Consider the following 57,671-nt stretch of genomic DNA (forward strand, 5'->3'; position numbering starts at 1 on the left):
GTCATTCTGGTGGGAAGTATCTTACTTAGTCTTCCCATTAGTCACTATGCTAATAGTCCAGAAACAAACTATCTAGACCATCTTTTCAACACGGTATCAATGGTCTGTGTGACTGGACTTTCTGTGGTTCCTGTTAGTAAAGCTTACAATGGTTTTGGTCAAATTGTCTCCATGCTTCTCATGCAGACCGGGGGTCTTGGGCTAGTCTCTTTGATTGCTATCAGTACCTATAGCCTTAAAAATAAATTGGGCTTGAGCGATCAAGATCTCCTTCAATCTGCACTCAGCAGGGACAATCAAAAAGATTTAAAATCCTATCTTTTCAAGGTATATAAAATAACTTTTTCCATTGAAGCTTTAGCGGCACTAGTGATTATGACTGATTTTATCCCTCGCTTTGGACTTGGTCACGGCATTTTTAACAGTCTATTTCTAGCGGTCTCAGCTTTTTGTAACGCTGGTTTTGATAACTTAGGAGCTAACAGTCTACAAGACTATGCGACCAATCCAACAATAAACCTTGCTGTCGCAGGTCTCATCATGTCTGGAAGTTTGGGTTTTGCAGTCTGGATTGATTTGATTCAACTATTGCGACGTTATATTAAAGATCGTCCAAGGAATTGGAAATTAGCTTGTAGACCCCTTAGTAATCAAAGCCGTCTTGTGCTTATTAGTACAACTTGTATCCTCTTGGTGGGAACCTTGTTAGCTTGGCTACTGGAAATGGATAACTCTAAGACAATCGGTACTCTCAACGTTTGGCAGCAACTTATGGTCAGTTTCTTTCAAACTGTAACCATGCGTACTGCTGGCTTCGCAACGATTTCCTATACCAAGGCCGATTTCTCCACAAATCTTCTTTTTATGATTCAGATGATTATCGGTGGTGGACCTGGAGGAACTGCGGGTGGTATCAAGGTGACAACTGCCTCCATCATGTTCCTACTTTTTAAGTCAGAGCTATCTGGTAACTCGAGCGTTGTTTTTCGAAATCGTATTATATCTAATAAGACTGTTTTGCAAGCATTCACAGTTATACTCTTTTTCCTAACAATGCTCTTTGTCGGCTATGTTATTCTGCTTGAAACCAATCCAAATCTCTCACCACTGGCCTTGCTATTTGAGAGTGTGTCAGCTATTGCCACAGTCGGTGTGTCTATGGATTTGACTCCTAGTCTTAATACCATAGGGCGCTTCGTTATCATGGCTCTCATGTTCATTGGTCGTGTCGGTCCCATCACTGTTCTCTTGAGTTTGATGACCAAAAAAGAAAAACAGGTTTCCTACTCACCAACTGACATCTCTGTTGGCTAAAGCAACCAATTCATTAACAAAATTCTGAAAGGATTCTACATGAAAACACAAATTATTGGCGTCCTCGGTTTGGGGATTTTTGGACAAACCATCGCAACCGAACTTTCCACTTTTGGCCAAGATGTCATTGCCTTAGATAACAATCCTAAAACCATTGATTCTCTAGCAGATCGGGTAACTAAGGCTGCTGTGGGGGATATTACTGACATTGATTTTCTTCGCTCAACTAGTATTGAGAGCTGTGATACCGTTATTATTGCTACAGGGGAGCATCTGGAGTCTTCAGCATTGGCTCTTTTGCACTGTAAGAAGCTAGGGATTAAACGTATCATTGCTAAAGCTAAAAGCATCAATTACGAAGAGGTTCTCTATGGTATGGGAGCCAACCTCGTCATTACACCCGAACGCAGTACGGCAAAAGAACTGGCTTCCAACATACTCCGCTATAACATTTCAAATGTCTTTCATCTAGAGGATGACGTGGCTTTAATCGAGCTTAGGATTCCTCATGAATGGGCAGGAAAATCTTTGCACACCTTGAATCTCCGAAAAACTTACAACGTCAATGTCATTGGTTTTAGAAACGATGAAAATGGAAAACTAAACACTCATTTTGACCCTACGAAACAGCTGCCTAATGAAGGAACTATCCTAGTCGTTGCTGACAATCGAACACTAGAAAAATTTGACTATTTGGGGTATTTGAAATAACAGAAAAACGTTCTAATCTTGTTCACAATGAACAGGACTAGAACGTTTTTTATTGTTGCAAAAATCCATACAATCTTTAACCCTAATATCATAACCAAGGATTGTAAAATCGACCCTGATTCAGGAAAATCAATCCTAGACTAATCCCTAACAGCAGAAACGCTAATAAGATTACAAGATAATCTTGCTTAGTCAAAGATTTATGAACATACCAGGTACGTTTTTTATAGCGACCAAAGCGGCGTAATTCCATAGCTGTCGATATGGTATCAATACGCTCTAACGAAGAAAAAATTAATGGAAGAACAATTTGTAGATTCCCACGAATGCGCTTAACCAGACCTGCCTTCTTCGACAAATCTAAGCCACGCGCTTCCTGGGCCTTGCGAATCGTAAAGAATTCTTCTTGAACATCTGGAATATAACGCAATGTCAAACTAACGGAGTAGGCAAATTTATAAGGCAATCCAATCTGATTAAGACTAGCTGCAAACTGACTCGGATGGGTAGTCATCAGAAAGAGAATGGCAAGAGGAACCGTTGAAAAATACTTAAGCAAGAGATTAGCAAGATAGAAAATCTCCTGACTGGTTAAATAAAAGCGGCCCCATCCTTCAACCAATACGGTCTTAGTACCATAAATCTCCTCACCATAGCTAGGATCGAAAAGATAAACCATGACTAAGTTAAAGAGGGCAACGGCTCCAATGATTTCAACAACAAATGAAACATCTTTCCATCGAATATTAGCTCGCTTGAAAAGATAAATAGATAGAAAACCTATTACTAATATAAATCTAGGATCGTAAGTTGCCATACAAGCAACTGATACTAAAATGAAGAAAATCATTTTACTTGCACCAGATAATCCATAAAGGAAACCTTGACCTGATTGATAACCAATTAAACGATTAGACATAAGGGCCACCTTTGTTAATTTTATCAATATAATACTCTGTCACGTCTACTGGATCACAGGACAATTTCTGACCCAAGGTATAGAGTGATGTCTGTTTCAGATTAGCTGCCTTCAACAGGTCGTGCTGATTGAGGATGGCGACAGGATTATCATCTGCAATAATCGCACCATCAACGACAACCAAACAACGATCACTGTATTCCAACATAAGTTGCATGTCGTGGGTAATCATTACAATCGTATGGCCTTGCTGCTGAAGACTGTCAAGGAAAGTCATGATATCCGTATACGTTTGGTAATCTTGACCAGCCGTTGGCTCATCTAAGATAATGATTTCAGGTTTCAAAACCAAGATAGAAGCTATAGTCACACGCTTTTTCTGACCAAATGATAGGGCAGAAATGGGCCATTTACGAAAACTATAGAGGCCACAGGTCTTCAAAACCTCATAAACACGCTCTTCAACTTCTGACTCGTCAACACCTCTCAAACGTAAACCTAAAGCTACTTCATCAAAAATCATAGCTTGACTAATCATCTGGTTAGGATTTTGTAAAACAAACCCGATACGTTCCGAACGCTCAGCGATGCTATCCTGGCTAATATCCTGACCTTTATAAATCAGCCTGCCGTGACTAGGGACAAAGCCACATAAAGCCTTGGCAAGCGTTGACTTACCAGCTCCGTTTTTACCAACAATTGCTAGACGCTCACCCTTTTTCAGACTAAAGGACATGTTCTCAATTATAGGTAGGTTATCTCCGTAGCCAACTTTAAGTTTCCCCACCTCTAAAATAGGAGTTGTTTGACTTTCAGATGGAACCTTTCTCGTTCTGTCTGGCAAGCTTAAACCAGACAGGTCCAAAGTTTCTAGTTGGCTGAGTTGCTCTGCACTTTTTGTGTTAAATCCCAACTGACGTAAAACCGTCACATAGAGGGGTTCACGAATACCATTATCCAACAAGAGAGGAGTTGATAAAAGCTCATCCGGGCTACCGTTAAAGAGGAGTTTCCCATCATTGACCAATAAAACACGGTCAACAGGACGATAAAGAACATCTTCCAGACGATGCTCAATAATAATCGTCGTGGCTCCTACTTCCTTGTGAATTTTATCAATAAGGGCAATCGTTTCTTGGCCCGATTTAGGATCCAAATTTGCCAACGGCTCATCAAATAAGAGGATCGGACTCTCATCAATCAAGACCCCAGCTAGACTGACCCGTTGTTTTTGTCCACCTGATAAATCTTGAGGACGATGACCCAAGAGAGAACTCAAATTCAAACGTTCGGCCCAGAGAGCCACCTTATCTTTCATCTCACCTTGATTGACACAATCATTTTCCAAGGAAAAGGCCAAATCTTCAGCTACCGTCAATCCAATAAACTGACCATCTGGATCCTGTAACACCGTAGATACCAATTGAGACCTATCATAGATTGATTGATTGAAAATGTCTTGGCCGCCTATAGTCACCTGCCCCTGCGCTTGACCTTTGTTAATGTTAGGAATGATACCATTAAGACACTGGGCCAGGGTTGATTTTCCACTACCAGACGGGCCTAAGATAAGTACTTTCTCACCCTTGGCAATATCAAAACTGATATTTTTGATTGTAGCTTCCGCTTGCGCATCATATTGAAATGTAAACTGATTAAAACTAATGTATTTATCCATGTTTCTACTAAAAAAGAGAGGGCTTATCAAAAAAATCTTGACAAGCCACACTCTGCTATAAATTATTTCTAGTCTTTAGTAAGACTACCTGATTGTGTACGTGAGTGGACGTAAATTGCAAGTAGAGCCGTCCCTCCAACTGCAATTGTAATAAAGTTTGCCAATCCAGCAACAAAACCTTGAGCATAGAGGTAAGACCATTCTTGCGCAAATTGGATTTTATCACCGATTGGTGTCACAACACCATACGCAATAATAAGAGATAAGAGTTGGATGAGGTTAAACCAAATCATATTTCCAAATGTCAGAACCCCTTTTGTTGCATCGTATTTTTTACGAAATAGACCAATGACAAGACCTATAACACCACTAGCAAGAACCCAAGCCCATGAAATACTTCCGTATTGGATACCATCCTTAAGCGCATGACCAATGAGGCCCATGAAGAAACCTGTGATGGGGCCAAATATTACTGAAAACAGAGCCTGAACTGCATATTGCAGTTGGATGCTAGTATTCCCAAAAATAGGAATGTTAACAAACATACCAATGATAATAAAGAGTGCTGCACCAATACCTGTCGCAACTACTGTACGAATTGAATTATTTTTCATAATTTTACTTTAATCTCCTAAACGTTTAATTTCAATGTGCCAGTTAGATCCTACACCGACATTATAGGCCTTGGCAAAAGACCCTTGGTTAATGGCTAGTCCCACACGATAGAGGGAGTTGATATAAATAATTGGTTGACCAATACGAACATCCGCAAAAGATTTTCCATAGGTAACTTGGTTTTGGTAGACCAACATATCATTGTTAAAGATGGTCACTTCGAAACGATCACCAAAGTTTGGTTCCAAAGCGTAAAAGTCATCACGTGTGATTGAGGTCCAAAGCGATCCGAAACGGACGTCTAGAATGTCAATCGCACCACGAACCAAATGATCTTCTATGATGGTTTCAACCACTGGAAGTTCTAGAATTTTCTCCACAGGTAACTCGGGTCCAACATCTTCAAAACTGATATGACCAGAGGCTAATCTGGCACCTGTATAAGCATAAACATCACGTCCGTGGAAGGTATAAGATAGCTCGGTATTACTACGGCGGTTCTCAACCTCTGAAATTTCTCGAACAGCCACGATACCAACATTCTTTTTAATATAAGAAAGTGTGCCATTGTCGGGAGTAACGATATATTGCCCAGTCTTAGTCAGAGCAACCACACTTTTTCGTGACGATCCGACACCAGGGTCAACTACGGATACAAAAGTTGTCCCTTTTGGCCAGTATTCAACGGTTTGAAAGAGACGGTAGGAAGCTTCAAATGTGTTATAGGGAGTGATGTCATGGGTTAAGTTGTGCACTCCTAGGCTTGGCTCTTCTTGTAAAGCCACACCAATCATGGCCGAAACAGCACCATCAACCAAACCAAAATCCGATTGAAGTACTAATAGATTATTAGTCATAAATATCTCACCCTTTTCTATTAGAGACGTTTATTTTACCACATTTTATGGGTATTTTAAAGATGACAAATCCTTGAGCTAGCTATAGTCTTTGCCTATGTTGACTACATAACCTCAAAAAGGTCAGCCCCAGAGGCTGACCTTTTTTATTATCTAAGCCTTATTCCAACGGCTTTTTTCTGCTACTGCTGTAAAGAGAACATCTGTTGACGAGTTGAGGGCCGTTTCACATGAGTCTTGGATGACACCGACGATAAAGCCGACACCGACAACCTGCATGGCCAGATCATTTGAAATACCAAAGAGGCTACATGCTACGGGGACCAAGAGAAGGGAACCTCCTGCAATACCTGAGGCACCGCAGGCAGAAATAGCTGAAACTACACTAAGAATAAGGGCTGTCGCAAAGTCAACCTCAATTCCCAAAGTAGTCACTGCAGCCAGTGTCAAAACATTAATTGTCACGGCTGCCCCTGCCATGTTAATTGTTGAGCCCAGAGGGATAGAAACTGAGTAAGTATCAGGATTCAAACCAAGGTCTTCACACAATTGAAGGTTGACGGGGATATTGGCAGCTGATGAGCGGGTAAAGAAGGCAGTAATCCCAGAATCTTTCAGACAACGGAAAACCAATGGGAAAGGATTCTTGCCCATCATCACAAAGGCAATGGCTGGATTGACCACCAAGGCAACAAAGGCCATAGTACCAACCAGAACAAGGATAAGAACTCCATAATCTGCCAAGACGCCAATACCATTTTCAGAAATCGTATTAAAGACAAGACCAAGAATACCAAATGGTGCTAGGTTAATAATCCAACGCACGATTTGAGAGGTCACCTCAGCCAAGGTATTAAGCAATTCTTTAGTGTGTTGACTGGCTGTTCGCATAGCAAAACCAAAGACAACAGCCCAGACCAAAACCCCAATATAGTTGGCTTGAGCCAAGGCGTTAATAGGATTATCCACCATCTTAAGCAATAAATCCTTAAACACCTCACCAACCCCCTGAGGTGCACTTGCTTTGGTAGCTGCGGCTGCTCCCAATTTCAATGAAATTGGAAAAATATAGTGGGAAATCACAGCTGTCAAAGCTGCAGCAAAGGTCCCAAATAGGTAGAGAACAATTACCGTCTTCATGTTGCTTTGTTGGCCTTCACGTGTTTGGGAAAGGGCATTGGCAACCAAGGCAAAAACCAAGAGGGGTGCAATGGCCTTCAAACCACCAACAAACATATCTCCCAAGAGACCAATAACTGTAATCTTAGGAATAAGCAAACCAAGCAAAGCACCGATTACCACACCAATGGCAATACGCTTTATCAAGCTGGTTCTATTCCACGTTGAAATAAAACGTTGCATAACTCATTAACTCCTTTTATGTGGTTAACAAAACCACAAAACATTCATTGACTTCCATATTATGATATATTTCTCAAATCGTCAAGACATGAAAAAAGCCTGTTGAAAGCAGGCTTTCCACTCTTATTTATGACTCAATTTACGAGTTAAGAAGTCACCGACAAATTGGATAAGGAAGATCAAAATCAGGATCAACAAGGTTGCCAAGATAGTGACGGAAGTATTTGAACGGTTGTATCCATAGTAGATGGCAATGTAACCAAGACCACCTGCACCGATGGCACCGGCCATAGCAGTTTCACCCACGAGTGAAATCAGGGTCACGGTTGATACACGAACCAACTCAGGTAGACCTTCACCAAGGTAAACCTTAATCGTATCCCAAAGAGTCGCACCACTAGCTTGCGCTGCTTCAATTACCCCACGGTCTAAGTCTGCAAGTACCACCTGTACTTGACGGGCAAAGAATGGGAAGGTTGCCGCTGACAATGGAACCAAGGCCGCTGTCATCCCAAGGTTAGTCCCTACGATGAAGTAAGTAAAGCCTTTCAAAATCGCTAGGAGGATGATGAAAGGAATGGCACGAAAGATAGAAGTCACCTTATCTAGGATTTGGAAAACAAATTTATTTTCAATAACCCCACGAGGTCCTGTCAATACCAAGAAGAGTCCCATGACCAGACCAAGAAGTCCCCCAATGATGAAGGAAATCACGGTCATATAAAGAGTTGCGTAGATGGCATCTGGCCAAGAGTTAACCCCTTGCATACCGATACGATAAATATCTGGAAAGTTTTGTTGAATCCAATCTGCCATTATTGGGCTCCTTTCTTAAGTACCTGCAAGTTAACACCTGCATTTTCAATCGCTTTTTGCGCTGCAATAACCTTGTCAGAATCGCCATCCAAAACAACGACCAATTCACCAACAGGTGTATCACCGAGAATTTCAACATTTCCATAAAGGATATTACTTGAAACACCGTAATCTTTGAAGATTTCAGTCAAGAGTGGCTCATCTGTGGAAGAACCAGCGTATTTAAGTTGAACAAGAAGAGCTGAACTTGGCAAGTTTTTAACCAAAGGTTGCGCATTAATCTTAGTCAAAGCATCTTCAATTCCCGCTGCAGTTTCAATAAATTCTTGTGTCAAATCTTCTTGTGGATTTGAGAAGATATCAAGGACACTGCCTTCTTCCAAAAGTTGACCATTTTGCATGACAGCCACACGGTTACAAATATCTTTAACAATTTGCATTTCGTGGGTAATCATAACCACTGTCAAACCAAGTTTCTTATTCAAATCTTGCAGAAGTGACAGAATTTGCTTAGTCGTTTTAGGGTCAAGGGCTGATGTAGACTCATCTGAAATCAAGATTTCAGGATCGTTGGCCAAGGCACGTGCAATCGCTACACGTTGTTTTTGTCCACCTGACAACTGTGCAGGATAGTTTTCTGCACGGTCAGCCAAGTCAACCAACTCCAAGAGGCCATGAACTTTTTTGTCCTTTTCTTCACTGCTTAACTTAGAGTGGCGGAGGGCAAAGGCAACATTTTCATAAGCCGTTTTCTGAGCCATTAAGTTAAAGTGTTGGAAAATCATCCCAATTGTTTGACGTTTTTGACGCAACTCTTTTGTCGTTAATTGGACCTTACCATCTGCAAAAGTCACATCCTTACCGATAGTGATTTGACCAGCTGTAGGCACTTGCAAAAGATTAATAGCACGCACCAGGGTAGACTTCCCAGCCCCTGAATAACCAACAATTCCGTAAATATCACCTTTTTCAATCTGGATAGATACATCTTTAACCGCTTGGATAGTGCGGCGTTTCTGTGTAAAGGTGATATCAATATTTTTCAAATCAATAATGACATTACTCATAACTTGCAATTAACTCCTTAATTAGTTCAATGTGGGTATAGTAGTCTGCTAGGCTAACATTTTCATCCCCACCGTGGTCACGGCTATTAGCATTTCCTATCCCAAAAGCTGCCATAGGAACACCCAAAGCCTCGTAAATCATATGCATAGGTCCAGTACCGGCAGCCGTTGGAAGTACAGCGACACCTTCCTCATAAAAGCCTTTTGCCAACTCAATAACATTGACAATAGCCGGATCAGACATATCGCTACGATAACTTTCTTCACCAAGAGTGAAGGTTACCTTAATACGGTCGAATCCTTCTTTTTTAAGATGGGCCTTGATACGCTCCAAAACATACTCAGGTGTCAAGCCAGGAACCAAACGCATCTCCATTTTAGCTTTGGCTTGCGCTGGTAAGATAGTCTTAACCCCTTGCCCCTGGTAACCTGTCGAGATTCCTTCAATAGAAAGGGCTGGCTCAAAGTAATAAGTCTTTAAGAAATCACGGCGGTCACTTTCCAAAATTGGAAGTTTTAGCCCGTAAATTTTTCGAAGGCTGTCTGCATTTTCAATAGCATAGGTCTCAATGAGATCCATCTCGCGTTCGTTAGGTTGAATCACTTTATCGTAGATACCATCAATGAGAATCCGTCCCTGATCATCACGCATACTAGAGATAGCATTGAGTAAATACCATGACGCAGATTCAATCACAGCACCAAATTTAGAATGAATATCAACATCGGCACTCTCAACAGACAAGTCAAAAGTAATAATCCCCTTGTTGCCGCCTGTGATTTCTAGTTGTCCTTTACTATTGCGGTTACCTTGTTCCCAAACCAAAAGATCTGCTGGAAGAAGGTCGTCACGGTATTTTTCCAAATACTTTTCAAGATCAGTTGAGGCAGATTCCTCAGCGCCTTCCATCATAAACGTGATATTAACAGGAAGGTCACCGACCTCTCGAATATATTTACGAAGGGCTGTCAGACGAGCTGTGATATGCCCCTTATCATCATCAACACCACGACCATACATGTAACCCTTACGAACAGTCAAACGAAAAGGTTCATCCGTCCAAGGCTGATCATTATCCGCAGGAACAGTATCATAATGCTGATAAAAGATAATGGTCTTAGCATCTGGATTTGGACTCTTAAATTTTGCCAAGACAAAAGGTGCCGTATAGGTCTCGTCAATCGTCACCTCTGCACCTATCCTTGAAAAGATTTCACCAAGGTAGGCAGCCACATCATAGAGACCAATATTTTGAGCAAAAATAGATTTTTTAGAAATCAAAGTCCGCAAAACTTCAAAATAGTGTTGAGCAGTTTCGTCATTACGGAACTTTTGTAACTGTTCTTCTTCACTAGAAAATGCCATCAAATTCGTCTCCTTCATACAAGACAAAACGGCGTGTTCTCACACGCCCTTCCGCCCTTAGCTTATTTCTTTGAATTAGCTTTCAATTGATCTTGTGTTGGTGCACCTTTCCATGCTGGAAGGTCAACCTTGTTAGAGGCATCATAAATGGTTTGGGCAACTTCATCATTTTGGTAAGCTTTAATCAAAACTTTGATTGCATCAGCCTTATTTGATTTTTCCCAATCCTTGTTAGCTGCAATGATGTTAACCCAATCTTTCAAATCTTGACTTGGATCTTCTTGGAAGAGGGTTGTATCGTAGTTAACATTTTGTTGTTGGGCATATGAGTTGTTAACAACTGCTGCATCTACAGATGAAAGAGTTTGAGCTGTTTGTTCAGCTGCGATTTCTTTGATTTCCAATTTCTTTGGATTTTCAGAAATGTTCTTGATTGTTGCCAATTCACCTTTTTTAACATCTAATTTAATCAAACCAGCTGTTTGAAGAAGAGTCAATGCACGGCTTTCATTTGTACCATCATTAGGTACTGAGATAGTAGCTCCTTCAGGAAGATCTTTAACATCTTTGTATTTAGCTTTTCCGTTTTCAGTACCTGAGAAAAGGTGGATAGGGCTAAGAAGTGTATCTGCTGCAGCAACAACATCACCCTTGTTTTCTTTATTCCAGTTATTCAAAAAGTAAATGTGTTGGAAAGCATTGACATCGATTTCACCATTTTTAAGGGCTTCGTTTGGTTGGTTGTAGTCCGTAAACTCTTTCAACTCAATCGTTACGCCTTTTTCTTTAGCCAATTCTTTGACCTTATCCCATACTGGTTCAGTTGCATCATCCAATGTCATGATACCAACTGTCAATGTTTTATCATCTTTAGCTGACTTGTTACCACCAGCACCACATGCAGCCAAGGCTACTGTTGAAGCGACTGCTAATCCTGCAATTCCAAGAATTTTTTTAAATTTCATCATAAGCTCCTTTAAATTGTTTTAAGTGTAAAACTATTATCCCATAGGATGAGAATTGTAGCAAATTGTTTATAATTGTATGAATCTATAGTTATTAGCTATAGCCTATCCTAAATTTTATTTATAAGAAAATGCTGAGAAATATCTATCCTCAGCCTAATTTCTTATTTTTTGCTTGGTACTTTCAAAGCATCTTTAGTTGGGATATAATCTTTATTTCCAAGGAATTTTTCAGCCAATTTAGCCAAAGTACCATCCTTTTGGAGTTCTTCCAAACGTTTATTTACAAATTTTTGAAGGTCTTTTTGATTATCAGCAAACAAGAAGTAAATGTATGGTTGTTGATCAGACTTAAGTTCAATGGTCTTCAATTTTGTCAACTTATTGTTTTTGATAATTGCATTAACAGTTGGTGCATCAAAGATCTTGAAGTCGTATTTACCTTCATTTAAGTTTGTCAACATTTGTGTAATGTTTTCATTAGTGTAGTTGAGTTCAACTGGCTTATCTGAATGTTTATCATTGAATTCAGTCAATTGAGTAGCTGTTGATGTTCCTTGAACTACCTGTGTAGAGTGACCAGCGATGTCATCATACTTCTTGATTTTACTATCTTTTGGAACCGTCAAGACTGCAGGTGTTGTTCCAATTGGATATGAGAAGAGGTATTTTTGGTCACGTTCTTCTGAGTAAGAGATATTGTTCCCAGCCATTTGGTATTTAGCTGAGTCAAGACCTGTAAAGACTGAAGACCATTCTGTTTTTTGGAATTTCACTTCATACTTGTCAGAGTCTTTGAAGACCGCTTTAGCCACTTCCACATCGTAACCAGTTAATTCACCGTCTTTTTCATATGAAAATGGTGCTGTTGTTCCGACCGTTGCAAAATTAACAGTTTCTTTAGCCTCAGATGATTTTGAAGAAGATGTATCTGAAGATGTATCTTTTGATTTTGAAGAACATGCAGCAAGCAAAGCTACTGAAGCAATGGCTACACCCGTAATTCCAAGAATTTTTTTAAGTTTCATAATTGTCTCCTTTGAGATTGATTGTTCTAATTGTAACAAAAATCACTAGTCTTAACTAATACTTAAACATAATCAAGGTGATAAGAAAATTCTATCACTCGGAAGTATCAATTGTTTGACAAAATAAAAAAGGGAGAAAACCAATAACGATTTTCTGCCTTTTTACTCATTAGTAATGTGATAAGCGCTCAATCACTTGCTGATTACTGAGAACCTCCCTTGCAGGGAAGAAATCAGCCTTCCCATTCTCAAAAAGAAGAACATCTGCCTTCTCATGATGAAGATGCTTAAAGTGATGAGCTGACATGATAATGGTTTTGCCGGCCGAATGAAGCTCATGTAAGAGCTCTCTAAAAAATTCTTCATATTCTTTAGAGAGATTGTTGAAGGGTTCATCAAGAATATAGACATCTGGATTGGTTACCATAATACTGGCAAAGGCTACTTTCTTCTTTTCACCACCAGACAGTTGATAGGGCACTCGGTCCCTTAAATCGTCAATTTTAAGTAGCGTTAGGGTGTCCTCAACACGTTTTGAGACTTCTTCTTCAGTCAAACCTAACTGACGAGGCCCAAAAGCAATCTCATCATAGACCGTACTATTAAAAAGCTGACTATCTACATCTTGAAAAAGAATACCTAACCGACTATAGAAATCACGTTTTTGACGTTTGTCCTTCAACCATTCCCTGACCTCTTTCCCTAGGAAAAGAATACGGCCAGACTCTTCCTGCTTGAATCCTGTCAATAAACTGATAAGACTCGACTTCCCTGTTCCGTTTTCCCCCATCAACATCACATATTGCCCTTGTCTAATCTCCAAATCAAGACCCGTGAAGACCTTTTTTTGATCATAGGCGCAGGACACCTGATTCAATTGAAACATCTCATCCTCCTAAAAGAATTTGTCCTAAAATTACTACTACTAATCCTATCAAAGCAACCCAATCCTTCCATGTGAACGACCGTGATGACTTGACATACTCACCAACAAAGCAACGGGCTTCCATGGCCTGAGTGAGTTCCTCACCATAACGTATTGCTTTAAGGTAGAGAATTCCCCAGACATTGCTCCCAATTTGGAAACGGTGGTTACCACCATAGCTACGTGCCTCAATTCCTTTAAGCAAGTCCATTAATTGTTTCCCAAAAACATCAATATATTTTATGGTAATATCCAACTGGAGTAGGATAAGGTCAGGAAAATGCAGACCCTTTAAGGCAGCTAGCATCTCACTTATCGTACTCGTCTCCGAATAATAGGCAATGGCCAAAGCAATCAAGGGAAGCCTTAAAAGAAAGAGGGTTTGTCCACCGCTAAATAAGAGATGAGGCAGATAAATAATTATAGGGAAGACCAATAATAAAATGGTCTTTTTTAAGGTACTAACTAAAACGGAATGGGGTAGGAAAGCCACACCAAATCCTAAGACTAAGCCTAGAATCCATAGGACTGTGAGGTTTTGACTAATCCCAACCGAAAAAAGAAACAAGAGGAGAAGTAAAACCTTAGTCGTTGGATGAAAGATGGATGCGACTGGCACAGGATGTGTCTCAAACTTTTGGATAAGAGCTTCCAAATGGTGACGATTTCGGATAAGAAAGCTGTTTTTCCCAACTTTAGTCACTGCTGGGCGTTTTTCTAGTATCCAATCTGGCAGAATCATTTTTCAACCTTTCTACCAAAAATCAAGCGGTAGATGACAAAGGAAATCAGAACAGCAGATGCTGCACTTAGGATATAACCCAAGACTTCAGGAATTCCTGCAATACTATAGTCAGGGAAGATGGCGTGGAATGAGAAGCCATTTAGCATACCTTTTGGTGCTTGAGCTTCCACATGATAGTGGGACAATTTTTCCACCAACTCTTGAACATCCCATTCAGCAAAGGCTGTTCCAGTGGCCAACAATCCAAGGGGAGTTAAAATAATCAAGGCCAAGATAAACAACAACAAAGGACGAAGCTTTTTGACAGTCGTTTGTTTATTATTCTCAAGATTTAAACGTTCAATGAATTGTTGAACACCGGCCGTGAAGAAACCTTCTACCAGACCAATTAAGAGGTGAGTCACACCCATAACTGGAATCGTCACCGACAATGGGTAAGGATTGTAAAGAGGGTTACCACTGCTATCTTTAAAGAAAATCGGCTGAATACCAAGTAAGACAGCAACTGTCAAGGCCGCAACCACAATACCAATGTAGCCACCAAAGAAGCTTGCGATTATCTTGTTCTTGGTCCACTTTTTCAAAAGAGTATAAACAGCGTAACCTACAAATGGCATAACAACAGCCATACAAAAAGTATTAGCACCAAAAGCCAAAATACCACCGTCACCAAAGAGTAAGGCCTGCATAGCCAGAGCAACACTAACCGCTAAACAGGAGGCCCACGGACCCAATAAAATAGCAATCAATACCGCACCAACGGCGTGAGCACTCGTTCCACCTGGCGCTGGAAGGTTAAACATCATGATAAGGAAGGACAAGGAAGTCCCAATTCCCAACATAGGAATCGTTTGCTTATCTGTATCCACCTTTACCTTCACTTCTTTGACAGCCTTATACCAAATAGGCAACATCACTGCTCCCATTGCTGCACAAGTCGTAGGACTTAGGTAATTTTCAGGAATATGCATTTTTATCTCCTCATATCATTTTTTCTCAAATTTAAAGGACTTAATCCATATATTTCTTGTCTAAAATAATCAGCACAAGCATAAATCACACGACGATTATCTTCAGCAGTCTTTCCCAAGATACGTAAAACCAGACCCGGAATATCCAAGGCTGAGATAGCAAAGTCAGACTCTAGATTCAAGTCTTCTAAGTGCTTCTGCAAAGCCTTGACAAAGGCTTCATCAATAGCTGGAGACACCATTACCAAACTATTGTAATTGCGCCATCCCTCAAAATAACCAAGCTTAAACATATCTTGTTTTTGAGGCTCCAAAAGGGTCTGATCACTGTAAACAAGCTCATTATCTTGGTAAATCTGTGTCAAATTACGAAAATAATGGTATTGAAATGGTAAATCCTCGTGTGACCAGCCCGCCGTCACACCATCTGAATAAATCAAGTGAGCAGACTTATCCATATCAATACGACTGGTTTGAAAATAGCGTGATTTTAAATAAGGAATCACTTCATCAGCCATGTACTCCAAATAACTATCTTCTTCAAGTGTGATGGACGTATTCTGTTGCGTTAACTGTCCCTTTTCACACTTGTAGACATAAGTCGGTGTTTGGGTTGTCACTAGGGCATGAGCATCTTTACTAACATCAATGGTTACTTGATACTGTTCACCCTCGACAAATCCCCCACCCATATTAATGAGAAAATAGTAAGGCACACCATTGGCATCCGAATTATCCGCTGACACTCGAGAGTTACCCTCTTGGTATTTCTTATGAGAGATTGTGCGACCATTTCGATTCGAAAAACCAAGATGGACAAAACCATCATATGTTTGCGTCATCTTATAAATCCTCTAGTAGGAAATTCTTGCGAATCCATGTTTCTACTTCCTTAACATTGTCTTCATTATTCAGATTTGTGAAAATGAAAGAATCCTCGTTACGGAAATGAAGGGTGTCTTCACGCATACGGTCGAGGTTAGCTCCAACATAAGGTGCAAGGTCAGTCTTGTTAATCAAGAAGAGGTCACTCTTAATCATCCCTTGACCAGCCTTACGAGGGATTTTTTCACCCTGAGCAACGTCAATAATGTAAATAGTGAAATCAACCAAGTCAGGGCTAAATGTCGCAGCCAAGTTGTCTCCACCACTTTCAAGGAAGATAACATCCAAATCATGGTTGAAGCGTTCTTGAAGGGTTTCAATCGCTTCAAAGTTCATAGAAGCATCCTCACGAATCGCAGTATGAGGACATCCACCAGTTTCTACACCAATGATACGGTCTTCATCTAGGCTTGAATTTTTCGCCAAGAAAAGGGCGTCTTCTTTGGTATAAATATCGTTGGTAATAACCGCTAAATTTAGGTCAGACATACGTCGTGTGAGACGTTCAAGCAAAAGAGTCTTCCCTGAACCAACAGGTCCACCAACTCCAATAATTACAGTACGTTTTGTCATTGTTTTTTCCTCTCAACCTTGTTGATATTTTAAGACATGAATAGGCGGAACACCTGAGTTTCATGTTTCATCTGAGCTAATTCAAGACCAGGTGTATTGGCCCCAAGGTAGGACGCATCCAGCTCTTGAATGGCTTGTGTTATGTGTTCTAATTGTGAAAAGCTACGTAAAACGATCTCTTGTCCAGCAAATTGTCCAAGGGGAATGGCACGAACAGCATTTTGAACCATAGTCGAGATAACGCTATAGCCATAAAGTGCTATGGCCTCACTGCAACCAATCCCCTTGTTGAAGACATAAAGCGCAAAGACAATAGCAGGATTACCATAAACCTCACCCTTACGTATTTTGGACTGATAGTCATCCAATACTGGAATAGCATGTAGCCTTTGAATCAGGCGCAACATTTGCTTAGCAATCATCTTCGTTCCTTGTCTGGTTTCACGCGCTTGCGTCGAAACAGTCAAAGTCTTATCATATTGCCAAACTTGAGCCAAATCATCAGAAGTCATGGCATCATAGACTAGCTTAATCACAAGTCCTTCACCATACTTAAATTGGCTATCTAAATAAGCCTCTTGCCATTCCTCATAGCCCTTATCATCTGTTACAGTGTCTTCACGCAGATAATTTTCCATCCCAAAAGAGTGGTTAAATGATCCAATTGGAAAGGTTGAATCAACAATTTGAACAATTTCAAGATAGTCTCGCAAAGACACGTTAGCAAAAGGATTAATGTTCATGGGCAGTCAAATTCACGTGACGAAGGGGTTTGTCAAGGACCACTTCCTCAATCGTGTAGGCAATGTCTTTTTGAGTCAATACTTGCTCTACAACAGGGTCAACTTCCAAATAAATCTTGGCATCTTTCACCTCAATTGGTTTATGAGTATTCCCAAGAATATGAGCTGTAATTCCCATTTCATCCATATCTTTAGGAGAAATGACAATCAAATCCTGTGATTCAACACCAATCGCCAAAACATGATGGTCATCAATGAAAAAGGCAGAGCCATTTTGCAATTTTTGCCCCTTATCAAGACGAATACCAAATTCATTGCCGTGGTCGCTTTTCACACGAATAATTTTTTTATTAAGATCATCACTTGAAAGAATGACTGTTTCAATATGATATTTATCAACATCAATATCTTTAACAAGAGCATCTACTTTTGTAAAAATCATACTTTTTCCTTTTCTATTACATTTAAAAACTGCATCAAAGTCATTTAGCGCTTTAAGAAAGCACTAAAAACGTTTTCGCCATAAAATACAAAAGAGGTTGGAGGAAAAATTCCAGCCTCATTTATATGACACTTTTTCTTAGAACAAGAAATAGCGTTGAGACAATGATGTCGTATGGATTGGTTCACAAGTAACTAATTCATCATCAATAAAGACATCAAAGGTCTGTGGGTCAATACGGATTGTTTTTGGAGCGTAATCATTAAGTTTCATATCACGCTTAGTCAAGTTACGTGTATTCTTAACCGGAAGAACAATCTTATTCAAACCAATTTCTTCCTTGATACCGTGATCATAGGCATATTGAGAAACAAATGTAAGATTTGTTTGGTGAACCGCTTGACCATAAGCACCATATAATTTACGCATGATACGAGGTTGAGGTGTTGGAAGACTTGAACCAGCATCACCCATAACACCGTAAGTTAACATACCACCCTTAAGCACCAATTTAGGTTTTGCACCAAATTGAGCTGGTTCCCAGATAACGAGGTCCGCAAATTTACCAACTTCTACAGAACCAATATAGTCTGCAATACCATTAGTGATAGCAGGGTTAATAGTATATTTAGCCACATAACGTTTGATACGGTTATTGTCGTTAAACTCTGAATCCCCTTCAAGTGGACCACGTTGAGCCTTCATCTTATCAGCTAGTTGCCAACAACGCATAGCAACCTCACCGACACGTCCCATTGCCATGGCATCAGAAGTCATGATACTAAGGGCACCCATATCGTGAAGAACATCTTCTGCAGCAACAGTTTGCTTACGAACACGTGATTCCGCAAAGGAAACATCTTCTGGAATTTTTGGATCCAAGTGGTGACAAACCATAACCATATCCAACAATTCACCAATAGCATTTGTGGTGTATGGATTGGTTGGGTTTGTTGATGATGGCAAAATATTTTCTTTACCAGCAAAAACCATGATATCTGGAGCGTGTCCACCACCTGAACCTTCGGTGTGGAAGGTGTGAACGGTACGACCTTGGAAAGACTCAAGAGTGTTTTCCATGAATCCACCTTCATTCAATGAGTCAGTGTGGACCGCAAAGGAAACATCATATTTATCCGCAACTTTAAGAGAATTATCAATTCCTGCGTAAGTTGCACCCCAGTCTTCGTGTGTCTTAATACCTGCTGCACCTGCCTTGATTTGTTCTTCAACCACTTCAGTTTCAGAACCAACACCTTTAGCGAGGAAACCAAAGTTAGCAGGCATATCGTCCACAGCTTGCAACATACGAGTAATGTGGAATTTACCTGGCGTACATGTTGTTGCATTACTTCCGTCAGCAGGACCAGTACCACCACCAAAGAGAGTTGTGATTCCATTATCCAAACCGAATTCAGGAAGGTCAGCAGAAATATAGTGTACGTGAAGGTCAATACCACCAGCAGTCACAATTAAACCTTCTGCTGCAATGGCTTCTGTACTAGCACCCACAACAAAGTCCACATTGTCCATTGTATCTGGATTACCACCACGACCGATAGCAACAATCTTACCATCACGAATACCGATATCCGCTTTAATAATCCCTGTATAGTCAATGATGGTAGCACCTGTAATAATCGTGTCCACAACTGATGGATTTTCACGTGTTTCCGTAGCACTGACACCCATACCATCACGCAAAACTTTACCACCACCGAACTTAGACTCCTGTCCATATACTGTGAAGTCTTTTTCAATGGCTGCAAAAAGATTGGTATCTCCAAGACGTACGCTATCTCCTACAGTTGGTCCATAGTGTTGAGCATATTCTTTACGATCCATTTTAAAACTCATCTATCTGCCCTCTTTCTAGTCTAAGAAACCATTGACTTTGTTATTGAAACCAAAAATACGACGTTTGCCTCCAAAGTCAATAAGTTGCACTGTTTTCGTTTCACCTGGTTCGAAACGAATGGCTGTACCTGCTGGAATATCTAGACGTTTGCCTCGTGCTTTCTCACGGTCAAATTGAAGACCAGCTTCGTTTGCTTCGTAAAAATGATAGTGAGACCCTACTTGGGCAGCACGGTCACCCACATTTTTCACTTCAAGACTAATGGCCTCATAACCACCATTATAATCAATTGGCTCACTCGCCACATGGTATTCACCTGGAATCATTACATTTTCTCCTTACTGAATAGGATCATGAACAGTAACCAATTTTGTACTGTCTGTAAAAGTAGCTTCAACTTGAATCATTGGAATCATTTCCGCAATTCCCTCCATAACATCTTCACGTGTTAAGAGATTACGAGCTTCATCCATCAATTGAGCAACCGTCTTACCTTCTCTTGCACCCTCAAGTACATAATCTGTAATCAAAGCGACTGCTTCTGGGTGATTCAATTTGATCCCTTTATCTTTACGTCGTTGAGCAATCATAGCCGCAAGACTAATCATCATTTTTTCCTGCTCACGCATTGTCAATTGCATCGTTTTTCCTCCTTAAATCAATGCTTACCACTTGCCCCAAAGCATCAAAAGCCCTGGAATCCAAGCTGTTACAATTCCTTCAAAAATAGCTAGGTAAGGAACAAATTTCCCTAGGTTCTTCTTAAGGTTAATTTCAATAAAGGCAGTTAGCCATAGAATACCCCACATGAACCAAATAATACCATACCAAGCATTACCACCATATCCAGATGTTAAGCAAAGAATCCCTGCTGGTATCGTATTAATTGCCACAAATAAACTAAACCAGCCGTACAAACGTTGATCAAAATCAAAAATCGTATTGATAGCTGAATAAAGATAGGTAAAAGCAAACAAAAGACCTGTGGCACTACCATAAAACCAGTCAGCACCTTTTCCTGTGCAGGCCCCATAAGCAATGACAATAATATTGAGAATCAATCCCAAACCACCTGTAAAGATATTCATGACAACATTTGATTTGTCGGGAATCCCTTCCAAGCGATGAAATCCATTACTCATTAAAACCATGCCAACATAGAGTAGGATGACACCTAACATAAGAACCTCCTAAATTCTTTTTATGTTAATATCATACTACTTTGACAACACATGTCAACGAATTTTCAGAATTTTTGCAACATCACTGTAGGCCTCAATCTCACATAAAATGTCAAAAAATAGCGTCACTTTTGACCATCATTTGACCATCAAGTAAAATGATTCCTTGTACTATTTCGGTTGAAAGTGGATAAACCATTTATAAATTAGGCAAACACTTTTTTCGAATGAGAAAGATACTGCCAATCATCAGCCAGATTCTATCATCTCGTGTGAGAAAAATTTTTATGGTGGCGTTTTATTCCTCTCTCCTTCTCTAGTCCTAAGTCCATAGACCTATTTTTAGTAATTTTACGGTTACGTAACAATTATCTTCATTTTTTATGATAAAGTCTTCTTTGGATTTAAAATCTAAAGGAGAATTATGATGGAAACAAATAACTGCAATACCGATTTACAGGTAGTCTCTCAGGAGTATCCCTACGAAGAGGAAAGTCTGCAAACCAAAACAAAAAAACTCTTGAAACATCTTTCACCAAGAGACATCTGGAAACTCAAGAGCTTGATTATCAGTTTACTTGTCGCCTGCTTCCTCTATGTTACTTACCTTACCAATTTTTCTTTCGCCTTACCGGCAATAATTGTACTCATAATGACTGTCGAACTTGGCTGTCGTTTACTGGCAGGAAAAGAAAAGAGAGGAATGCGTCTTGAATCAGGAATATTTATGACTACTAGCCTCCTACAAGGTCTGCAAATAAGTCTTTGGGGACTACACGACAGTTGGGAAAGTGCTCAAATGCTCTGCCTTCATGCCAGTTTTTTACTTTATTTAATGGCACGAACTGGACAAAGTAGCCAGGATAGACTGGGAATTATGGTTTGGATAGACCTCATCTACACTAGCTGCCTCTTTCCTCTGAAATATTTTTTCCTTGGAGTTTTTACACTCCCCTATAAAACAAGACCTAAGCAAGAACTTTCTACAGAAGAGCGACACAACCGCCAGCTCCATAAGGGGATGATTTTAGTTAGTATTTTTGTAGCCTTGATACTTACTGTATTTGCTGCCAGCCAGCTCAGTCAGGTATTACCTGCTTTCGGACAACTTTGGAAACAAGTTTTCCAGACACTTGCTACTTTGTTTAACTTCAACATTCACTTCGAAAACAGTGGCCTAATCATCTTCCGTTTGCTTTCAAGTATTCCTCTAGCTTTGGGACTTTTTGCCCAACTGGCTGCAGTCTATTTAGCCAAGGATAAGCCACTCAGTCAAACTCAACTTGAAACTAGTCTCAAAAAGACCCGTCTTTTCCCAAAACTGGCAGCTTATATTGTGATTGGAAGTCTCTGCTTCACTTATGCCCTATTTTTACTCACTGCCACAAGTCAAATGGGAGAACTCCTTTCTCTCAACCAAGTCAATATCCCAGCCCACCAAGCCTCACATATGGCTGTTCAGGGCTTCTGGCAATTGGTTCGCGTTTCTATTCTAAATTTTGGTGTCTTAGTGGGACTCTATCTTTACTCAAAAGAAAATATCTTTAACCACAAAGGACTCCGTTGGATTAGTACGCTACTCTTTACTTTTACTAGCCTCTTTGCCCTTATCGCTGGTTGGAAACTCTTTGGGGTCTATATTGCACTTTATGGCATTACACCACGTCGCTTACTGTCAGGATGGTTTGTGACCGTGCTCTTCGTTTGGTGTATTCTTACGCTTATTAGACTTTATAAACCCATTCAAACAACTCGTCTAGCCATCTTTTATGTGACTATCAGCTTTACCCTCGTTAGCCTCTTAGGTAGCTTTATTTTATAAGAAAAAGGAGTGAAACTAGATTTCCTAGTCTCACCCCTTTTTTTCATTGGAGTTATTTTGAATTTCTTGTTGGGAAGGCGTACATTACCCAGAGAGCTACCGTTAAAGGAGTTGCCTTTAAAACTATCCAAGCAACATTAAAATCAGCATCACGTAGACGACGAATCTGAATTGCAATCGTAGGAAGTGCCGTTGCTGCTATGAATAAAATGAAAGCCGTCAATGTAAAGCCAGCAGCTTTTGTTTGCCCAAGTAAGTCCATCAGTAGGAAAATCAAGCTACCGATAACGCCGTTAATCAAGACTACCCACCAATAGTCTGATCGTTTTGTACGACCATAAAAATCGAGATAGCCTAACCAAAAATTTTTATATGCCTCTAACATGTTTACACCTCTTAGTATGATGTTAACAGTATACTATAGAAACTTTATAGGTGCAAGATGTGAAATGTTAGACTTCTTAAGTTTTTTTCATATAAGTAAGGAAATTTTTTAAATAAACTGAAACGGATTGAAAATAGGACTATCTCCTTCGACCTGTCCGTTAGTCATGGTCACTATGCGACTAACATGCTGACGGACACTGGCTCGGTGAGCAATGAAAATCACTGTTCGTTTCATTTTAGCAAGATTAGTCAACACCCTGTTCTCTGTATCACTATCTAGACCGCTTGTCGCTTCATCAAAAATCAAGATAGGTTGTTTAGACAAGAGAGCCCTTGCTATCGCTAACCTCTGTTTTTGACCACCAGAGAGGCCTCCATCTTCAGATACTTGGGTCTGAAAGCCTAGTGGCATTTTTTGAATATCGTCTAAGATATCAGCTTGTTGGCAAACTTTAAGAAGTTTTCTCTCATCAACTTCTCCTTCAAATCCTAATAGCAGATTTTCTAAAATGGTTCCCGTAAACACATAGGTCTGCTGGGGGACATAGGTTACCAATTGACGTAACTCTGCATGGCTAATGGCACTTTTATCCAGACAAACATGTCCAGCAGACCTTGTATAATAACCCGACAAAATTTTAGCCAAAGTTGTTTTTCCAGACCCACTCTGCCCCATGAGAGCAATCTTCTCACCCTTGTTAATGGTCAAATCAACATCACTAAGAGTCTCTTGCTGATAACTGAAACGATGGCTAACACCTCTGAGAGTTAATTGCTTAAAGGACAAATCCTTGAGTTTTCCCTTTTCTTCCTTATCCACAACATAAACTTCTTGAAGACGATTATTGGCTACCTTGGCCTGCTGAATTTTGGATTGGAGATTGATAATATTAATTAAAGGAGTTGTAAAATAATTCAGCAACATATTATAGGTAATCAACTGACCAGCAGATAGCTGTCCTTCCATGACCAATTGCGCTCCATACCAGAGGATAAAGACATTGGAAACTAGCTGAACCCCAGTCTTTAAACCATCTTGTGTTAATTGCCACTTGGCCTTAGACAAGGACTTCTTCAAGTAGTCATGGAATTTCACCTCAATTTCTCGATAACGTCTCTCTTCAACTCTTAAAGATTTTAGCGTTTCAATGCCTCTCAAATCATCAATAACGGAGGTATTGACTTGACTGTTTGCCTCCATCAACTGATAATTTTCCTTCTCAAAAAGCTTATAGAAAGCTAGAATAATCAAAACATAGAGAGGTACTACAGTTAAAGTCATCGCAAAAAGCGAAGGGTTTTGTAAAATGAGAGCCACGGCTAGAGTCATCACAATGGTCACATCTAAGAAAATCGATAAAATGGTTGAAGCCAGGGCATCGATAATGGTATTGGCGTCTCCAAAACGTGACGTGATTTCCCCAGTACGACGTGAACTAAAGAAACTAATAGGCAAAGAAAGCACATGCTTGATATAAGGAAGGATGACCGCAATGGACAAGTAATTACCCAATCGATGCAATAGATAATCTTTGAAGAAAGTAAAAACTTGTTGAGCTAGATAAGCGATACACAAGCCTAGAGAAATCATGGTCAGAAGAGCATAGTCTTCTTGAGGAATCAAGCGGTCAATAATAGATTGCAAATAATAAGAACCAATAATATTAACAAGAGTCACTAGAAAACTCAGCAAGACAATGACTGCTATCAATCCCTTACGACGAAATAAAATTGGTAGGAATGAAAGGAGACCAGGTACCTCTTCCTTATATTTAATGTAGGTTTCTCCTGGTTCAAAAAATAGAGTAACCCCTGTCCATTCCTTAGCAAACTCCTCAAGTGACATTTTAATGACCTTCTTGCTAGGATCTGGATCACCAACAACGACCTGACCCTTGGCTTGACCAAACACCGTATAATAATGTTGAAGACCACCATCCTTAACCACATGTGCAATAAAAGGATAAGATAGATTTTCTTGTTTAAACAAGTCTAAATCCGCACGAATAGCTTGCGTTTCAAGACCCAACTGCTTGGCTGCTTCAACCAAGCCAAGCGCAGAAGTGCCTTCACGAGAAGTCTGAGCCAACTCCCTCAAGTAAGCCAAACTATAAGATGAACCATAGTTTTTAAGAATCATGGCCAAGGCAGCTACACCACAATCACGCTGATCAACCTGAGAAATATATGGATATTTTGACATGGTGACTCCTATTTAATAATAAATAATGAAGAATGGTGCTGCTGCAATAAGTAATACTAAAAATTTTCTTAAGTTTTTCAAAATTAAACTCCTTAATATTTTTATTAACTATATGATAAACGTTTAACTATAAAAAAAGTAGTGACATAAATGTCACTACGCAGTTGTTTACAAACCATCTGCCGCTTTCTCTGCTCGAGTCTTTTCTTCCAAAACGGAATCTTCTAAAACCGACGCAAACATTATAGCCTTATCATAGTTTTCAGCAGCTTTTTTCTTGTTTCCATTATGTATAAGCTCATACTTAGCTTCTAAAATATAGACACCTGGTTTGTAACTATGAAACTGTGATTTTTCTATGACAGCTAAAAGTTTATCTATTACTGTTAAGAAATCTGAGAAGGACTCATGAGAAATCTTTAAAGCAGCTATAGCCATCAAATCATTAAATAAGGCAATATTATAAGCATCATCCGTTGGAATGTTTTGCTTTAATACTCTACCTGCTATTCTGTCAAAAATCTTTTTATCATACTGCTTTCTCCCATAAAGATGATAGAAATAATAATCAATAACTAACAAATCATTAGTTGAAAACTTCTTCTTTCTTTTGACTTGTTCAAACAAATCTTCATAGATTTCTTCGACTTTAGGTCTCTCCTCCCAACTGGTAAAACTCAATATATTTTCGAGAATATCTAGAGTCAATAGTTCCTCTTCTGGAAGAATATCAAAGAATTGATCATACACATCTTCAATAAGATCCAACTTCTGTTTAACTCTCTCCTTATCTCCGTACGTTGGGAACTTTATTAAACGATTTTTCATCTCATAGTAAGTATCAGGAATTTCAATCCTGTCATGATCCAATAAGTCAGCCATGCTTTTTCCCAGACGTTTTGCTATGTAGGATAATTTATCCAAAGAAGGGAGAGACTCTCCTTTTTCAATACGAATTAACTGGCGAACGGTCAACTCCTTACCATCTAAACAGAGTACTTCACGTGACATCTGTTGACTTTCACGCTCAGTTTTTATTCTTAATCCGATACTGTTCTTAATACTCAATAAAATCTCCTTTATTCAATTCAAAAGCTTAAGGCTATTATATCACAATTGTAATGTAATTGACATATAGTTAGTATTTTTTAATGTATCGATAATTCATATGATCTTTAAGAAATACGGACCTGTATCGTTGCCTTAATAATGAGTCAAAGGTTGGAAACATCTGTTCCAACCTCTTGATGCTATTTCTGTTTACTTTGGAACCGCCATTCAAAGCGAATACGGTCGTAAGTCGGGTAAATAGCATTCAGTAAACCAAATGCCAAGGTAAAACCGGCCAAAACATCTGTAGGATAGTGAACCCCCACGTAAATACGGGAAAGTCCGACGAGCGCAATTAGAAGCCCCGTAACAATATAAATGACTACTTTTGCTCCTTTTTTAGCCAGACGCTGAGCAAGGACAATAGCAATCGCACCAAGAATCATGAAGGTTCCCAGGGAGTGGCCACTAGGAAAAGAATAACCACCAGCATGGACCAAATGCGTAATTGATGGACGTGGGCGTTGGTAAATATATTTCAGACTTACAATCATGATACTAGCGAGAACGCCACTGGTTCCCACAAAGATAGCTTCAGATTTGTACTGGTTTAAATAAAGCCAAATTACCGCTACAATTGCAATAATGGCCTGAACAGGTGTGTTCCCAAGGACCGTAACCGCCTTAAAAAAATGCGTCAGTCCTGTTGGCAAATCTCCTCGAACCCAGGTCTGGATGCTGCTATCAAATCCTGTCAAGGCTTCAGGGTAGAACTTGACCATGTAACCGAGAGCAACAAATAGTAAGAGGGCAAAAGAAGTATAAATATAATGTATTTGTTTGTGTTTCATATTTATAATTTTACTAGAATTGACTTAAGCGGAGCATAAATCAGAGCAAAGACTACTGCAAAAATCAAACCTTGAAGCAAATTAAAAGGTACAACCATAGTAAAAAGGTATTTATAAAGTCCTATGAATTGTCCAATATCGAAATTAGCAAATTTAGCATAGAGTGGTACTGCATAAATGTAGTTGAGGACAACCATGGCAAGTGTAAGAGCTAGTGTTCCTACAACTGAACCAAGAATAAAATTCTTACTTGTTTGGTTTTTCTTCCAGAAATAGCTAAGTCCCCAAACAAAGAATCCTAAAGCAATAAAATTCATAGGAAGTCCAATTATTGAACCTGGACCCCCATTGTTTAGCAAAAGCTTCAGCAATGAACGCAACAAGAGAACGCCAATAGCACTCTTAAAATCAAAGATGACTAAGGCAATCAGAACAGGAAGGATTGAAAAATCAACCTTCAAAAAATCTGCTGCCGGAATCAATGGAAATGAAAAATAAAGCAACAAGAATGAAATTGCGGATAAAATGGCGATATAAGCCAATTTACGTGTGTTTGTCATAAAAAAATTCCTCCAAATTTGAACAATTTGAAAGAAGTTCCCAATGGATTTGCCTATGCCAAAAAAGCCTACGCAAAAAGACTGGTCTTCTTCCATCCAGACTGTACTGTCGGTTGAGGAATCACACCTCATCAGCTTGCGCTCGCGGACTTATCTAAGATTACTATCAATACCATTAATGTCTAAAATCCTCCAAAAGCTGACGAGCCATCTAGAGAATCTCTTTCAATTAGGTCCTAACAGTAGATTATAGAATCACCACCGGTCGGGAGTTTCACCCTGCCCTGAAGACCTTTTAAGAGTAACATAAAAAAACCTTGGTGACAAGGTTTTGGAATTATGGATTTCTAATCTATTGATAACCATTAACTATATACTCTTGGTATGGAGATAAGGCTGTTTATTTTAATTTGTCATGCTGATAACGGTGACTCAATTCCAACCCCTCGAACTGCTGCTGACGAAGAGCCTCATAAACAATCATGCAAACCGTATTTGATACATTAAGACTACGGACATGTTCATCATTCATCGGAATACGGATAGCTTTTTCAACATGCTCACGCATAAATTCCTCGGGTAGACCCGTATCTTCACGTCCAAACATAAAGTAGTGGTCCTTGCCATCATCATAGGCCTCATCAGAATAAGTTTTATCCGCAAACTTCGTAACTAAATGTAAACGTCCTTGCTGATTTTTAGCCATAAAATCAGCTAAATTATCGTAATAGGTAATATCGAGTTTATCCCAGTAGTCTAAGCCTGCACGTTTCATTTTCTTGTCATCAATTGGAAAACCCATTGGTCGAATAATATGAAGAGGGCTATTAGTCGCTGCACAGGTACGGGCAATATTCCCTGTGTTTTGTGGGATACGAGGCTCAAACAAGACAATGTGATTACGTGACATAGCAATTCTCCTAGACATAAAAAATACCATGTCGCCCGGAGTCAAGCTCAGCAGACGACATGGTTGTGGACGTTCATTAGCTTAAATCATGACAGGTTAGATTTAAAATAACGAATCTTTAAACACTATTTTAGCACTATTGTTATAAAAGTCAATACTATTGACAGAAAAAAATTATTATTTGTGATCTTATCATCTAATTTTCATAGGAATCACTTATAAAGGCCTGAAAAGGATGATTTTTCAGCCAAAATAGAGTATCATAGAAGTGATTATTTGGAGGTAACTCATGCGTATTATTGTCGTAGGTGCCGGTAAAGTCGGTGCCGCACTCTGTCGTTCTCTTGTCGAAGAGAAGCACGATGTTATTTTAATTGAACAGAAGGAAGATGTCCTTAAACGCCTCATCAAGCGCTACGATATTATGGGCTTTGCCGGTAATGGCGCCAACTTCAAAATTTTAGAACAAGCCGAGGTCAATAATTGTGATGTTTTTATTGCAATGACTGACAAAGATGAAGTAAACATGATTTCAGCGGTTCTGGCCAAACAAATGGGGGCTAAAGAAACCATCGTTCGTGTTCGTAACCCAGAATATTCCAATGCTTATTTCAAAGACAAAAACTTCCTTGGATTCTCAGCGGTAGTTAACCCCGAACTGCTAGCAGCTCGGTATATCGCCAATACGGTTGAATTTCCGAATGCTTTATCGGTCGAGACTTTTGCTAATGGGCGCGTCATTCTTATGGCCTTTAAAGTCACCGAAAACAGTCAATTATCTGGCATGAGCCTTGAACAATTCCGGAAGAAATTTAGTAACATTTTGGTTTGTACGATTGATCGTAAAAATGAACTCATCATTCCAGATGGGAATGCCACCATTCAAGTTGGCGATAAGATCTATGTAACTGGGAAACGTGTTGACATGGCACTTTTCCACAGCTACATCAAATCAAAAAGCATTAAAAATCTTATGTTAATTGGTGCTGGACGTATCTCCTACTATTTGCTCAATATCTTGAAAAACACTCGTATTAAGGTCAAATTGATTGAGCAGAAAATGGATCGAGCACAAACTTTTAGTCAGGTCTTCCCAGAAGTTTCTGTCATTCTGGGAGATGGTACTGCCAAAGACCTTCTTCTTGAGGAAAGTGCTGCTAGTTATGATGCGGTAGCTACGCTCACTGGGGTAGACGAAGAAAACATCATTACCTCTATGTTCCTTGAGAGTCTTGGTATTCATAAAAACATTACCAAGGTTAACCGTACCAGTCTTTTAGAGATTATCGATACACGTGAGACTTCAACAATTGTCACACCTAAGAGTATTGCCGTTGATACTGTCATGCACTTTGTCCGTGGACGCTATAATGCCAAAGATTCTAGTCTTGATGCTCTTCACCATGTGGCAAATGGTCGCATCGAAACCTTGCAATTTCAAATCAAGGAAAATAACCAAATTGCCGGTATGAAGCTTTCTGACATTGATTTCGCTAACGGTGTTCTTATCGCCGCTATCATCCGTAATGGAAAAGCGATTTTCCCTACTGGTGAGGATAGACTGGCTTATGGTGATAAAATCGTGGTCGTTACCCTCTTGCAAAACGTGACTCACATTTACGACTTGTTAAAGAGGTAAGCTGCCATGAATAGATCTATTGTCCGTTTTCTTATTTCAAAACTTCTGCTTATTGAAGCTGGTCTCTTAGTTGTACCACTTATCGTTGCCCTTATTTACCATGAGGATGCTAAGGTATTTGCTAGTATTTTGGGGACGATGGGGATACTTCTCCTCCTTGGTGGTATTGGCTCTCTCTTTAAACCAAAAAATTACCATATTTACACAAAAGAAGGAATGCTCATTGTAGCCCTCTGTTGGGTACTTTGGTCCTTCTTTGGAGGCTTACCATTTGTTTTCGCTGGGCAAATCCCAAGTGTTATTGATGCTTTCTTCGAAATGAGCTCGGGTTTCACAACCACAGGAGCTACAATTCTCACTGACACTGGGGTCCTGACACACTCTCTTCTCTTCTGGCGAAGCTTCGCCCACTTAATTGGAGGGATGGGGGTATTGGTTTTTGCATTAGCTATCATGAACAACAGTAAAAATGGTCACCATGAGGTTATGCGTGCAGAGGTCCCTGGCCCAGTCTTTGGTAAGGTTGTTGCCAAGCTGAAAAATACAGCTCAGATTCTGTACATCATCTATCTGGTCATGTTTGTGATTTTTGCTATGATTCTATGGATTTGTGGTATGCCACTCTTTGATAGTATTATCATTGCTATGGGAGGTGCTGGTACCGGTGGTTTTGCAGTCTACAATGACTCTATCGCTCACTATCATAGCGACTTGATTACCTATGTGGTTACAGTTGGTACCCTTCTTTTTGGGGTTAACTTCAACCTTTATTTCTATATTTTGCTGCGCAAAGTCAAATTCTTCTTCCAAGATGAAGAATTACGTACTTATTTTGCAATTGTTGCAATCTCAACAGGTTTAATCGTCCTCAATATTTTTGGTATCTACCACAATTTGGCTGATTCGTTTAAATACTCATTCTTTGAAGTGTCAACCATCATCACAACCACTGGTTTTGGTCTAACAGATATTACCAATTGGCCTCTATTTTCTCAGTATCTCCTGCTCACCTTGATGTTTATTGGGGGATCAGCAGGTTCTACGGCTGGTGGTTTCAAGGTTATCCGTGCAATGATTATTGCTAAAATTGCTCGTAATCAAACCCTTGCAAGTCTTTATCCTAACAGAATCCTTTCCCTTCACATTAATGGAAGCGTTCTTGATAAAGAAACACAACATAGTGTCCTTAAATACTTAGCTGTATATGTATTTATTATGCTAGGTCTAGTAGCCATTCTGTCATTGGATAATCAAAATCTTTTAGTCGTGACAAGCGCTGCTGCTTCAACCTTCAACAACATTGGACCATTACTAGGAACCAGTGATAGCTTCGCTATTTTTAGTCCTTTGTCTAAGCTTATCATGGGATTTGCTATGATTGCTGGACGCTTGGAAATTTATCCTGTATTGCTCCTATTCCTACCAAAAACTTGGTCAAAAATTTAAGCATAAAAGAACTCCTTTGGATTACTTATCCAAAGGAGTTTTATGACGTTTTAGGCTAAAATAATCTGGAACCGGATCCTCTCCAGTTTCTGAAAAAGGGTGACATCGTAAGATACGAGCAATACCCATAAGAACACCTTTTAAACCATGTTTTTCAATGGCTTGAATCATGTAAACCGAACAGGTTGGACGAAAGCGACAAGACGGTGGAAAGAGGGGAGAAATCCATCTCTGATAGGCCATAACCAGAACAATCAGAAACCTCTTTATCATTTAACCTTGTTAACAGCAGCGTTATGAAGCTGACTGATTTCTTTTTTATTGAGACAACGTGATTCACCTGGACGAAGGCCTGTCAAATCAAGAGTCCCAAAACGGGTACGTGACAACTTATCAACAAGCAAGCCCACTGACTCAAACATTTTCTTAACCTGGTGGTTACGGCCTTCATGAATGGTTAATTCAACAACTGAACGGTTCTTTTCATGATCAACCTTAACAATATTGTAACGTGCTGGCTTGGTTTTCTTACCGTCAATCACCACACCACGAGTTAAAGGACGAAGATTTTCCTTGGTCGCAATGCCTTTCACACGCGCCAAATAAACCTTGTCAATCTCATTACGTGGGTGAATCATTTTATCAGTAAAGTCACCATCATTAGTCAAGATAAGAAGGCCCGTCGTATCCCAGTCAAGGCGACCGACTGGATAAATACGTTCCTTAACATGAGGCATAAGATCAATAACCGTCTTACGATCCTTTTCATCAGATACTGAAGAGATGACCCCACGTGGTTTGTTCAGAAGATAGTAAACTTTTTCCTCATTGTAAATAGGACTGCCATTGACTTCAACAGTATCACCGTTTTTGACAATTGTTGCCAATTCCGTAACTGTCTTGCCATTTAGGGTCACACGACCTTCTTTTATGAGTTCCTCAGCCTTACGACGACTAGCCACACCAGCGTGGGCAATATATTTATTAATACGCATTCTTTTTCTGCAGCTTTTGCGCTGTATCCTTTCTACCTAGCATCTCTGCTATGTTCCTTTAGCTTTTGGTAATCAAACTTTACCAAATCTCAAGCTTGATTATCGAAATCCACATGTTCTTCCAAATCTTCTTCCTTAAAGAGACTGGTTTCCTGATCCTCGAGTTCTAGTTGGTCGATAGCCACCAATTCATCCAAACTGTTAATTCCCATATAGTCTAGAAAATAATCCGTCGTCGCATAAAGGTTAGGGCGACCAACAGCATCTTTTTTACCAGCTTCTCGTACCAAATCGAAAGCCTGAAGCTTAGTAATGGCGCCACTGGAATTAACACCCCGAATAGCATCAACCTCAGCACGAGTAATAGGCTGTTTATAAGCAATTATAGAAAGAACTTCAAGGCTCGCTCGAGAGAGACTTTGGTTAATTGGCGTTTTTGAGTACTCACGAAGAAGACTTGCAAAGCCTGCCTTAGTCACTAGCTTGTAAGTATTTGAGGACTCCAATAAACAAAGAGCTGAATCCTCATCTGCCTCATACTTTGCCTGCAATTTTTCCAAGGACTGAGTAAGTCCCGTAACTGGCATTTCCAAAAGCTGTGCCATAGTACGTAGACTGAGTCCATCTTCACCAGCCACAAAAAGTAGGGCTTCTAATCGTGCTAAGTGGCTACTCATTCGTCCATTCCTTTCTTAGTGTGATTGTTCCAAAAATGGTTTCCTGCTGTACCGAAATGCGATGTACCTTAATCAATTCAAGGGTTGCTAAAAAGAGGGTAATCACTTGGTTCATATCCTTAGCATCTGTGAAAAGATCTGCTAGAATCAACTCATTTTTAGCACTAAAGGCCTCCTCAATAACCAACATCATGTCTTCAATCTTATAATCATCACGCACAATGGTCGTGTGATTTCGACGAATCTCCTCCTGCTTTTCCGCCATAATCTTTGAAAAAGCCAAGAAAATATCTTGAATAGTCTTGTCCTGATTAAGGGACACATCTTCATAAACCAATTCAACCTTTGGCTTTGAAAAATATTGGGCTCGCTCTTCATGTTGTTTGGCAAGCTCTTGACTAGCCGTCTTAAAGCGGGCATACTCTTCCAATTGACTCAAGAGCTCAAGCTCCGGATCATCCGCTTCGGGCTCAGACTCTACAACTGTCGGCAAAAGCTTGCGACTCTTAATTAGCATGAGTTGACTGGCCATGAGCATATATTCACCAGCAACCTCGAGCTTCATTGCCTGCAAGGTTGCCAGATAAGCCAAATATTGCTCAATGACATCAACAATGGGAACATCGTAAATGTCTACTTCATATTTAGAAACCAGGTGGAGCAACAAATCCAGTGGCCCCTCAAAATCTTTTAACTTAATATCCATTAGGTCTTGTAGTATTTCTCCAAGGTCACTGGACTTTTTAGCCCTAGCAAACGAGCCAGTTCAAAGGCGCCCGTTCCCTTTTCAATCTGTCTAAGAATAAACTGCTGTCGCAAAATCTGTGCGGTGACCCCAGGTAATCCACACGCAGTAACATAAGTCTGAATTTGCTTATACAACCATTGACGAGTGAAGGGCTTACCCAGAAGTAATCCCTGACTATTCTCATTCTGAATCATCAACAAGGATTGCTTCAAAGCGCCATCTAGTCTGAGAACACGCTTAGTGCTTCCCTTGGCCACAGTTACAATACCAAATGCCAAGTCAATATCAGCCCAGTCTAGCTCCAAAAATTCAGAAGGTAGGAGTCCTAACTCTAGAATAAACAGACAAGCTAGTTTACCGGGTCCCTCCTGCCCTTCATAAAGCGCTAAAAGCTCCAGTCTCTCTAGCTTCTCTTCTTGAGTAGACACCCTTGCTATTTCTGAAAGTGTTAAAAATTCAGATAAGTCACCCTTTTGATAGAGGTATCGCAAAAATTGATTAACTGCGGACCGCTTACGCTTTTGTACCGACGGTTTCCAATCCTTCAATTGGTTTTCATAAACCTTGAGGCTAGTTGCATCAATTTGTCCAGAGATTAAGTTGGCAAACTGTTTAAGGTCATAAGCATAGGCCTGCCTTGAACTATCAGAGACGGTCTTGGTACTCAGAAACTCAGTGATCTGAGTTGCCAGTTGTTTTTGGAAGGATGATATAGTCATGTGTAAAGTCATGTAAAAGGCTATTGACTGCCTTGAGAATCGATTTTCGTGTAATAATTCCTTTGAAAATGCCTTGGCTATCAACGACTGGAAGAAAAGGATTATTGACCAACTTATGCATGACCTCATTCAGACTAGCATTATCTTCCACTGTTTCCATAACGTCTGATGTCATCGGTCTAATATCACAGTTAACCATTTCCCACTCTTGCAAGTTGTGTTCTTCTTGATAACGTTTTATATCTGTCAAAGAAATCGTTCCAAGATAGTGTTTATCTTTGGTCAAAACTGGAACACGAGAATACCCGTTACTTGTCAAAAGTAAAACCACATGATTAGCCTTATGGCTATCAATAAAAATGGCAAGCTGATCTAACGGAATCAAATAATTATCCAAATGAGCCAATAAAAAATCTTCAAATTCTTTAGCAATCATCGTTCAAATTCCTGTGTCAGTTCTGGATAAAGCTCATGATCACGTGTGTAATACTCCACACGAATCTTAGCATTGTCTATAAGCACCTTAGCATAAAGCTTAACATTGATAGGCCCTCGTGGCTGCGAAACAGATCCTGGATTGATAAATACTGTTTTACCGTTTCGCCAAGCTGTTGCTGCATGCAAATGCCCATAAAGACAAATATCAGCGTCCTCTTGTTGTGCCCAAAGATCTAACTTATCCCAGGTGAAATTGATACCGTAAAGATGACCATGCGTTTGAGCAATAATCACATCACCAAGTTTAACCACCAAGCGTTCTGGATAACCTGAGTCATAATCACAGTTCCCACGAACCACATAAATACCGTCCCAAACCGGGTCACTTGATTCTAACTCAGAATCCCCATTATGGAAAATAGCGTCTACTTTACCTTGGTAACGCTTCTTAATATCTTCTACAATATCACGATCTCCATGAGAGTCGCTCATTACAATTATTGATTGTTCTGCCATGCTGGAAAAACCTCCATAAGTTTCTTAACAGCCTGACCACGATGCGACTGTTCATTTTTTTCTTCTGACGAAAGCTCTGCTGCCGTCTTACCTGTCTTACCTACTAAAAAGAGAGGGTCATAACCGAAGCCATTGTCACCTTTGGGTTCTCGACCAATGTAGCCCTCCCAGTCTGCCTCAACGACTAGACTATCACGTCCAGGGGCTGCAACCACTAAGGTTGTATGGAACTGAGCTGAGCGTTTATCATCATCAAGCACCATGGCGAGCTCATGTAATAACTTAGCATTATTCTCAGCATCGGTCGCATCAGGACCTGCAAATCGAGCAGACCAAACTCCAGGCAAGCCCCCAAGAATATCAACCTTCAATCCTGAATCATCTGAAAGCACCATTTTACCAGTTAACTCAGAAATCGTTTCTGCCTTCAAACGAGCGTTTTCCTCAAAGGTTGTGCCTGTTTCAGCAACTTCAGGTAAGTCTGGATAATCATTAAGATTTTCTACCGTAATACCGAGTTTTCCAAAAAGTTTACGAAACTCCTTAGTTTTTCCTTCATTACGTGTTGCAATCAACAAAACGTCGCCAAATGTGGACTGACTCTTAGAACCAAGGAAATCTTCCATAGCGACTCCTTCTTTAGGCACATGGACATAGACAAGTTTTTCACCTTCACTGACGAGTAAGACACCTTGATGTTGCGTAACAGCCAAATCGCGACCAGTATTCTCCTTCAAACTGTCTAAGATAAAAGACACCAAGCGAAGATCTGATGAGTGCTTAACAATATGCAACTGGAAGCCACTAACAGCAAGTGCATTTGTCAATCCCTGGAAAAAATCAACATACTGTTCATAAGCCTCATCGCCACCAAAACAGGTCAACTGATTGTAACTGCCAAAACTAGCCAAGTACCAGTCTTGCTCATCTTTATATTCAAAAATTGATTTAGTCATTTTCTAACTCCTTGTCCAGATCTACGTGCTGAACAGTAACGGCTTCACCTAGCCATTGATCCGCAATTTCTTTAAAACCTCGCACACTGGCTGTGGTGTAATATTCTTCTGTCTTATCTTCAACTTCACGACTACGATTAATCTCAAAATAATTGAGCAAAACGGATACATCACGAACAGTCTCAGCACCGCTATCAATTAACTTGACACTTGGTCCCATGACATTTTGGATAATAGGGCGTAATAGTGGGTAATGGGTACAACCCAAGACCAAGGTATCTACCTTACCGACTAAGGGCGCCATGCTTTCGTAGACAATCTTTTTAGCCACACTTGATTTAATCTCATTGGATTCAACAATGGGGGCAAAGCGAGGACAAGGCAAACTCAAAACAGCCATCTGTGGTGCCAAACGTTTGATTTTTTGTTCATAGATGTTAGAGGCAATCGTCATAGGGGTGCCAATCACACCAATTTTGCCAGACTGACTAGACTTAATAGCTGCACTAGACCCTGGCAGAACCACACCCAACACTGGTATATCCAAGGCTTCTTTGATTTCTTCCCAAACCACTGCCGTTGCTGTATTACAGGCAATAACAATCATCTTGACATTTTTAGTCAGAAGGAACCTAACCAACTGCCAGGTATACTCTCTGATTTGTTCCGCTGGTCTTGGACCATACGGGGCTCTAGCAGAGTCGCCAATATAGACGACAGACTCATGAGGCAACTGACGTTTAAGCTCACGTACCACCGTCAGGCCTCCGACGCCAGAATCCAAAAATCCTATAGGTCGATTATCCATCTTGCCTCCTTATCCCCTTACGTTACATGTAAAAAGCTGAGATTCACGTCCCAGCTCCCCACCATTATTTTTTCTTTTTCTTGCTATTCGCAAGTGCTTGTTTTTGTTGCTTGATAATTTGGTTATATGTTTGACGTACCCTTGCCTCATTAGGTTTTTGTCCTGCTGCAGACATCATGGTACGAACAGCGTCCACATTCAAACGAGGATTTTCAGCTAACTCTTTCTCCATTTGTTTGCGGGCAAAATAGGCGCCTCCGTAGAAGCCAGCCAAGAGGGCTACAAAAACAAGAATAATCCAAAGGACGGTGTTCATAAATTCTATTCTCCTATAACGTTAATTATTTCCTATTATAGCAAAAATGCCACTTACTGACAAATAAGACGATGGTTTCTAAACCACCAAAAAATTTTTTGACTAAAATACTAGTAAAATGAGAGTTTCAGTTTATTTTACTTACAACTGTAAAGGACTTGTAAGATTTCTAGAAAAAAAATAGGTTATTATATAGGTTGTGGAATTATTATTATGTTTATATAAAGGGGTTTATTTATGCTAAAGGAAGCAACTATTTCCGAACGAAAAATTGTCAACGCATTTATTGAACTCTTAGAAGAGAGTTCACTAGAACAAATCAGCATCACAGACATCATCAAGAAGGCTAATCTTAGCAGACCAACCTTCTACTACTACTATTCAAATAAAGAGGATTTGGTTGAGACCACCTTCTCAAAAATTTTAGATAACGTCTCAAGCATTTTGCAAGAAGACATGACTTACCAAGAAGGTGTTGTCACTGAGATGCTACATTATCTTAAGGACAATCGCAAACTATGTCTCACACTAATGACGCATATTCCCAACATCAATGGAATGATCCGTGAATTCATTATCGAGACTATCCTTAACTCTGATATTGAAAACGTCACAGAGCTTATGGAACAAAGCTATCATATCCCAGCCAAGTATTCATTGGAAGTTTACGTTAGCACTATTGTTACCATTCTGACACTTTGGCTCAAGGAAGACTGTATCGAATCTCCTGAGGAGTTAGCAGATATCATTCTTGAAGCTGTTATCATTAAAGTAAAATAAGCTAGAGCCTTATAGGCCTAGCTTATTTTTGTTAGATTTCAAAATCAAAACCGTCAAGTGTCGCAAAGTAATCATTCATGGTCTCAGCACGACGAATCATGCGAGCTGTTCCATCTTCTTGATAAAGGATTTCCGCAGAGCGAAGACGACCATTATAGTTGTAACCCATTGAGAAGCCGTGGGCACCAGTGTCATGGATAACCAAAGTATCTCCAATACGAGCTTCTGGCAATTCACGGTTCTTAGCAAACTTATCATTATTTTCACAAAGCGAACCTGTCACATCAACTACTTGAATCTCGCCATTGGGATTGGTCATATTAGTGATGTGGTGGTAGGCATCATACATAGCTGGACGGAGCAAGTTAACCGCAGACGCATCGACACCTACATAACGACGATAAGTGTCCTTAATGTGAAGAACTTTAGTTACTACGAGACCATGAGGCGCTGTCATGTAGCGACCAAGTTCAGTATAAATACTGATGTGACCTAGACCATTTGGAACCAAAATCTCATCAAATTTAGCGTGGACGCCCTCACCAATAGCTGCAATATCATTTTGTTTGTTAGCCGGAGTATAGTCGACTCCAACACCACCAGACAAGTTAATAAAATCAAGACTGACACCTAATTCGTTCTTGATTTCTACAGCCAATTCAAATAGCTGAGCAGCTAAGGTTGGATAGTACTCATTAGTGACGGTATTAGATGCTAAAAAGGCGTGCAAGCCAAATGATTTAACTCCTTTTTCTTTGAGGTAGGCATAACCCTTAAAGAGTTGTTCCTTAGTCATCCCAAATTTAGATTCTTCAGGATGGTCCATAATGTCTGTACCAAGAGAAAAGACACCACCTGGATTAAAACGCAAAGAAAGGGTCTCTGGAAGTCCCGCAACTTCTTCTAAAAAGAAAATATCTTCGTAAGCATCAAGGTTAATTGTCGCATCAATGTTACGAGCATATACAAATTCTTCAGCACGTGTGTCATTAGAAGTAAAACTAATCGCAGTGTTATCAAACCCAATTTTCTTACTCATGACAAGCTCTGTATCTGTTGCACAGTCCACTCCACAGCCTTCTTCCTTCAAGATTCTGAGGATTGCTGGATTAGGTGTTGCCTTGACAGCAAAGAATTCTTTAAAACCTGGATTCCATGAAAAGGCTGCATTTACAGCACGTGCTGTCTCACGAATGCCTTTTTCATCGTAAAGATGAAAAGGTGTTGGAAATTCTGCAGTAATCTGTTCAAGTTTATCTGCCGTAATAAAAGGTGTTTTTGTCATTTTATTCTCCATTTTTTTGCATAAGTAACCTTATTATAGCATAAGAAAAGGTTTGAAAACCAAAATTCTAATCATCTTGATGGGGTTTTCATGTTACAATAGACATATCACTTAAACAAAAAAATGGGAGATTATTTATGAAAAAATATCTTTACTCTGGGGCACTTGCTCTAGCAACCATCTTGACATTATCAGCATGTGCCAAGCCAAAACTCGATGCCAAGTTATCTGTTAATGATGTCGTTCAGATGTCAGGAAGCAACCTCAAACTTAAGGATAACCAAAGTCTGATTGAAGTATCTTTTAAACTTGAGAATACTTCTGAAGATATGGAAAAAGATTTGAAAACATCTGCTAAACAATTCTACCTCAAAGATAAAGATGGTAAAAAAGTCACAGCAAGTAAGCTTGACAAGAGTGACCTACCTTCTCTCTTTAAGAAGAATAAGGACGTCAAGGACGCTACGGATGATTTTGGAAAAGTTGAATCAGACGACTATAAGTCTGCATCCCTCTTCTTCGAAGTTAAAAACAACCAAACCTATAAACTATACTTTGAATCTAAAGATGAAAAAACCGAGGGCGAAACTGTTTCTACCGACCTAAAAGGCTTTGACGGTAACGCAACTACTAATGTTAAAAAGGCTGTAGATGCATATTTCAGTGCTGTTCTTCTAGGCGGAAAGAGTAAGGACTACAGCAAGTTTGTCTCTAACGATTTAGACAAGTCTAAAGGCGAACTCAGCCAATATTTCTCAGATCACCTTCAATACAGTTATGAAGGAACTGGCAATATCAAACCAACTGGAGATGAAGTTCCAAAAGTTTTCGACTGGGTTCAGACTGCTAACCGTGAGCGTGGTCATTATACTGTTGACAATATTATTGTTACTAAGGATAAGGCAGAATTTAACCTTGATTTGTCAACCATTAGTATGAAAGAAGCTGACGATGCCTATGTTACTAGCCATCCAAATCTCACAGATGAGCTTAAAAACTATCTGCAAGGTAAGGGAGCTAACGCTGATAATGTCGACCAATTGACCAAGCAATACTACATGGAAACTTACTTGCCTAATTCAATCAAAGAAGTCAATCCATCAACGCCAAAAACTGAAGGAACTAATGTATTTGATGGTTATTCAGTCGAACTAACCAAAAAAGATGATAAATGGACCTTCCCAGATAAAGAAAACTATGTAGGAAATTGGGAACACTACCCTCTCTTCTATGCATACACAGGGCAACAAGGAACACTTACAAGTTATCGTTAATCATCAAAAAAATCAGCCGTTTGGCTGATTTTTTTAACTAGTCACGACTTGCAAAGAGTCGTAAGATATTTAAGAATAGGTTAATAAAATCTAAGTAGAGACTCAACGCCATTGAAACCGCCCAGCCATCTGAGACCTGACCATTCATAGCGTAATAAACCTTTTTAATCATTTGGTTATCATAAGCAATTAATCCAGAAAAAATGAGGACCGATATAATACTAATGATGAAGCTCATTGTACCACTTGCTAAAAAAATGTTTACCAAGCTGGCAACAATAATCCCAATCAAGGCTGCCATAAGGAATTTAGCCATTCCTGACAAATCACGTTTTACAGAAATACCAATAAGTGACATGGTAAAGAAGACAATCGCAGTACTAATGAAGGCTTGAAAAACAGTAGCCTGCGTGTATTGGACAATGATAAAACTTAATGTAAAACCATTCAAAGCTGAATAAACTAAGAATAACGGCAGGGCCGCAGGTGTATTCTTTCGTGCAGCACCACTAGCCAAAAAAACCAGAGCTAACTCAACAAAAATGGCTGCCATATAAACCCAAGAATAGTTCATGAGAATATTAACAAAAAGATGTGAGAAGGGGCCCAACATTAAATAAGAAATGACTGCTGATAGACCTACTCCCATACCAACAAGGCCATAAATTTTTCCGAAAAAGCGGTTTAATCCCGCATCACTAGTTGTATAAATTGCATTGGATTCCATAAATATCTCCTTAAAATAATAAATTAATGGTGGTGACTTTGTAGCGCCTTACGACGAAAATGCTTACGATTTTTAATTCGGTTTCGTAAGGGTGTCGCCGCTTCCTTAACCGCCCAATACTTATCTACCATGGTAACAATATAAGATTCCTTATATTTTGGTGGGGCAATCGTTGCTCCCCACATATGCTTGAGGATAATGTCCTCTTCTTTTTTGTTTAGATTAACAAGCTTCCTAGCGTTACGCACAGCAATACGTGGATGCACCCAAGCATGACTCTTATTAAATTTGGTCACCCGCCAATCATAATAGAAAAAGTCATGTAAAAGACCACCACGAGCAGTACTCTTAGCATCCCAGCCAAATTTTTTAGCAATCTTGTAGCTGGTATAACTAACATTGACCGAGTGTTTCAAACGTGTCGAATGGTGATGCTGTACAATTCCATCCAATTTTTGAAAACGTGGGTGTGAGATCAAATGTCCCACAACTTCCATGAATTCTTTATCGTCTTCTGGTCGTTTCATAATAATACCTCATTAACGTTTCTAATGCTTCTTCATTATACCACTAGAGCTTAAATTTACTTTAAAAGGTGCGCCTTTTTCGTCTAAAATCATCCCTGAGACCTAGAGACTAAACATGAGGATTCCTGCTGCCACAGCAACATTTAAGCTTTCTGCTTGACCTGGCATATTAATATGTACAAGTTGATTCGCAGACTCAGCCATATCCTGACTAATTCCCTGGCCCTCATTTCCCATCACTAGGGCAAAATTGCCATCTGTCTTAACTGCTCTATAGTCAACGGAAACAGTTGAAAGTGTCGTTGCCAGGATGGGAAAACCTTGTTTTTGGCAAGTCTCAATCATCTCAAAAATTGGTCCGCGATAGATTGGTAGGTGAAAATGACTTCCCTGCATGGAACGTAGAGTCTTCTGATTATAAATATCAGCCGATTTGTCCGACAAAAAAACTCCGTCATAACCCGCTGCATCTGCTGTACGAATCATTGTTCCAACATTTCCAGGATCCTGCACATCCTCCAAGAGAAGATACTTACCTGAAAGAGACTCTGGCAGACTCTGAGATTCTTTAGCAACTTCTGCCACGATTCCCTGAGGCGTCTGAGTTTCACAGAGCTCCTTAAGTACCTCGGGGCTGACTAACTTGACCTTAGATACATCTACCACACGATCTGCCATCTCCTCAAGCACGAAAACTTGAAGAATCTCAGCACCACTTGCTTTGGCCTCCTCAAAAAGATGCCATCCTTCTAAAAGATAGCTAGTTTTACGATGCTTGCCTTGCAATAATTTTCTAGCAGTCTTAATACTAGCATTTTGCTTTGATTGAATGATTTCCATACCCTCATTATAGCAAAAATTCCTTGATAAATCTTGGGCTTGACCGACTTTATAGCAAGGATTATACTAAAAGAAAGAGCTTTCAAATAGGAGGTCATAGACCATGCAAAAAGTAAGATTAATTGTCTCAGGAAGGGTGCAAGGCGTTGGCTTTCGCTACTCAACTTATGCCTTGGCATTAGAAATCGGTGACATCTACGGCCGGGTCTGGAATAACGATGACGGGACAGTTGAAATTCTAGCACAATCTGACCAGCCTGCCAAATTGGCCAAATTTATTCAAGAAGTTCGAAAGGGACCTTCAAAATGGTCTAAGGTGACCTACGTTGATGTCACCATGGCTAACTTCTCTAATTACAGTGATTTTCGCATGGCCAATTAAGATGGGACTACCATTTTTAGCTTGTTCTCTTTCCTAAAAAAGGGTAAAATAGACAGGTATAACTAAAAAACAAAAGGAATGATATTGTGAATAAAAATCAAAAACGACTAGCCCTCATGGGGCTTGCTACCAGCATGCTTTTCTTCCTATCAGGATGTGTGAGCCTTGATAAATCTGGTAATCCTACTGGTTGGGTCTGGAACCTTCTTGGTCGCCCAATGAGCCACATCATCACCTACTTTGCAAATAATCTAGGACTTGGGTTTGGACTTGGTATCGTCTTCGTAACCATCATTGTTCGTTTGATTATCTTGCCACTTGGTCTTCATCAATCTCGTGGTGCAGCCTACCAAGCCGCAAAACGTGAATACCTTGCACCTATCTTGGAACCAATCAACGAACGTTTGCGTAATGCTGAAACTCAAGAAGAAAAGATGGCTGCCCAATCTGAACTCATGCAGGCTCAACGTGAAAATGGTGTCAGCTTGATGGGGGGCGTTGGTTGTCTGCCTTTATTGATTCAACTTCCATTTTTCTCAGCTCTCTACTATGCTGCTCGTTACACTCCTGGTGTACTACATGATCACTTCCTCTGGTTTAATCTTAATAGCCGTGACTTCCCATTGATCATCATTATTGCTGCCCTTTACTACTTCCAATCTTGGTTGTCTATTCAACAAGTTCCTGAGGAACAACGTAAGCAAATGGCAGTAACCATGTACAGTATGCCAATCATGATGATTGTCTTTGGTATCAGCTCTCCTGCAGCTGTAATCCTCTACTGGTTTGTCGGTGGTATCTTCTCTATTATCCAACAATTGATTACCAACTATATTATTAAGCCTCGCTTGCAAGAAAAGGTTGCTGAAGAGTTTGCAAAGAATCCTCCAAAAGCACCTCGTAAAACACCAGGCACTCGCAAAGATGTGACACCTAAAAATACTCAAGCTATTGCTAATAAACCAAAGAAAAACCGTAACGCCGGTAAGCAAAATCGAAAATAATGCATCAACTCTCTTGGCAATTCCGAGAGAGTTTTTCTTATGCTATTTTGAGGCATACCTTATTAGCCATTCTTTAGATTACATCTATATTAACAGCAAACAAAAAGCCCTTCCTAGGAAGAGCCACGTTAGCTTAGGCTGTTTTTTCAACGCTAAGAATCTCAACAGAATAACTACCCGCTGGTGACTCGATAGCTACCTTATCTCCAACTTTCTTACCAATCAAGGCTTGAGCAATTGGACTTTCATTTGAAATCTTACCTGAGAAGATGTCGGCACCAGCTGCACCAACAATATGATAGGTATCCTTATCGCTTGTGCCAACTTCTTGAACGACTACTGTTTTACCAATAGCAACTTCATCGTTCGCAACAGCGTCACTGTCAACAATCTCTGCATAACGAATTTTTGTTTCAAGAATTTGAATTTGACCTTCAACAAAAGCTTGCTCATCTTTAGCTGCTTCATACTCAGAGTTTTCTGAAAGGTCTCCGTAAGAACGGGCCACCTTGATACGTTCTACAACCTCTGGACGACGGACAAGTTTATACTCCTCCAATTCTGCTTCAAGTTGTTCTTTCTCTGCTAGGGTCATTACATATGTTTTTTCTGCCATGTTTATCTCTTTTCTATTGTTGTTAAGCCGATTGGCTTGGGAAACAAGATTACTACTTGTTTCCTTGATTTTGATTAGTCAATGAGACTATTTATCTTTTATCTTGCTATTAATATAAGTTTCAACATTATGTTGATGGTCTTCATAATTTTCCGCAAAATAGACATTTCCATTGGTCACGTCTGCTACAAAGTACATATATTTAGAAGATGATGGATTAATCACTGCTTCAATCGCTGATAGACTCGGACTGTCTACAGGACCTGGCATCAACCCCTTATGAACATAATCATTATAAGGAGAGTCAATACTTGTGTCAATGTTTGCATCTTCCTTTAGGGTCGTCTCTTGCCCAAGTTTTCCAAGGGCATAAAGAACTGCGATGTTACTTTGCAAGGCCATGTCTGAGCTAAGACGATTATAGAAGACGCTGGCAATGTTTTTACGGTCATCATCCGTAGCTCCCTCTTTTTCAACGAGAGATGCTAGGGTCAAAACTTCATTTACATTATGATTACTTGATGAAATCGTAGCATAGTAAGGTGATAGATAAGTGTTCATCGTAGACAACATTTCCTCTGCTAAAGATTCCACCGTTGTATCATCATGGATATTATAAGTTGCTGGGAATAAATAACCTTCAAGAACATATTTAGCCTGGTTAGAGTCCGGAAGATTAGCCAACAAGGTTGGATACTTGGTTTTCATCTTAGAAATGAAAGCATCATCCTTCATAAGTTTCAAGAAGTCTTTAGCCTTTAGTCCAGTCGATGATTTTTTACCCTTTTTAGCTGATGAATTAACTTCTACTGCCTTGGCGATTTGATCAATCGTATATCCTTCTTTAACCAAGACTGTGCCAAGAGATGGCTCCTGAGGTTTATCACTTCCTTTTTTCTGAAGGGCCTCAATAATTTCATCCATGGTCATGCTGGCTTGGAGGTTATAGTAACCACTTTTTAGATTTGAAACATTCTTAAACTTGGTATAGTAATTAAAGACCTTACCAGACTTAATAACACCAGCTGATTCTAGGAGTTGACCGATGTAACTACTACCTGAATTTTTAGGAATTTCAACACTGATAAACTTAGTAGAATTAGCATCCTTTGCCCCTACAGCTTGACTAACGTAACGGTAACCAAAGAAACCTGCTAGTGACAAGATAAGAATCAAGAAGATAATAATATTTCGTGCAATCTTCCCAGCACGACGGTTATTCTTATTACGCTTTTGATTTCGGTTAGAACGTGAAATTGGCTCTTCGTCGTCAACTTTATCAAGGATGGCATCTTTCTGCGAAGCCTTTTTCTTTTTTGTTTTCTTACGCTTTTTCTTTTCAGGTTTATCAGAAGCTGCTAGAGCAATGCTCTCATCCTCCTCTTTGTCTTTAGTGACTACATCTGGCTGAGTCTCCTCTGGTACAGCGTTATCACTTGTCACCTGATGTTCTTTCAAGAAATCTTCTTTTTTAAGATCTGAGGTCATCTTGGCCTCCAATTCTTTAGGGTCTGTGTAAATAGCTTCTTTAGACTTGGCTTCAATGAGCTCCTGAGCAACATCTGCAGGGATGTATTCCTCCTCAGAGGCCGCATCAAGACTTGTTTCCCAAACTGGACGTTGGAAACGACGCTTCGAAGTTACCTTAGGTTGAGGAATATCGGTAATCTTATCCTCATTAAGTGGTTCTTTTAGGCTAGATACTGATTTTGAATGACTGTCAGCTCCTAAGGACTCAGCTTGAGACTGAGAAGACAAACTAACACTCCCTTGGACATCTGGTTTCGACTCAGAAGTCATAGATTTAGCTGTATCACTGTCAGAAACAGCATGAGAACTAAAATCTTGGTTACTTACTTTATTAGATGCTGATTCCGTATGAGTATTTTGGCTGTCAGCTGACGTTGAAAGTGGTGTCTTGGGCATAGTTGCACTTTTATTATGCTCCTCCTCACGAAGAGAACGGAGCCGTGTTGCTTCTTGTAAATCTCGAAGAATCTGATGTTTAAAACTTAAGCTATCTTCAACAGATTCCGAGTGTTCATTAAACTTGTCCGTCAAGGCATACCTCCTCTATAGTAACAAACGCCATTATATCTTAAAAAGTCAGTTAATGCAAATCAATTAGCCCTTTGTCACAGTAACTTAATACTGAAATCACTGGAATTTAGACTTTTCCCAGACCAAATTGTACCATGAGCTACCTCCATGATTTGATTCTGATTCTCCCTCATCAGTGAAACCATTCATTTCATAATAAGCAATAAGATAATCATGACAAGTCAAACTAATCCCTTGACGCTTTTGTGCAATAGCCAGATCTTTAAGTGCTGCAATTAAGGCCGTCCCAACACCCTGCCCTTTAAACTCTTTTGAGACAGATAAACTAGTGACTGCGATAAAACCTCCTTCACTGGCATTCGGAGTTACCTTATGAAACAAGTCGTCTGTTAAGTAACGCTTATCAATTACAGGTCCTTCGATATAACCAGCCACCTTACCATCAATCTCAGCAATTAAGAAGGTATCACAAATAGTCTCTAGGCGCTCTAAAATAGCCTCTGGTGTTGCAGCCTCTTCAAGCGAAAAATTGTCCTGTTCAATACGAACCACATCGGCCCAGTCTTCCTTTCGGGCGTGTCGAATAAGCATATCAATTTCCTTTCTATCAAGAGAAAAAGCTGAGCGAAATCGCTACAGCTCTTAATCTTATTACATATGTGTTTGCAAGCTCGCAAGTAGCTCTTCGAACGAACGTTCATAAAGTTGGATATCTCCTGCTCCCATAAAGACATAGACAGCATTGTCATGGTCAAGAAGAGGCGAAACATTTTCAACTGTAACAACTTTAGCAGGCTTTTTAATTTTAGCCGCAAGGTCTTCAACCTTAACATCTCCATGATCCACTTCACGCGCTGAACCATAAATTTTCGCCAAATAAACCGCATCCGCCTCATTCAAAGCTTCAGCAAATTCATCAAGCAATGCAATGGTACGTGTAAAGGTATGTGGTTGGAAAATGGCAACAATTTCTTTGGATGGGTACCTTTGACGTGCTGCATCAAGCGTAGCAATGATTTCAGTTGGATGATGAGCAAAGTCATCAATAATAACAGTCCCGTTGATGATTCTCTCTGTGAAACGACGTTTAACACCTGAGAAAGTATTAAGATGTTCAGCAACCAAGGCCATATCAAAACCAGCCACATACATGTTAGCGATAACCGCAGTTGCATTCAAGATATTATGACGTCCGTAGGCTGGCACATGGAATTCCCCTATGATTTGTCCATCATGTTTCACCTTGAAATTAGATCCTGTCGTTGTACGAACGATATCTGTAGCCATGAAGTCATCATTTTCTTCAAAGCCATAGTAGTAAATCGGTGCATTAGAAGTGATTTTACGGAGGTAAGAATCCTCACCATAAACAAAGAGCCCTTTTTGTACTTGCTTTGCATAATCATCAAAAGCTGAGAAAACATCATCAATACTTGTAAAGTAATCTGGATGGTCAAAGTCAATGTTGGTGATAATTGAGTAAGCAGGGTGGTACGGCATGAAATGACGTTCATATTCATCAGCTTCAAAGACGAAGTATTGCGCATTGGCAGAACCACGGCCTGTTCCATCACCAACAAGGTATGATGTATCTGTGATATTTTTCATAACATGTGACAAAAGACCTGTTGTAGAAGTCTTACCATGTGCACCAGCCACACCAAAGCTAGTGAACTGGTTCATGAAATGACCCAAAAACTCATGGTAACGCTTGAACTTATAACCATTTTTAACGGCATAGGCAATTTCAATGTTGTTATCTTCATGAAAAGCATTTCCAGCAATCAATTCAACATCATCTGTGATGTTTTTTTCATCGAAAGGAAGAATAGGAATACCTGCTTGTTCAAGACCACGTTGAGTGAAGTAATACTTTTCCACATCTGAACCTTGAACTTTGTGTCCCATTTGGTGGAGCATCAAAGCCAAAGCTGACATACCAGATCCTTTAATTCCAATAAAATGATAAGTTTTTGACATAGTTTCTCCTTACAATCGCATTGCGATTAGTTTGCGTCTTCTAAATGCGTCAAATTCAATTCTTGAGCAATTCGGTGTTCACGGTAAGTTTGACGTTCTGGATAATTGTAAACCTGGCTACGTTTCAAGAAATCATAACTATTTTTCTTGACATTCTTACGAGAAGGGTTACTAGGCTGTTGATAAGTTGGAGCCACTTCTGCCAAGATATAAGTATCTTGTTGCAGACGATTGGCCAAATGATGAATCTTTGAATGTTTACCATTAGGTGCCAAAGTTCTCTTGATAGCACTTACCGGAGCACCCAAGATAGATGCTGTCACAGGTTTTTTATCCGTCGTGATAGCAGCTGGTTCAACTGTAGCCTCAAAGTTTGGTTTAGCTTCTTCCTTAGGCTTAGTAACCAATTGACGGCTAGTCGTATGTTTCGTTTGTTGAACCTCTTGGCGCAAGAATTTTTGGCGTTTCTCACGAACATCACGCTTAGCCTTCTCACGAGCTTCCTCAGCGTAAGTCATACCAGCTTCATGCGTCTCCACTCGTTTTGACTCTTTCTTACGATTATTAGGCTTAGCTGACAAGAAATCATAATTAGGTAATAAATCATTGTAGTCCTTTTCTTGGTAAGGGCCACGGATATTTGTGATTAAATCTTCGTTTTCGTATAGGCGCATAGAGACCGGTTCTTGCAAGCAAGATTCCCCGTCTGGAATCAGCGGAAATTGTCGTCTTTGGCGATACATAAAAGACTTCCTTTCATTTTCGAGATGATGCGTATCTTAATAAAACAATCGAGAATGGGTAGATACGTCTTGCAGTATTCTATTATAGCCTAATTCAAAAGATTTGCCTAGTAGGATTTTGTATTTTAGTATTGAAATATCAATTATAACAATTTAAGATATTGCAATACCAAGAATTTCTTTAATGTCTTCAATTGTCATGCTGGCACGGCTTTCATTGCCATCCAAAACTGTCGTGACAAGGTTTTTCTTGCCCTCTTGAAGCTCAAGAATTTTCTCTTCGATAGTCCCTCTTGTAATCAAACGGTAAACTTCGACATTTTGTTCCTGACCTATACGATGGGCTCGACTAATGGCCTGCATTTCCACCGCTGGATTCCACCAAAGGTCAATGAGAATAACAGTATCGGCACCCGTTAGGTTCAGTCCCACACCTCCTGCTTTTAAAGAAATCAAGAAGGCATCTCGACTTCCCTGATTAAAAGCTCTGGTCATCTCCTGACGACTATCAGATGGTGTAGACCCCGTTAATTTATAAGAGGAAATGCCTAATTCTTCCAAAAGACCTTCTGTAATATCCAACATGCCACGAAATTGTGAAAAGATAAGCACTCGATGGTCGGATTCTTTAATTTGACTAAGCAGATCCCTCAGACTATCTATTTTTCCACTATCTCCAGCATAATCCATAAATAAAGCAGGTGTATCACAGATTTGACGAAGACGGGTAATACCTGATAGGATTTCCACCTTACGTCGATTGATTTCCTGGTCACTGGCCAAGATTAAACCTTGCTGCATCTGTTGCAATTGCGCCAAATAAATCGCCTTTTGATCATCCGACAATTCACTTTGGTGAGTCACTTCAATTAAATCTGGTAAATCAGGAAGTACCTCTTCCTTCTTTCGTCTGAGTATAAAGGGTGAAATATAACGGGCTACTTCCTTAGGTGTCAACTTAAGAAAAGCTTTTTTAGCAGGCAAAAGTCCGGGAAGAATAATTTGAAAAATAGACCAAATTTCCAATAAATGATTTTCAATAGGGGTTCCAGACAAGGCTAAACAATGCGGAACAGAGAAATCACGAAGATACTTCGCAATCTTTGTTTGCGTATTCTTCATGACTTGAGCCTCATCTAAAATAAGATAATCATATTTACCAGCCTTGTATGCCTCAAAATCCTGACGGAAGGAAGCATAACTAGTAATAATAATCTGATGATCCTCAGCAATAATGTCATCACGTTTAGGTTTGAGTCCGTAAGAAACCGCTACATCTAACTGAGGCGTAAATTTTTTAAATTCATCTTGCCAGTTGTAAATGAGGCTTGAAGGTGACAAAACTAAGACACGTTGTCCCTCTTCCAAATGTGCAGAGAGGTAGGCAATGGTCTGCAAGGTTTTTCCCAAGCCCATATCATCGGCCAAAATACCACCAAAACCATAGTGGTGCAACATGGACAGCCACTGAACACCTCGTTCCTGATAGGGACGAAGCGCAACTTCTACCTGATAGGCCGGTAAGTCAAAGGTTTCAGGATGTCTCAAATGTTGCGTCAACAGTTGAAAATCCTTCGAAAAACTAACCGAATGATTCTCTGAAAGAGCATCCATTAATTGGTAGGCAGCTAATTGAGTCAGCTCCAGATGCCCCTGTCCTGAATAACGAGCCCTCAAGCTTTTTAGACTCTCGCTAACACGATGTGTCGCCTCATCAAAGACAATCAATTGACCACTACGATTGATAAAATAAGGTGCGCTTTCCATCAAAGCTTCCAAAGCATGATCCACGTCCTCGTCATCAAGACTTGAAAAATCAAAAGAAATATCTAATAGATTTCCCTGACGTTCTACCTGAACTTGTGGACTCTGCTCAACACGTAAGTCACGCAAAGTCTCCCCAATCAGGACCATACCTGCATTTTCAAAAGCTGGAATAGTGTTGGTGAAGAAATCATAGAGTTCCTGGCTGCTATTTAACAATTTGTTTGATTGAAAATCGGGAGGGAAACCATACTTGTCCATCAAACGAAAAACAGCCTGTTCATGCCGATAATTACTCGTAAAGCCTAAATGGCTCAACTCATGATGATTATTCACGAGGAGACCATCAAAATCAAAGGCCAGTGCCAAGGTAACCTCATTTTCAGACTTCAAATCGAAATGAAATCTGGGCGTAAAATCCTTGATATCAAAGGCCTTAGGAGCCTTAACTGGTCCCATAGTTTTAAAATCAAAGAGACTAGCAGCTAAAATGGATTGCTCATCCAAATTAAAACTGACATGCTTATTCAAATCACTCCCGATAGGCAGTGAGCGTAAACCAACCAAAAGCTTTTGTTGCTTGCGATTGAGACGGTAAAAAACACCTTGATAAAAGAGGATGCGATTATTAAAGAACGCCTGGCTATTCTTTTCAGCAACAGTCAATTCAATCATTTTAGGTTCAACACAAATCTCAAATGAGAAAAGGTTGGCTTCAGCAGTCAAATCTTCAACCAAAAGCTGATGGTATTCCAAGCCCTCCCATTCAAAACTAAAGCCGTCCAGTTCTTGCATTAATTTCAAACCCTCCTCGAAAAAACCGTAAGAGAGTCGCAGGTGTCGGGCATTGTTTGGCAACATGAAGTCCAAATTAGTCTTTGACTCATCCGGAAGCATCCGCCCTAAAAAATTCAAAAATGATTGTGAAGCCTGATCAAACTGGATAAGCGATAGGGGTTCATAGTAGTTTTTACCTATCTGATAATACCCTTCAGTCTCTACCAACTTAAGAAAGGCAGGAATATCACGAATGACATAGGAACGTTCATCTGGCAGACGTCTTAAACGTAAACTCCACCAAATTTCTGAACCATAGGTAGACTCCTCACCTTCTACAGTCAAGCTATACCTAACTGTATCATCTTCATTCAGAGAAAGCCCTTCTAAAAATAGACCACCAAAAGAATGGCCTCGCTCCTGTCCCTGAGCGGATTCTTGCTCCTCTTCCAGTTCTGCTAAGAGTTGCTGACCTTCCTTATCATTTTTGAGATAATACTCGACTGCAGCTAAATGCGGACAATAGCCTTTTTGAGCGAAAGCATCACAGTCACACGTAATTTCAGAATCATTGAGTGCATAAATTAAATGATGTTGGTCCACTGTTGTGTCCAACTGAGTTTCTGAGACCTGATGAATGGTAATTACGCCCTTTTCGAATAGTTTAATACCCTCATTACGGACTCTACCCGGCATCAATTTTGCCATAGTATTCACCCCTATCCTATCCCTCTATTATAGCACAAATTCCTTATAAACTAGGCCTGTATCACGATAAATCAAAAACACCCCCTCAGGGAGTGTTCTCAACTTTTATTAGTAATCAAGTTTGTCTGAATGTCCTGAACCATTACCAACAAAGTAACCTGTCTTACAGTTGATACTAAAGAGGTAAGTTCCATCAGGAAGGTACAAGTTGTAGTAACCATTACCATTGATGATGTTAATTGGTTCAAGGATGAAGTTATCTCCTGAGAAGTAACCACGTGAGTGTGAAGTACTGATAACCTTATCAAGAATACCATCTCCCCAAGTCCAAGCTGGGTTACTTGTGTCCGCTACGACGTTTGCGTTGTATGGTACTCGTGAGCGATCACGTTGGAGGATAGATGGATTGTAATTAGTAATCCCTCGTGTCACAATTGTTGAAGCTGCAGCTGAACCACCTGTAGTTCCACTAGCTACACCTGTTGAAGCTGAGTTAGCTGAATCACTTTGAGCCCCAGAAGTATTTGACGCAGTGGCATCACCAGTATTAGAAGCAGCTCCAGATGTGTTACCACCTGATGGTGCAGCAGGACTAGCGGTATTGTCGCTGGCAGAAGCTGTCGCCGCAGATGTTGCACTAGCAACCTTAGCTTTTTCTTCAAGCTGTGTTTTACCACCCTTGATTGCTTCTTGAATGGTACTATCAAGACTAGCGTTACCAGTGGTAGTCACACTTTCTGGAAGATCATTGAAATTAGCGTCAGATTTAACAGAGATAGATCCATTGTAGCTACCATCTACAAGAGCATCTGATTCATACTTACTATTAATCTTTTGAACTGCTTCAATTTGTTTCTTCAAATTATTATATTTGGTTTTAGCTGACTCATAATACTTGGTTTTTTCCAATTTTTTAAGCAGTTTTTCCAAATCTGGTAACTTGCCAAATTGATCATTAGCAAGCTTTGTTTGCTCATCATCTGTGAAGAAATTCTTATACATTTCTTCGAAGGCCTTATTATCCGCAGCTGCTGTATCCTTGCTTGATGATGATGACGTTGCTGAAGAAGCCGTGCTGGCAGTTTTAGCAGATTGACTATGAGTGCCGTGATAAAGAGCATAGCCCCCACCAATTATAGCTAAAGCCAAAACCGTTAAAGCACCGATGACAACTCCCTTACGGCGGTAAACTGGAATATCATCATCAAAAGCACCCTTATGAGATGGTGAAACAGACTCTGAAGAGATTCTTTCTTCTGCTGAAGGACGATTAACACTCATTGAAACTTTTGGTGTCGCTGTCTCATCATCAGCTTTAGCCCCTGTTACCCCTGCAACCGATGCAGCAATGGCTGATAAATCAATGGTTTGTGAAATAGCAACATCATCTAACAAAGGCTTAGACTCTTGGGGCTCAGGAGTATTGCTATTAGCTACTTCAGGGCCTTGGGGTAGCGGATCATCAATGTTCGCAATCAAAGGATTGTTATCATCAATATTATCTACAGTTGCTTCGCTATAGACCGGTTGCTCAACTGAAGTAGCTGGTTCTGCGATAGCATCGCCAAGATCAAATTTTTCTGCTTCTGATGTGATAAAACGATCTGCGTTCAATGAAGTGATAACCGTTTCAGAGCTTTGACTTTCAGGTTGAACAATCACCTCAGGTTCCACAGGAGCATCTGGCAACTGTCTATCAACAGCAGGCGAAGTCTCTTCTTCCTTAGTATCAGTGACATCAAAACCAAATGTGACCGGTGTAACCTCTTCAGTAGCTGTTGTTGAGTTGATTGACTCATTAGCCATTGATTGACCAATTAAACCTGAATCCGCAAATTCTTGACGTTGCTTTTGAATAAAGGCATCCAAAGGTGAGGTATCACCATCAGCTTCAATTGTTTTGGAGAATTTTTGAGAAGCAACTTCTTCACGGTGTTGCTTGATATACTTATCCAAAATGCTATCCGTTTTTGTTACACCAGCATTAATCTCAGCTTCTTTGCGGACAGCCTCACCAACTGTCATTTCCTTAGCTTCTTGAAAATCTAGTTTTTGGCTACCTTCATAGCCATTTTGTGTTTTATCTTCTGACACGTTTAATTTACCTTTCTAGCCTCTGAACGGCGAACACGTTCTCCAAAATATTGATATAAATCAACTCGAAGGGTACCGTTATATAGCTTACGTTTTTTGTCGGCTTTCATACCGTATTTACTTTCAAATTGTTCATCACTGGTCAAGATAAACTTGCTCCAAGTTTTAAGCGGCGCAAAAGTTTTGCCCATTTCATTATACAAGATATCCACAGCCTTGTCATCCAACAAGCGCTCCCCATAAGGAGGATTTGAAATGATAACACCATTGATTTTATCCGTTTTTAAGTCTTGCAAACGCATTTGTTTCAATTTAATAACATCTTCAAGACCAGCCTCACGTGCGTTAGCTCTAGCAATCTCAACCATACGGCCATCAATATCACAACCCATGATATCCAATTCAGCATCATAATTTGCCTTACCTTCCGCTTCATCACGGACCGACTGTACTAAATCTTTATCCACCCAATTCCAGGCTTCAAAGGCAAAATCACGATTAAATCCGGGAGCAATATTCATACCAATTAGCGCCGCCTCAATACAGAAGGTACCTGAACCACAAGTCGGGTCAATCAGGGGTTTATCGGGATACCAATTACTCAGTTCAAGAATGGCGGCCGCCATATTTTCTTTAATCGGTGCTCCACCCTTATCGGTACGGTAACCACGTTTAAAGAGACTAGCACCTGTGGTATCAATCAATACCGTAGCCTTATCCTTTAAGATAGACACTTCAATCTTAAATTCTGCACCCGTTTCTTGAAGGGGTACGCCTTCAGGACGGTGGAAATACTTCTGTAGTTTCTTAACGACAGCTTTCTTGGAGATTGCCTGAACAGATGGTTCGTTATGAAGTTTTGATTTAACACATTTGGCCTTTGAAATTGGAAACTTCGCTCCGAGGGGAAGGTAATTCTCCCAATCTAAGGCAAAGACCCCCTGAAAAAGTTCCTCAAAGGTACGTGCTGGAAACTCACCCACCACAATCTTAATGCGATCTGCAGCTCTCAACCAAAGATTGGTTTCAGCAATAGCACGAACATCACCCTGAAAACGTACCTTACCATTTTCAACCTGAGTATCATACCCTAACTCACGCAATTCACGTCCAACCACTGCTTCAAGGCCTGCCGCAGCCGTTGCTACTAATGTAAATGTTTCTTTCATTGTTACCCTTTTATCTAATCATTACAAATCTAAATGTCATTAACCTCTCGCTTATCTTTTTCCTCTGTATCCTTAAAAAATTTGAAATGAGGGAATTCTTGCTAAAAGAAGGCTGAGACATGCGTCTCAGCCTCACCTATATGCAATTTTCTATAAGCCATGTTTTGTTCCAGAAGTGACTAGGCACCACTTCCTTCGATAATCATCTGTCTACTGCAAAGCAGTCAGGATGGTCCGTTCGTTTCCAGCCATCCCATGCCCCTACCAAAGTTTGGGTTGCTAGCTTGAGGGGTTTACCGCGTTCCACTTTTTAGGTTTCCCTAAAAACTCCGTCACTGTGGCACTTTCAGAGCTACTAAGACCTATCCAACGACTTAGCCGGTTCACTCGCCGTAACTTGAGAATCAAGTCCCTAGGCTTATTGATTCACCTAGCACAAACACTACTGGCATCACAGCCAGTGCTAGCATGGACTTTCCTCATGGAAGACTAACAACCATGCGATTATCCAAAAATTGCACAAAACCAGAGTTATTTGACAATTTGTTTTCCAAAGACTTCTTTTTCCAAACGACTGATACGTTTTAAAATATCGTAGTTTGAAGATGAAGCTACATTGGCAGTGGCACGTGATGGTTCACTTGTTGCACTTGCATAAGCTGAACGACTCGCAGGAGCAGCTGAGGCTTTAGCCTTCAATTTTGCATTTTCCTCTTGCAGTTCCTTAACCAGTGCAATATAAACACCATAGTCTTTGATGACATCATCTAGAAATTCATCAACTTCTTTTTTATCGTACCCACGCATACTAGTTTTAAATTCTTGTTCGTAGATTTTCTTGGGCGTTAAATTAATTTTAGCCATGATACTCTCCAATA

General features: G+C 39.9%; 59 protein-coding genes, 1 other RNA gene and 1 riboswitch (1 of these 61 only partly in view). Of the genes, 9 read left to right on the forward strand and 51 right to left on the reverse strand.

Annotated features, from left to right (window positions below):
- Positions 1-1,314 carry the 3' portion of a TrkH family potassium uptake protein gene (locus PCY14_RS01465; protein WP_164376374.1) on the forward strand. It extends 51 nt beyond the left edge of the window, so the window shows 1,314 of its 1,365 coding nt (coding positions 52-1,365); its start codon lies off the left edge, out of view; its stop codon occupies positions 1,312-1,314.
- A gap of 39 nt (positions 1,315-1,353) precedes the next feature.
- Positions 1,354-2,025 (forward strand): TrkA family potassium uptake protein, encoded by a 672-nt coding sequence (locus tag PCY14_RS01470; RefSeq protein ID WP_021145032.1) that lies wholly within the window; start codon positions 1,354-1,356, stop codon positions 2,023-2,025.
- An 88-nt stretch (positions 2,026-2,113) separates the two neighbouring features.
- On the opposite strand, the gene PCY14_RS01475 is transcribed toward PCY14_RS01470, so the two are convergent.
- The 21 genes from PCY14_RS01475 to PCY14_RS01575 all read right to left on the reverse strand — a co-directional run bounded on the left by PCY14_RS01475 (position 2,114) and on the right by PCY14_RS01575 (position 21,021).
- On the reverse strand, positions 2,114-2,944 hold the full coding sequence (locus PCY14_RS01475; protein WP_021151434.1) for an energy-coupling factor transporter transmembrane protein EcfT: 831 nt from the start codon (positions 2,942-2,944) through the stop codon (positions 2,114-2,116).
- Positions 2,937-4,622, reverse strand: a complete 1,686-nt coding sequence (locus PCY14_RS01480) for an ABC transporter ATP-binding protein (RefSeq protein WP_021151433.1) — start codon at positions 4,620-4,622, stop codon at positions 2,937-2,939. The genes PCY14_RS01475 and PCY14_RS01480 overlap by 8 nt, the downstream gene beginning before the upstream one ends.
- Positions 4,623-4,690: 68 nt before the next feature.
- Positions 4,691-5,236 (reverse strand): ECF-type riboflavin transporter substrate-binding protein, encoded by a 546-nt coding sequence (locus tag PCY14_RS01485; RefSeq protein WP_301363084.1) that lies wholly within the window; start codon positions 5,234-5,236, stop codon positions 4,691-4,693.
- A gap of 9 nt (positions 5,237-5,245) precedes the next feature.
- Complete coding sequence (locus tag PCY14_RS01490; RefSeq protein ID WP_008535880.1) at positions 5,246-6,094, reverse strand: S-adenosyl-l-methionine hydroxide adenosyltransferase family protein; 849 nt, start codon at positions 6,092-6,094, stop codon at positions 5,246-5,248.
- Positions 6,095-6,247: 153 nt separating this feature from the next.
- Positions 6,248-7,456, reverse strand: a complete 1,209-nt coding sequence (gene sstT / locus PCY14_RS01495; protein WP_008535875.1) for a serine/threonine transporter SstT — start codon at positions 7,454-7,456, stop codon at positions 6,248-6,250.
- A 123-nt stretch (positions 7,457-7,579) separates the two neighbouring features.
- Positions 7,580-8,272, reverse strand: a complete 693-nt coding sequence (locus PCY14_RS01500; RefSeq protein WP_002889200.1) for a methionine ABC transporter permease — start codon at positions 8,270-8,272, stop codon at positions 7,580-7,582.
- Positions 8,272-9,339 carry a methionine ABC transporter ATP-binding protein gene (locus PCY14_RS01505; RefSeq protein ID WP_301363085.1) on the reverse strand — a complete coding sequence of 356 codons (1,068 nt, stop codon included), beginning with the start codon at positions 9,337-9,339 and terminating at the stop codon, positions 8,272-8,274. Before PCY14_RS01505 ends, PCY14_RS01500 begins: the two co-directional genes overlap by 1 nt.
- Entirely contained in the window at positions 9,332-10,705 is a 1,374-nt protein-coding gene (locus PCY14_RS01510; RefSeq protein WP_293923405.1) for a M20/M25/M40 family metallo-hydrolase, read from the reverse strand. Before PCY14_RS01510 ends, PCY14_RS01505 begins: the two co-directional genes overlap by 8 nt.
- Positions 10,706-10,767: 62 nt before the next feature.
- Complete coding sequence (locus PCY14_RS01515) at positions 10,768-11,670, reverse strand: MetQ/NlpA family ABC transporter substrate-binding protein (protein WP_008535865.1); 903 nt, start codon at positions 11,668-11,670, stop codon at positions 10,768-10,770.
- A gap of 164 nt (positions 11,671-11,834) precedes the next feature.
- Positions 11,835-12,698, reverse strand: coding sequence for an amino acid ABC transporter substrate-binding protein (locus tag PCY14_RS01520; RefSeq protein ID WP_164376371.1), 864 nt, complete (start codon positions 12,696-12,698; stop codon positions 11,835-11,837).
- Positions 12,699-12,867: 169 nt separating this feature from the next.
- A complete protein-coding gene (locus tag PCY14_RS01525; RefSeq protein ID WP_164376370.1) occupies positions 12,868-13,584 on the reverse strand; it encodes an energy-coupling factor ABC transporter ATP-binding protein in 717 nt (238 codons plus the stop codon).
- A 1-nt stretch (position 13,585) separates the two neighbouring features.
- A complete protein-coding gene (locus PCY14_RS01530; RefSeq protein WP_164376369.1) occupies positions 13,586-14,365 on the reverse strand; it encodes an energy-coupling factor transporter transmembrane component T in 780 nt (259 codons plus the stop codon).
- Entirely contained in the window at positions 14,362-15,339 is a 978-nt protein-coding gene (cbiM, locus tag PCY14_RS01535; RefSeq protein ID WP_164376368.1) for a cobalt transporter CbiM, read from the reverse strand. The genes PCY14_RS01530 and cbiM overlap by 4 nt, the downstream gene beginning before the upstream one ends.
- A gap of 2 nt (positions 15,340-15,341) precedes the next feature.
- Positions 15,342-16,181, reverse strand: coding sequence for an urease accessory protein UreD (locus tag PCY14_RS01540; protein ID WP_021151426.1), 840 nt, complete (start codon positions 16,179-16,181; stop codon positions 15,342-15,344).
- A gap of 1 nt (position 16,182) precedes the next feature.
- The gene (gene ureG / locus PCY14_RS01545) at positions 16,183-16,797 is read right to left on the reverse strand and encodes an urease accessory protein UreG (protein ID WP_002889216.1); all 615 of its coding nucleotides are present in this window, start codon (positions 16,795-16,797) and stop codon (positions 16,183-16,185) included.
- Positions 16,798-16,826: 29 nt separating this feature from the next.
- Positions 16,827-17,540, reverse strand: a complete 714-nt coding sequence (locus tag PCY14_RS01550) for an urease accessory protein UreF (protein ID WP_021145017.1) — start codon at positions 17,538-17,540, stop codon at positions 16,827-16,829.
- On the reverse strand, positions 17,530-17,982 hold the full coding sequence (ureE, locus tag PCY14_RS01555) for an urease accessory protein UreE (RefSeq protein WP_008535851.1): 453 nt from the start codon (positions 17,980-17,982) through the stop codon (positions 17,530-17,532). The genes PCY14_RS01550 and ureE overlap by 11 nt, the downstream gene beginning before the upstream one ends.
- A gap of 138 nt (positions 17,983-18,120) precedes the next feature.
- Positions 18,121-19,839: an urease subunit alpha gene (gene ureC, locus PCY14_RS01560; protein WP_002889219.1), complete on the reverse strand. Its 1,719-nt coding sequence runs from the start codon at positions 19,837-19,839 to the stop codon at positions 18,121-18,123.
- 15 nt (positions 19,840-19,854) lie between these two features.
- Positions 19,855-20,166 carry an urease subunit beta gene (locus PCY14_RS01565; protein WP_002886559.1) on the reverse strand — a complete coding sequence of 104 codons (312 nt, stop codon included), beginning with the start codon at positions 20,164-20,166 and terminating at the stop codon, positions 19,855-19,857.
- A 12-nt stretch (positions 20,167-20,178) separates the two neighbouring features.
- Entirely contained in the window at positions 20,179-20,481 is a 303-nt protein-coding gene (locus PCY14_RS01570; protein ID WP_002886558.1) for an urease subunit gamma, read from the reverse strand.
- A 24-nt stretch (positions 20,482-20,505) separates the two neighbouring features.
- Positions 20,506-21,021, reverse strand: coding sequence for an AmiS/UreI family transporter (locus PCY14_RS01575; RefSeq protein ID WP_021145014.1), 516 nt, complete (start codon positions 21,019-21,021; stop codon positions 20,506-20,508).
- 427 nt (positions 21,022-21,448) lie between these two features.
- On the opposite strand from PCY14_RS01575, the gene PCY14_RS01580 reads away from it, so the two are divergent.
- Entirely contained in the window at positions 21,449-22,843 is a 1,395-nt protein-coding gene (locus PCY14_RS01580) for a DUF4153 domain-containing protein (RefSeq protein ID WP_301363086.1), read from the forward strand.
- Between the two features lie 52 nt (positions 22,844-22,895).
- Here PCY14_RS01580 and PCY14_RS01585 read toward each other — a convergent pair whose 3' ends face one another.
- The 6 genes from PCY14_RS01585 to PCY14_RS01610 all read right to left on the reverse strand — a co-directional run bounded on the left by PCY14_RS01585 (position 22,896) and on the right by PCY14_RS01610 (position 28,804).
- The gene (locus PCY14_RS01585) at positions 22,896-23,228 is read right to left on the reverse strand and encodes a DUF805 domain-containing protein (protein ID WP_008535848.1); all 333 of its coding nucleotides are present in this window, start codon (positions 23,226-23,228) and stop codon (positions 22,896-22,898) included.
- A gap of 108 nt (positions 23,229-23,336) precedes the next feature.
- Positions 23,337-25,433 (reverse strand): peptide cleavage/export ABC transporter, encoded by a 2,097-nt coding sequence (locus PCY14_RS01590; RefSeq protein ID WP_301363087.1) that lies wholly within the window; start codon positions 25,431-25,433, stop codon positions 23,337-23,339.
- A gap of 168 nt (positions 25,434-25,601) precedes the next feature.
- Positions 25,602-26,501, reverse strand: a complete 900-nt coding sequence (locus PCY14_RS01595) for a helix-turn-helix domain-containing protein (protein ID WP_021145009.1) — start codon at positions 26,499-26,501, stop codon at positions 25,602-25,604.
- 182 nt (positions 26,502-26,683) lie between these two features.
- The gene (locus PCY14_RS01600) at positions 26,684-27,334 is read right to left on the reverse strand and encodes a phosphatase PAP2 family protein (protein ID WP_042766889.1); all 651 of its coding nucleotides are present in this window, start codon (positions 27,332-27,334) and stop codon (positions 26,684-26,686) included.
- 2 nt (positions 27,335-27,336) lie between these two features.
- The gene (locus tag PCY14_RS01605; RefSeq protein WP_021145007.1) at positions 27,337-27,894 is read right to left on the reverse strand and encodes an ECF transporter S component; all 558 of its coding nucleotides are present in this window, start codon (positions 27,892-27,894) and stop codon (positions 27,337-27,339) included.
- Positions 27,895-27,974: 80 nt separating this feature from the next.
- Positions 27,975-28,190: riboswitch (FMN riboswitch) on the reverse strand.
- 104 nt (positions 28,191-28,294) lie between these two features.
- Positions 28,295-28,804 (reverse strand): tRNA (cytidine(34)-2'-O)-methyltransferase, encoded by a 510-nt coding sequence (locus PCY14_RS01610; protein WP_021145006.1) that lies wholly within the window; start codon positions 28,802-28,804, stop codon positions 28,295-28,297.
- Positions 28,805-29,093: 289 nt separating this feature from the next.
- Between PCY14_RS01610 and trkA the strand changes: the two genes are divergently transcribed.
- Together trkA and PCY14_RS01620 are read left to right on the forward strand one after the other, a co-directional pair.
- Complete coding sequence (gene trkA / locus PCY14_RS01615; RefSeq protein ID WP_021145005.1) at positions 29,094-30,443, forward strand: Trk system potassium transporter TrkA; 1,350 nt, start codon at positions 29,094-29,096, stop codon at positions 30,441-30,443.
- Between the two features lie 6 nt (positions 30,444-30,449).
- Complete coding sequence (locus PCY14_RS01620) at positions 30,450-31,889, forward strand: TrkH family potassium uptake protein (RefSeq protein WP_021145004.1); 1,440 nt, start codon at positions 30,450-30,452, stop codon at positions 31,887-31,889.
- Positions 31,890-31,910: 21 nt separating this feature from the next.
- On the opposite strand, the gene yidD is transcribed toward PCY14_RS01620, so the two are convergent.
- The 10 genes from yidD to PCY14_RS01670 form a co-directional block, all read right to left on the reverse strand.
- Positions 31,911-32,162, reverse strand: a complete 252-nt coding sequence (yidD, locus tag PCY14_RS01625; protein ID WP_042766886.1) for a membrane protein insertion efficiency factor YidD — start codon at positions 32,160-32,162, stop codon at positions 31,911-31,913.
- On the reverse strand, positions 32,159-32,884 hold the full coding sequence (locus PCY14_RS01630) for a pseudouridine synthase (RefSeq protein WP_021145002.1): 726 nt from the start codon (positions 32,882-32,884) through the stop codon (positions 32,159-32,161). Before PCY14_RS01630 ends, yidD begins: the two co-directional genes overlap by 4 nt.
- Positions 32,885-32,973: 89 nt before the next feature.
- A complete protein-coding gene (scpB, locus tag PCY14_RS01635; protein ID WP_021145001.1) occupies positions 32,974-33,561 on the reverse strand; it encodes an SMC-Scp complex subunit ScpB in 588 nt (195 codons plus the stop codon).
- Positions 33,554-34,267, reverse strand: a complete 714-nt coding sequence (locus PCY14_RS01640; RefSeq protein WP_021151415.1) for a segregation/condensation protein A — start codon at positions 34,265-34,267, stop codon at positions 33,554-33,556. The genes scpB and PCY14_RS01640 overlap by 8 nt, the downstream gene beginning before the upstream one ends.
- Positions 34,267-35,028, reverse strand: a complete 762-nt coding sequence (gene xerD, locus PCY14_RS01645; RefSeq protein ID WP_021144999.1) for a site-specific tyrosine recombinase XerD — start codon at positions 35,026-35,028, stop codon at positions 34,267-34,269. The genes PCY14_RS01640 and xerD overlap by 1 nt, the downstream gene beginning before the upstream one ends.
- Entirely contained in the window at positions 34,982-35,464 is a 483-nt protein-coding gene (gene cbpB / locus PCY14_RS01650) for a cyclic-di-AMP-binding protein CbpB (protein WP_021144998.1), read from the reverse strand. The genes xerD and cbpB overlap by 47 nt, the downstream gene beginning before the upstream one ends.
- Entirely contained in the window at positions 35,461-35,982 is a 522-nt protein-coding gene (locus PCY14_RS01655; protein ID WP_004183713.1) for a metallophosphoesterase, read from the reverse strand. Before PCY14_RS01655 ends, cbpB begins: the two co-directional genes overlap by 4 nt.
- Positions 35,964-36,938 (reverse strand): nucleoside-triphosphate diphosphatase, encoded by a 975-nt coding sequence (locus tag PCY14_RS01660; RefSeq protein ID WP_021144997.1) that lies wholly within the window; start codon positions 36,936-36,938, stop codon positions 35,964-35,966. Before PCY14_RS01660 ends, PCY14_RS01655 begins: the two co-directional genes overlap by 19 nt.
- Positions 36,931-37,746, reverse strand: a complete 816-nt coding sequence (gene racE / locus PCY14_RS01665) for a glutamate racemase (protein ID WP_008535826.1) — start codon at positions 37,744-37,746, stop codon at positions 36,931-36,933. The genes PCY14_RS01660 and racE overlap by 8 nt, the downstream gene beginning before the upstream one ends.
- Positions 37,747-37,810: 64 nt before the next feature.
- Entirely contained in the window at positions 37,811-38,062 is a 252-nt protein-coding gene (locus PCY14_RS01670; protein WP_008535824.1) for a YneF family protein, read from the reverse strand.
- 237 nt (positions 38,063-38,299) lie between these two features.
- Here PCY14_RS01670 and PCY14_RS01675 point away from each other — a divergent pair, with 237 nt between their 5' ends.
- Positions 38,300-38,842, forward strand: a complete 543-nt coding sequence (locus tag PCY14_RS01675; RefSeq protein ID WP_021144995.1) for a TetR/AcrR family transcriptional regulator — start codon at positions 38,300-38,302, stop codon at positions 38,840-38,842.
- Between the two features lie 31 nt (positions 38,843-38,873).
- On the opposite strand, the gene PCY14_RS01680 is transcribed toward PCY14_RS01675, so the two are convergent.
- Complete coding sequence (locus PCY14_RS01680) at positions 38,874-40,127, reverse strand: diaminopimelate decarboxylase (RefSeq protein WP_004183718.1); 1,254 nt, start codon at positions 40,125-40,127, stop codon at positions 38,874-38,876.
- Between the two features lie 137 nt (positions 40,128-40,264).
- Between PCY14_RS01680 and PCY14_RS01685 the strand changes: the two genes are divergently transcribed.
- Complete coding sequence (locus tag PCY14_RS01685; RefSeq protein ID WP_021144994.1) at positions 40,265-41,401, forward strand: DUF5105 domain-containing protein; 1,137 nt, start codon at positions 40,265-40,267, stop codon at positions 41,399-41,401.
- A 37-nt stretch (positions 41,402-41,438) separates the two neighbouring features.
- Here the strand turns inward: PCY14_RS01685 and PCY14_RS01690 are convergent, their stop codons facing one another.
- The 3 genes from PCY14_RS01690 to PCY14_RS01700 all read right to left on the reverse strand — a co-directional run bounded on the left by PCY14_RS01690 (position 41,439) and on the right by PCY14_RS01700 (position 43,495).
- The gene (locus PCY14_RS01690; RefSeq protein WP_060933532.1) at positions 41,439-42,128 is read right to left on the reverse strand and encodes a Bax inhibitor-1/YccA family protein; all 690 of its coding nucleotides are present in this window, start codon (positions 42,126-42,128) and stop codon (positions 41,439-41,441) included.
- Positions 42,129-42,151: 23 nt separating this feature from the next.
- Positions 42,152-42,655 carry an HD domain-containing protein gene (locus PCY14_RS01695; RefSeq protein ID WP_004183722.1) on the reverse strand — a complete coding sequence of 168 codons (504 nt, stop codon included), beginning with the start codon at positions 42,653-42,655 and terminating at the stop codon, positions 42,152-42,154.
- A gap of 102 nt (positions 42,656-42,757) precedes the next feature.
- Positions 42,758-43,495 carry an RNA methyltransferase gene (locus PCY14_RS01700; RefSeq protein ID WP_060933533.1) on the reverse strand — a complete coding sequence of 246 codons (738 nt, stop codon included), beginning with the start codon at positions 43,493-43,495 and terminating at the stop codon, positions 42,758-42,760.
- 103 nt (positions 43,496-43,598) lie between these two features.
- Here PCY14_RS01700 and PCY14_RS01705 point away from each other — a divergent pair, with 103 nt between their 5' ends.
- Both PCY14_RS01705 and yidC read left to right on the forward strand, forming a co-directional pair.
- Positions 43,599-43,877: an acylphosphatase gene (locus PCY14_RS01705; protein WP_004183724.1), complete on the forward strand. Its 279-nt coding sequence runs from the start codon at positions 43,599-43,601 to the stop codon at positions 43,875-43,877.
- A gap of 86 nt (positions 43,878-43,963) precedes the next feature.
- Positions 43,964-44,881, forward strand: a complete 918-nt coding sequence (yidC, locus tag PCY14_RS01710) for a membrane protein insertase YidC (RefSeq protein WP_004183725.1) — start codon at positions 43,964-43,966, stop codon at positions 44,879-44,881.
- Between the two features lie 133 nt (positions 44,882-45,014).
- Here yidC and greA read toward each other — a convergent pair whose 3' ends face one another.
- The 10 genes from greA to gpsB all read right to left on the reverse strand — a co-directional run bounded on the left by greA (position 45,015) and on the right by gpsB (position 57,657).
- On the reverse strand, positions 45,015-45,497 hold the full coding sequence (greA, locus tag PCY14_RS01715; RefSeq protein ID WP_004183726.1) for a transcription elongation factor GreA: 483 nt from the start codon (positions 45,495-45,497) through the stop codon (positions 45,015-45,017).
- Between the two features lie 87 nt (positions 45,498-45,584).
- Positions 45,585-47,558, reverse strand: a complete 1,974-nt coding sequence (mltG, locus tag PCY14_RS01720) for an endolytic transglycosylase MltG (RefSeq protein ID WP_301363088.1) — start codon at positions 47,556-47,558, stop codon at positions 45,585-45,587.
- A 96-nt stretch (positions 47,559-47,654) separates the two neighbouring features.
- Positions 47,655-48,149, reverse strand: coding sequence for a GNAT family N-acetyltransferase (locus PCY14_RS01725; protein ID WP_021151403.1), 495 nt, complete (start codon positions 48,147-48,149; stop codon positions 47,655-47,657).
- Positions 48,150-48,209: 60 nt separating this feature from the next.
- The gene (gene murC / locus PCY14_RS01730; protein WP_301363089.1) at positions 48,210-49,538 is read right to left on the reverse strand and encodes a UDP-N-acetylmuramate--L-alanine ligase; all 1,329 of its coding nucleotides are present in this window, start codon (positions 49,536-49,538) and stop codon (positions 48,210-48,212) included.
- 26 nt (positions 49,539-49,564) lie between these two features.
- A complete protein-coding gene (locus PCY14_RS01735) occupies positions 49,565-50,281 on the reverse strand; it encodes a hypothetical protein (RefSeq protein ID WP_021151402.1) in 717 nt (238 codons plus the stop codon).
- 153 nt (positions 50,282-50,434) lie between these two features.
- A complete protein-coding gene (locus PCY14_RS01740; RefSeq protein WP_042771695.1) occupies positions 50,435-53,530 on the reverse strand; it encodes a DEAD/DEAH box helicase in 3,096 nt (1,031 codons plus the stop codon).
- Positions 53,531-53,638: 108 nt separating this feature from the next.
- Positions 53,639-55,624: a cell division site-positioning protein MapZ family protein gene (locus tag PCY14_RS01745; protein WP_004183738.1), complete on the reverse strand. Its 1,986-nt coding sequence runs from the start codon at positions 55,622-55,624 to the stop codon at positions 53,639-53,641.
- A 2-nt stretch (positions 55,625-55,626) separates the two neighbouring features.
- The gene (locus tag PCY14_RS01750) at positions 55,627-56,793 is read right to left on the reverse strand and encodes a class I SAM-dependent RNA methyltransferase (RefSeq protein WP_004183740.1); all 1,167 of its coding nucleotides are present in this window, start codon (positions 56,791-56,793) and stop codon (positions 55,627-55,629) included.
- Between the two features lie 148 nt (positions 56,794-56,941).
- Positions 56,942-57,309: RNase P RNA component class B (gene rnpB, locus PCY14_RS01755), an RNA gene on the reverse strand.
- A 15-nt stretch (positions 57,310-57,324) separates the two neighbouring features.
- Complete coding sequence (gpsB, locus tag PCY14_RS01760) at positions 57,325-57,657, reverse strand: cell division regulator GpsB (RefSeq protein WP_021144976.1); 333 nt, start codon at positions 57,655-57,657, stop codon at positions 57,325-57,327.
- Positions 57,658-57,671 lie beyond the last annotated feature (14 nt).

Origin of the sequence: Streptococcus sp. SV2 (assembly GCF_030440175.1) — a bacterium.
GTDB lineage: Bacteria > Bacillota > Bacilli > Lactobacillales > Streptococcaceae > Streptococcus > Streptococcus raffinosi.

Coding starts and splice junctions, on each gene's coding strand:
- PCY14_RS01470 (WP_021145032.1), top strand. CDS start 1,354: ATGAAAACACAAATTATTGGCGTCCTCGGTTTGGGGATTTTTGGACAA.
- PCY14_RS01475 (WP_021151434.1), bottom strand. CDS start 2,944: ATGTCTAATCGTTTAATTGGTTATCAATCAGGTCAAGGTTTCCTTTAT.
- PCY14_RS01480 (WP_021151433.1), bottom strand. CDS start 4,622: ATGGATAAATACATTAGTTTTAATCAGTTTACATTTCAATATGATGCG.
- PCY14_RS01485 (WP_301363084.1), bottom strand. CDS start 5,236: ATGAAAAATAATTCAATTCGTACAGTAGTTGCGACAGGTATTGGTGCA.
- PCY14_RS01490 (WP_008535880.1), bottom strand. CDS start 6,094: ATGACTAATAATCTATTAGTACTTCAATCGGATTTTGGTTTGGTTGAT.
- sstT (WP_008535875.1), bottom strand. CDS start 7,456: ATGCAACGTTTTATTTCAACGTGGAATAGAACCAGCTTGATAAAGCGT.
- PCY14_RS01500 (WP_002889200.1), bottom strand. CDS start 8,272: ATGGCAGATTGGATTCAACAAAACTTTCCAGATATTTATCGTATCGGT.
- PCY14_RS01505 (WP_301363085.1), bottom strand. CDS start 9,339: ATGAGTAATGTCATTATTGATTTGAAAAATATTGATATCACCTTTACA.
- PCY14_RS01510 (WP_293923405.1), bottom strand. CDS start 10,705: ATGGCATTTTCTAGTGAAGAAGAACAGTTACAAAAGTTCCGTAATGAC.
- PCY14_RS01515 (WP_008535865.1), bottom strand. CDS start 11,670: ATGAAATTTAAAAAAATTCTTGGAATTGCAGGATTAGCAGTCGCTTCA.
- PCY14_RS01520 (WP_164376371.1), bottom strand. CDS start 12,698: ATGAAACTTAAAAAAATTCTTGGAATTACGGGTGTAGCCATTGCTTCA.
- PCY14_RS01525 (WP_164376370.1), bottom strand. CDS start 13,584: ATGTTTCAATTGAATCAGGTGTCCTGCGCCTATGATCAAAAAAAGGTC.
- PCY14_RS01530 (WP_164376369.1), bottom strand. CDS start 14,365: ATGATTCTGCCAGATTGGATACTAGAAAAACGCCCAGCAGTGACTAAA.
- cbiM (WP_164376368.1), bottom strand. CDS start 15,339: ATGCATATTCCTGAAAATTACCTAAGTCCTACGACTTGTGCAGCAATG.
- PCY14_RS01540 (WP_021151426.1), bottom strand. CDS start 16,181: ATGACGCAAACATATGATGGTTTTGTCCATCTTGGTTTTTCGAATCGA.
- ureG (WP_002889216.1), bottom strand. CDS start 16,797: ATGACAAAACGTACTGTAATTATTGGAGTTGGTGGACCTGTTGGTTCA.
- PCY14_RS01550 (WP_021145017.1), bottom strand. CDS start 17,540: ATGAACATTAATCCTTTTGCTAACGTGTCTTTGCGAGACTATCTTGAA.
- ureE (WP_008535851.1), bottom strand. CDS start 17,982: ATGATTTTTACAAAAGTAGATGCTCTTGTTAAAGATATTGATGTTGAT.
- ureC (WP_002889219.1), bottom strand. CDS start 19,839: ATGAGTTTTAAAATGGATCGTAAAGAATATGCTCAACACTATGGACCA.
- PCY14_RS01565 (WP_002886559.1), bottom strand. CDS start 20,166: ATGATTCCAGGTGAATACCATGTGGCGAGTGAGCCAATTGATTATAAT.
- PCY14_RS01570 (WP_002886558.1), bottom strand. CDS start 20,481: ATGCAATTGACAATGCGTGAGCAGGAAAAAATGATGATTAGTCTTGCG.
- PCY14_RS01575 (WP_021145014.1), bottom strand. CDS start 21,021: ATGTTAGGTGTCATCCTACTCTATGTTGGCATGGTTTTAATGAGTAAT.
- PCY14_RS01580 (WP_301363086.1), top strand. CDS start 21,449: ATGGAAACAAATAACTGCAATACCGATTTACAGGTAGTCTCTCAGGAG.
- PCY14_RS01585 (WP_008535848.1), bottom strand. CDS start 23,228: ATGTTAGAGGCATATAAAAATTTTTGGTTAGGCTATCTCGATTTTTAT.
- PCY14_RS01590 (WP_301363087.1), bottom strand. CDS start 25,433: ATGTCAAAATATCCATATATTTCTCAGGTTGATCAGCGTGATTGTGGT.
- PCY14_RS01600 (WP_042766889.1), bottom strand. CDS start 27,334: ATGAAACACAAACAAATACATTATATTTATACTTCTTTTGCCCTCTTA.
- PCY14_RS01605 (WP_021145007.1), bottom strand. CDS start 27,894: ATGACAAACACACGTAAATTGGCTTATATCGCCATTTTATCCGCAATT.
- PCY14_RS01610 (WP_021145006.1), bottom strand. CDS start 28,804: ATGTCACGTAATCACATTGTCTTGTTTGAGCCTCGTATCCCACAAAAC.
- trkA (WP_021145005.1), top strand. CDS start 29,094: ATGCGTATTATTGTCGTAGGTGCCGGTAAAGTCGGTGCCGCACTCTGT.
- PCY14_RS01620 (WP_021145004.1), top strand. CDS start 30,450: ATGAATAGATCTATTGTCCGTTTTCTTATTTCAAAACTTCTGCTTATT.
- yidD (WP_042766886.1), bottom strand. CDS start 32,162: ATGATAAAGAGGTTTCTGATTGTTCTGGTTATGGCCTATCAGAGATGG.
- PCY14_RS01630 (WP_021145002.1), bottom strand. CDS start 32,884: ATGCGTATTAATAAATATATTGCCCACGCTGGTGTGGCTAGTCGTCGT.
- scpB (WP_021145001.1), bottom strand. CDS start 33,561: ATGAGTAGCCACTTAGCACGATTAGAAGCCCTACTTTTTGTGGCTGGT.
- PCY14_RS01640 (WP_021151415.1), bottom strand. CDS start 34,267: ATGGATATTAAGTTAAAAGATTTTGAGGGGCCACTGGATTTGTTGCTC.
- xerD (WP_021144999.1), bottom strand. CDS start 35,028: ATGACTATATCATCCTTCCAAAAACAACTGGCAACTCAGATCACTGAG.
- cbpB (WP_021144998.1), bottom strand. CDS start 35,464: ATGATTGCTAAAGAATTTGAAGATTTTTTATTGGCTCATTTGGATAAT.
- PCY14_RS01655 (WP_004183713.1), bottom strand. CDS start 35,982: ATGGCAGAACAATCAATAATTGTAATGAGCGACTCTCATGGAGATCGT.
- PCY14_RS01660 (WP_021144997.1), bottom strand. CDS start 36,938: ATGACTAAATCAATTTTTGAATATAAAGATGAGCAAGACTGGTACTTG.
- racE (WP_008535826.1), bottom strand. CDS start 37,746: ATGGATAATCGACCTATAGGATTTTTGGATTCTGGCGTCGGAGGCCTG.
- PCY14_RS01670 (WP_008535824.1), bottom strand. CDS start 38,062: ATGAACACCGTCCTTTGGATTATTCTTGTTTTTGTAGCCCTCTTGGCT.
- PCY14_RS01675 (WP_021144995.1), top strand. CDS start 38,300: ATGCTAAAGGAAGCAACTATTTCCGAACGAAAAATTGTCAACGCATTT.
- PCY14_RS01680 (WP_004183718.1), bottom strand. CDS start 40,127: ATGACAAAAACACCTTTTATTACGGCAGATAAACTTGAACAGATTACT.
- PCY14_RS01685 (WP_021144994.1), top strand. CDS start 40,265: ATGAAAAAATATCTTTACTCTGGGGCACTTGCTCTAGCAACCATCTTG.
- PCY14_RS01690 (WP_060933532.1), bottom strand. CDS start 42,128: ATGGAATCCAATGCAATTTATACAACTAGTGATGCGGGATTAAACCGC.
- PCY14_RS01695 (WP_004183722.1), bottom strand. CDS start 42,655: ATGAAACGACCAGAAGACGATAAAGAATTCATGGAAGTTGTGGGACAT.
- PCY14_RS01700 (WP_060933533.1), bottom strand. CDS start 43,495: ATGGAAATCATTCAATCAAAGCAAAATGCTAGTATTAAGACTGCTAGA.
- PCY14_RS01705 (WP_004183724.1), top strand. CDS start 43,599: ATGCAAAAAGTAAGATTAATTGTCTCAGGAAGGGTGCAAGGCGTTGGC.
- greA (WP_004183726.1), bottom strand. CDS start 45,497: ATGGCAGAAAAAACATATGTAATGACCCTAGCAGAGAAAGAACAACTT.
- PCY14_RS01725 (WP_021151403.1), bottom strand. CDS start 48,149: ATGCTTATTCGACACGCCCGAAAGGAAGACTGGGCCGATGTGGTTCGT.
- murC (WP_301363089.1), bottom strand. CDS start 49,538: ATGTCAAAAACTTATCATTTTATTGGAATTAAAGGATCTGGTATGTCA.
- PCY14_RS01735 (WP_021151402.1), bottom strand. CDS start 50,281: ATGTATCGCCAAAGACGACAATTTCCGCTGATTCCAGACGGGGAATCT.
- PCY14_RS01740 (WP_042771695.1), bottom strand. CDS start 53,530: ATGGCAAAATTGATGCCGGGTAGAGTCCGTAATGAGGGTATTAAACTA.
- PCY14_RS01750 (WP_004183740.1), bottom strand. CDS start 56,793: ATGAAAGAAACATTTACATTAGTAGCAACGGCTGCGGCAGGCCTTGAA.
- gpsB (WP_021144976.1), bottom strand. CDS start 57,657: ATGGCTAAAATTAATTTAACGCCCAAGAAAATCTACGAACAAGAATTT.